The sequence below is a fragment of the Lentzea fradiae genome, from assembly GCF_900100955.1.
In the GTDB taxonomy this organism is placed as follows: Bacteria; Actinomycetota; Actinomycetes; order Mycobacteriales; family Pseudonocardiaceae; genus Lentzea; species Lentzea fradiae.
On the sequence record NZ_FNCC01000001.1, the window covers coordinates 1 to 56,089 of the forward strand.

At 71.1% G+C, this 56,089-nt stretch carries 56 protein-coding genes (1 of these 56 cut by a window edge); 28 read left to right on the plus strand and 28 right to left on the minus strand.

The annotated features are described in order from the left end of the window. Positions 1-398: 398 nt before the first annotated feature. From BLT23_RS00005 to BLT23_RS00035, 7 genes are read left to right on the plus strand one after another with little or no spacing between them, the layout of a single operon-like run. Positions 399-899 carry a flavoprotein gene (locus BLT23_RS00005; protein WP_090044262.1) on the plus strand — a complete coding sequence of 167 codons (501 nt, stop codon included), beginning with the start codon at positions 399-401 and terminating at the stop codon, positions 897-899. Positions 900-925: 26 nt separating this feature from the next. Then, on the plus strand, positions 926-1,591 hold the full coding sequence (gene rpe, locus BLT23_RS00010) for a ribulose-phosphate 3-epimerase (RefSeq protein ID WP_090045608.1): 666 nt from the start codon (positions 926-928) through the stop codon (positions 1,589-1,591). A 14-nt stretch (positions 1,592-1,605) separates the two neighbouring features. Further along, the gene (gene ribD / locus BLT23_RS00015) at positions 1,606-2,589 is read left to right on the plus strand and encodes a bifunctional diaminohydroxyphosphoribosylaminopyrimidine deaminase/5-amino-6-(5-phosphoribosylamino)uracil reductase RibD (RefSeq protein ID WP_090045610.1); all 984 of its coding nucleotides are present in this window, start codon (positions 1,606-1,608) and stop codon (positions 2,587-2,589) included. An 8-nt stretch (positions 2,590-2,597) separates the two neighbouring features. After that, positions 2,598-3,218, plus strand: a complete 621-nt coding sequence (locus BLT23_RS00020; protein WP_090044264.1) for a riboflavin synthase — start codon at positions 2,598-2,600, stop codon at positions 3,216-3,218. Continuing rightward, complete coding sequence (locus tag BLT23_RS00025) at positions 3,215-4,477, plus strand: bifunctional 3,4-dihydroxy-2-butanone-4-phosphate synthase/GTP cyclohydrolase II (protein WP_090044265.1); 1,263 nt, start codon at positions 3,215-3,217, stop codon at positions 4,475-4,477. Before BLT23_RS00020 ends, BLT23_RS00025 begins: the two co-directional genes overlap by 4 nt. Beyond that, complete coding sequence (gene ribH / locus BLT23_RS00030; protein WP_090044267.1) at positions 4,474-4,971, plus strand: 6,7-dimethyl-8-ribityllumazine synthase; 498 nt, start codon at positions 4,474-4,476, stop codon at positions 4,969-4,971. Before BLT23_RS00025 ends, ribH begins: the two co-directional genes overlap by 4 nt. Next, a complete protein-coding gene (locus tag BLT23_RS00035; protein ID WP_090044269.1) occupies positions 4,968-5,399 on the plus strand; it encodes a PH domain-containing protein in 432 nt (143 codons plus the stop codon). Before ribH ends, BLT23_RS00035 begins: the two co-directional genes overlap by 4 nt. 159 nt (positions 5,400-5,558) lie before the next feature. Here BLT23_RS00035 and BLT23_RS00040 read toward each other — a convergent pair whose 3' ends face one another. From BLT23_RS00040 to BLT23_RS40415, 6 genes are all read right to left on the minus strand, one after another. Further along, positions 5,559-5,984: a DUF1761 domain-containing protein gene (locus BLT23_RS00040; protein WP_090044271.1), complete on the minus strand. Its 426-nt coding sequence runs from the start codon at positions 5,982-5,984 to the stop codon at positions 5,559-5,561. 130 nt (positions 5,985-6,114) lie between these two features. Beyond that, complete coding sequence (locus BLT23_RS00045) at positions 6,115-7,770, minus strand: VWA domain-containing protein (protein ID WP_090044272.1); 1,656 nt, start codon at positions 7,768-7,770, stop codon at positions 6,115-6,117. Positions 7,771-7,997: 227 nt separating this feature from the next. Next, complete coding sequence (gene acnA / locus BLT23_RS00050; protein WP_245743362.1) at positions 7,998-10,838, minus strand: aconitate hydratase AcnA; 2,841 nt, start codon at positions 10,836-10,838, stop codon at positions 7,998-8,000. 210 nt (positions 10,839-11,048) lie between these two features. Then, positions 11,049-11,483 carry a hypothetical protein gene (locus BLT23_RS00055; protein WP_245743363.1) on the minus strand — a complete coding sequence of 145 codons (435 nt, stop codon included), beginning with the start codon at positions 11,481-11,483 and terminating at the stop codon, positions 11,049-11,051. A gap of 152 nt (positions 11,484-11,635) precedes the next feature. After that, positions 11,636-12,340, minus strand: a complete 705-nt coding sequence (locus BLT23_RS00060) for a MarR family transcriptional regulator (protein WP_143035763.1) — start codon at positions 12,338-12,340, stop codon at positions 11,636-11,638. 241 nt (positions 12,341-12,581) lie between these two features. Then, the gene (locus BLT23_RS40415; protein ID WP_176946521.1) at positions 12,582-12,719 is read right to left on the minus strand and encodes a hypothetical protein; all 138 of its coding nucleotides are present in this window, start codon (positions 12,717-12,719) and stop codon (positions 12,582-12,584) included. Between the two features lie 19 nt (positions 12,720-12,738). Here BLT23_RS40415 and BLT23_RS00070 point away from each other — a divergent pair, with 19 nt between their 5' ends. Genes BLT23_RS00070 through BLT23_RS00080 form a run of 3 tightly spaced genes read left to right on the plus strand, consistent with a single transcriptional unit; the run spans position 12,739 to position 17,251 of the window. Continuing rightward, complete coding sequence (locus tag BLT23_RS00070; protein ID WP_245743364.1) at positions 12,739-13,449, plus strand: ATP-binding cassette domain-containing protein; 711 nt, start codon at positions 12,739-12,741, stop codon at positions 13,447-13,449. Continuing rightward, positions 13,446-14,078, plus strand: a complete 633-nt coding sequence (locus BLT23_RS00075; protein ID WP_143035764.1) for a hypothetical protein — start codon at positions 13,446-13,448, stop codon at positions 14,076-14,078. The genes BLT23_RS00070 and BLT23_RS00075 overlap by 4 nt, the downstream gene beginning before the upstream one ends. Then, positions 14,078-17,251: a BTAD domain-containing putative transcriptional regulator gene (locus BLT23_RS00080; RefSeq protein WP_090044281.1), complete on the plus strand. Its 3,174-nt coding sequence runs from the start codon at positions 14,078-14,080 to the stop codon at positions 17,249-17,251. The genes BLT23_RS00075 and BLT23_RS00080 overlap by 1 nt, the downstream gene beginning before the upstream one ends. On the opposite strand, the gene BLT23_RS00085 is transcribed toward BLT23_RS00080, so the two are convergent. From BLT23_RS00085 to BLT23_RS00095, 3 genes are all read right to left on the minus strand, one after another. After that, the gene (locus tag BLT23_RS00085; protein ID WP_090044282.1) at positions 17,171-18,472 is read right to left on the minus strand and encodes an FAD-dependent monooxygenase; all 1,302 of its coding nucleotides are present in this window, start codon (positions 18,470-18,472) and stop codon (positions 17,171-17,173) included. The two genes, BLT23_RS00080 and BLT23_RS00085, sit on opposite strands and share 81 nt — an antisense overlap. Positions 18,473-18,549: 77 nt before the next feature. After that, positions 18,550-20,046, minus strand: coding sequence for a proline-rich domain-containing protein (locus BLT23_RS40420; protein ID WP_176946524.1), 1,497 nt, complete (start codon positions 20,044-20,046; stop codon positions 18,550-18,552). Continuing rightward, the gene (locus BLT23_RS00095; RefSeq protein WP_143035766.1) at positions 20,043-20,495 is read right to left on the minus strand and encodes a hypothetical protein; all 453 of its coding nucleotides are present in this window, start codon (positions 20,493-20,495) and stop codon (positions 20,043-20,045) included. The genes BLT23_RS40420 and BLT23_RS00095 overlap by 4 nt, the downstream gene beginning before the upstream one ends. Positions 20,496-20,512: 17 nt before the next feature. Between BLT23_RS00095 and BLT23_RS00100 the strand changes: the two genes are divergently transcribed. Together BLT23_RS00100 and BLT23_RS00105 are read left to right on the plus strand one after the other, a co-directional pair. After that, the gene (locus tag BLT23_RS00100) at positions 20,513-21,322 is read left to right on the plus strand and encodes an SIR2 family NAD-dependent protein deacylase (RefSeq protein WP_245743365.1); all 810 of its coding nucleotides are present in this window, start codon (positions 20,513-20,515) and stop codon (positions 21,320-21,322) included. Positions 21,323-21,331: 9 nt separating this feature from the next. Beyond that, positions 21,332-22,846: a class I adenylate-forming enzyme family protein gene (locus BLT23_RS00105; protein ID WP_090044285.1), complete on the plus strand. Its 1,515-nt coding sequence runs from the start codon at positions 21,332-21,334 to the stop codon at positions 22,844-22,846. Here BLT23_RS00105 and BLT23_RS00110 read toward each other — a convergent pair. Next, complete coding sequence (locus tag BLT23_RS00110; protein ID WP_090044287.1) at positions 22,839-23,408, minus strand: TetR/AcrR family transcriptional regulator; 570 nt, start codon at positions 23,406-23,408, stop codon at positions 22,839-22,841. The genes BLT23_RS00105 and BLT23_RS00110 overlap by 8 nt on opposite strands. A 91-nt stretch (positions 23,409-23,499) precedes the next feature. On the opposite strand from BLT23_RS00110, the gene BLT23_RS00115 reads away from it, so the two are divergent. Both BLT23_RS00115 and BLT23_RS00120 read left to right on the plus strand, forming a co-directional pair. Next, complete coding sequence (locus BLT23_RS00115; RefSeq protein WP_090044288.1) at positions 23,500-23,961, plus strand: cupin domain-containing protein; 462 nt, start codon at positions 23,500-23,502, stop codon at positions 23,959-23,961. A gap of 190 nt (positions 23,962-24,151) precedes the next feature. Beyond that, positions 24,152-25,468, plus strand: coding sequence for an NlpC/P60 family protein (locus BLT23_RS00120; protein WP_342713628.1), 1,317 nt, complete (start codon positions 24,152-24,154; stop codon positions 25,466-25,468). 199 nt (positions 25,469-25,667) lie between these two features. On the opposite strand, the gene BLT23_RS00125 is transcribed toward BLT23_RS00120, so the two are convergent. The 3 genes from BLT23_RS00125 to BLT23_RS00135 are packed head-to-tail and all read right to left on the minus strand — an operon-like array spanning position 25,668 to position 27,678. Continuing rightward, a complete protein-coding gene (locus BLT23_RS00125) occupies positions 25,668-26,225 on the minus strand; it encodes an isochorismatase family protein (RefSeq protein WP_090044290.1) in 558 nt (185 codons plus the stop codon). Continuing rightward, complete coding sequence (locus tag BLT23_RS00130) at positions 26,222-27,133, minus strand: GlxA family transcriptional regulator (RefSeq protein WP_090044292.1); 912 nt, start codon at positions 27,131-27,133, stop codon at positions 26,222-26,224. Before BLT23_RS00130 ends, BLT23_RS00125 begins: the two co-directional genes overlap by 4 nt. Beyond that, complete coding sequence (locus tag BLT23_RS00135) at positions 27,130-27,678, minus strand: cysteine hydrolase family protein (protein WP_090044294.1); 549 nt, start codon at positions 27,676-27,678, stop codon at positions 27,130-27,132. Before BLT23_RS00135 ends, BLT23_RS00130 begins: the two co-directional genes overlap by 4 nt. Here BLT23_RS00135 and BLT23_RS00140 point away from each other — a divergent pair. Beyond that, the gene (locus BLT23_RS00140; protein ID WP_090044296.1) at positions 27,677-28,108 is read left to right on the plus strand and encodes a hypothetical protein; all 432 of its coding nucleotides are present in this window, start codon (positions 27,677-27,679) and stop codon (positions 28,106-28,108) included. The genes BLT23_RS00135 and BLT23_RS00140 overlap by 2 nt on opposite strands. Here BLT23_RS00140 and BLT23_RS00145 read toward each other — a convergent pair. After that, complete coding sequence (locus BLT23_RS00145; protein ID WP_090044297.1) at positions 28,105-28,446, minus strand: DUF2203 domain-containing protein; 342 nt, start codon at positions 28,444-28,446, stop codon at positions 28,105-28,107. The two genes, BLT23_RS00140 and BLT23_RS00145, sit on opposite strands and share 4 nt — an antisense overlap. Before the next feature lie 26 nt (positions 28,447-28,472). On the opposite strand from BLT23_RS00145, the gene BLT23_RS00150 reads away from it, so the two are divergent. Continuing rightward, positions 28,473-29,345, plus strand: a complete 873-nt coding sequence (locus tag BLT23_RS00150) for an oxidoreductase (protein ID WP_281248806.1) — start codon at positions 28,473-28,475, stop codon at positions 29,343-29,345. Here BLT23_RS00150 and BLT23_RS00155 read toward each other — a convergent pair. Both BLT23_RS00155 and BLT23_RS00160 read right to left on the minus strand, forming a co-directional pair. Continuing rightward, positions 29,332-30,075: an ABC transporter permease gene (locus BLT23_RS00155; RefSeq protein WP_090044300.1), complete on the minus strand. Its 744-nt coding sequence runs from the start codon at positions 30,073-30,075 to the stop codon at positions 29,332-29,334. The genes BLT23_RS00150 and BLT23_RS00155 overlap by 14 nt on opposite strands. Then, positions 30,072-30,980 carry an ATP-binding cassette domain-containing protein gene (locus tag BLT23_RS00160; RefSeq protein ID WP_090044302.1) on the minus strand — a complete coding sequence of 303 codons (909 nt, stop codon included), beginning with the start codon at positions 30,978-30,980 and terminating at the stop codon, positions 30,072-30,074. Before BLT23_RS00160 ends, BLT23_RS00155 begins: the two co-directional genes overlap by 4 nt. 76 nt (positions 30,981-31,056) lie before the next feature. Between BLT23_RS00160 and BLT23_RS00165 the strand changes: the two genes are divergently transcribed. From BLT23_RS00165 to BLT23_RS00185, 5 genes are all read left to right on the plus strand, one after another. After that, entirely contained in the window at positions 31,057-31,740 is a 684-nt protein-coding gene (locus BLT23_RS00165; RefSeq protein WP_090044303.1) for a TetR/AcrR family transcriptional regulator, read from the plus strand. Further along, entirely contained in the window at positions 31,737-32,267 is a 531-nt protein-coding gene (mobA, locus tag BLT23_RS00170) for a molybdenum cofactor guanylyltransferase (protein WP_090044305.1), read from the plus strand. Before BLT23_RS00165 ends, mobA begins: the two co-directional genes overlap by 4 nt. A 61-nt stretch (positions 32,268-32,328) precedes the next feature. After that, complete coding sequence (locus BLT23_RS00175; protein ID WP_090044306.1) at positions 32,329-33,381, plus strand: AAA family ATPase; 1,053 nt, start codon at positions 32,329-32,331, stop codon at positions 33,379-33,381. Between the two features lie 59 nt (positions 33,382-33,440). Beyond that, entirely contained in the window at positions 33,441-34,322 is an 882-nt protein-coding gene (locus BLT23_RS00180) for a DUF58 domain-containing protein (RefSeq protein ID WP_176946581.1), read from the plus strand. After that, complete coding sequence (locus BLT23_RS00185) at positions 34,319-35,284, plus strand: VWA domain-containing protein (RefSeq protein WP_090044309.1); 966 nt, start codon at positions 34,319-34,321, stop codon at positions 35,282-35,284. The genes BLT23_RS00180 and BLT23_RS00185 overlap by 4 nt, the downstream gene beginning before the upstream one ends. A 55-nt stretch (positions 35,285-35,339) precedes the next feature. Here the strand turns inward: BLT23_RS00185 and BLT23_RS00190 are convergent, their stop codons facing one another. The 5 genes from BLT23_RS00190 to BLT23_RS00210 all read right to left on the minus strand — a co-directional run bounded on the left by BLT23_RS00190 (position 35,340) and on the right by BLT23_RS00210 (position 39,230). Beyond that, entirely contained in the window at positions 35,340-36,209 is an 870-nt protein-coding gene (locus BLT23_RS00190; protein ID WP_090044311.1) for a TAXI family TRAP transporter solute-binding subunit, read from the minus strand. After that, positions 36,206-37,510, minus strand: a complete 1,305-nt coding sequence (locus BLT23_RS00195; protein WP_090044313.1) for a sensor histidine kinase — start codon at positions 37,508-37,510, stop codon at positions 36,206-36,208. Before BLT23_RS00195 ends, BLT23_RS00190 begins: the two co-directional genes overlap by 4 nt. Then, positions 37,511-38,170, minus strand: coding sequence for a response regulator transcription factor (locus BLT23_RS00200; protein WP_090044314.1), 660 nt, complete (start codon positions 38,168-38,170; stop codon positions 37,511-37,513). 234 nt (positions 38,171-38,404) lie between these two features. Next, a complete protein-coding gene (locus BLT23_RS00205) occupies positions 38,405-38,809 on the minus strand; it encodes a hypothetical protein (protein WP_090044316.1) in 405 nt (134 codons plus the stop codon). Position 38,810: 1 nt separating this feature from the next. Further along, positions 38,811-39,230, minus strand: coding sequence for a hypothetical protein (locus BLT23_RS00210; protein WP_143035767.1), 420 nt, complete (start codon positions 39,228-39,230; stop codon positions 38,811-38,813). 110 nt (positions 39,231-39,340) lie between these two features. On the opposite strand from BLT23_RS00210, the gene BLT23_RS00215 reads away from it, so the two are divergent. Beyond that, a complete protein-coding gene (locus tag BLT23_RS00215) occupies positions 39,341-39,814 on the plus strand; it encodes an SRPBCC family protein (RefSeq protein ID WP_090044319.1) in 474 nt (157 codons plus the stop codon). Position 39,815: 1 nt separating this feature from the next. On the opposite strand, the gene BLT23_RS00220 is transcribed toward BLT23_RS00215, so the two are convergent. After that, on the minus strand, positions 39,816-42,392 hold the full coding sequence (locus tag BLT23_RS00220; protein WP_090044320.1) for an FAD-binding and (Fe-S)-binding domain-containing protein: 2,577 nt from the start codon (positions 42,390-42,392) through the stop codon (positions 39,816-39,818). A gap of 109 nt (positions 42,393-42,501) precedes the next feature. On the opposite strand from BLT23_RS00220, the gene fabG reads away from it, so the two are divergent. From fabG to BLT23_RS00235, 3 genes are read left to right on the plus strand one after another with little or no spacing between them, the layout of a single operon-like run. Continuing rightward, entirely contained in the window at positions 42,502-43,206 is a 705-nt protein-coding gene (gene fabG / locus BLT23_RS00225) for a 3-oxoacyl-ACP reductase FabG (protein ID WP_090044322.1), read from the plus strand. A 42-nt stretch (positions 43,207-43,248) separates the two neighbouring features. After that, complete coding sequence (gene fabI, locus BLT23_RS00230; protein ID WP_090044324.1) at positions 43,249-44,016, plus strand: enoyl-ACP reductase FabI; 768 nt, start codon at positions 43,249-43,251, stop codon at positions 44,014-44,016. Between the two features lie 52 nt (positions 44,017-44,068). After that, on the plus strand, positions 44,069-45,094 hold the full coding sequence (locus BLT23_RS00235; protein WP_090044326.1) for a ferrochelatase: 1,026 nt from the start codon (positions 44,069-44,071) through the stop codon (positions 45,092-45,094). 8 nt (positions 45,095-45,102) lie between these two features. On the opposite strand, the gene BLT23_RS00240 is transcribed toward BLT23_RS00235, so the two are convergent. From BLT23_RS00240 to BLT23_RS00255, 4 genes are all read right to left on the minus strand, one after another. Further along, positions 45,103-46,428, minus strand: a complete 1,326-nt coding sequence (locus tag BLT23_RS00240; RefSeq protein WP_090044328.1) for an extracellular solute-binding protein — start codon at positions 46,426-46,428, stop codon at positions 45,103-45,105. Beyond that, positions 46,425-48,224, minus strand: coding sequence for a vWA domain-containing protein (locus BLT23_RS00245; RefSeq protein WP_090044330.1), 1,800 nt, complete (start codon positions 48,222-48,224; stop codon positions 46,425-46,427). Before BLT23_RS00245 ends, BLT23_RS00240 begins: the two co-directional genes overlap by 4 nt. A 237-nt stretch (positions 48,225-48,461) precedes the next feature. Further along, positions 48,462-49,259: a hypothetical protein gene (locus BLT23_RS00250; RefSeq protein ID WP_090044331.1), complete on the minus strand. Its 798-nt coding sequence runs from the start codon at positions 49,257-49,259 to the stop codon at positions 48,462-48,464. A gap of 71 nt (positions 49,260-49,330) precedes the next feature. Next, positions 49,331-49,825 carry a YcxB family protein gene (locus tag BLT23_RS00255; protein WP_090044333.1) on the minus strand — a complete coding sequence of 165 codons (495 nt, stop codon included), beginning with the start codon at positions 49,823-49,825 and terminating at the stop codon, positions 49,331-49,333. A 110-nt stretch (positions 49,826-49,935) separates the two neighbouring features. Here BLT23_RS00255 and BLT23_RS00260 point away from each other — a divergent pair, with 110 nt between their 5' ends. Beyond that, positions 49,936-51,327, plus strand: coding sequence for a sigma 54-interacting transcriptional regulator (locus BLT23_RS00260; protein WP_245743375.1), 1,392 nt, complete (start codon positions 49,936-49,938; stop codon positions 51,325-51,327). Next, positions 51,324-53,252 carry a vWA domain-containing protein gene (locus BLT23_RS00265; protein WP_090044337.1) on the plus strand — a complete coding sequence of 643 codons (1,929 nt, stop codon included), beginning with the start codon at positions 51,324-51,326 and terminating at the stop codon, positions 53,250-53,252. Before BLT23_RS00260 ends, BLT23_RS00265 begins: the two co-directional genes overlap by 4 nt. Positions 53,253-53,459: 207 nt before the next feature. Here the strand turns inward: BLT23_RS00265 and BLT23_RS00270 are convergent, their stop codons facing one another. Then, on the minus strand, positions 53,460-53,993 hold the full coding sequence (locus BLT23_RS00270) for a DUF4240 domain-containing protein (RefSeq protein ID WP_090044338.1): 534 nt from the start codon (positions 53,991-53,993) through the stop codon (positions 53,460-53,462). Between the two features lie 69 nt (positions 53,994-54,062). Between BLT23_RS00270 and BLT23_RS00275 the strand changes: the two genes are divergently transcribed. After that, a complete protein-coding gene (locus BLT23_RS00275; RefSeq protein ID WP_090044340.1) occupies positions 54,063-54,875 on the plus strand; it encodes an SCO6745 family protein in 813 nt (270 codons plus the stop codon). 1 nt (position 54,876) lies between these two features. Here the strand turns inward: BLT23_RS00275 and ctaD are convergent, their stop codons facing one another. After that, a protein-coding gene (gene ctaD, locus BLT23_RS00280; RefSeq protein ID WP_090044341.1) for an aa3-type cytochrome oxidase subunit I crosses the window boundary here: on the minus strand, positions 54,877-56,089 show its 3' portion. It continues 542 nt past the right edge of the window; only the last 1,213 of its 1,755 coding nucleotides appear in the window; its start codon lies off the right edge, out of view — the gene reads right to left on this strand; it ends in the stop codon at positions 54,877-54,879.

Below are 56,089 nucleotides of genomic sequence, written 5' to 3' on the forward strand. Positions count from 1 at the left end.
GGCTCGGGGCTCGGGGCTCGGGGCTCGGGACGTGGAGAGCGGGATGCGGGCTCGGGAGCACGGGCTGGTGGGCGCGGGCCGGTGGGAAGCAGCTGCGGGACGCGGGCTGTGTCGGAGGACTCGGTCGAGGGGCGGAGCCTGGCGAGACGACCAGCGCTTGGCTGGGGTGACAAGGGCCGGCTGAGACGGACAAGGGCCTGCCGAGCGAGTCGGTCAGCCGAGACGAGAGGGCGTTGCAGGGCGCAAAAACGGGAATTGCGTAGCCGCGGGGCAGAAGCGGCGACAGGACGCCACCAGTCTGAAGAAGCGGCGGGCGAGGCACGACGTCCCCAGCCTTGAGGTGGTCGGGCAGCGGGCACCACGCCGTCGGCCAAGATCCGACCCCTACCATCGCAGCGGTGACGACGCGTGGATTGCTCGGCCTGGTCGCCTCCGCGGGTGGTGGGGTCGAGTCCTGGTTCCGCACCGAACTGGCCGAGCCCGCGGTGGCACGGGGCTGGCGGCTGGCCATCACGCTGACTCCGGCGGTGGTGCCGTGGTTCGAGGAGGCCGGCGAGTTGGAGAAGCTCCAAGCCCTCACGGACCTCCCGGTCAGGTGGGAGCCGCGGTTGCCGGGCCAGCCGAAGCCCCACCCGATGCCGGACGCGTTCGTGTTCGCGCCGGCCACCTTCAACTCGGTGGCGAAGCTGGCGCTGGGCATCGGGGACAACCAGGCGTTGACGGCGTTGAACGAGGCCGTCGGCGTGGCGAGCTGCAAGATCATCGTCATGGCGCAGGGCAGCGCCGGCCAGCGTCGCCACCCGATGTGGGAGACGCACGTCACGACGCTCACCGGAGCGGGTGTCGTGGTGGTCACCGACGTGGCTCCCGGCAGGCTGCTCGACCTGCTCGACACCTAGACTTCACCCTTGTGGTCCACACGCCGATGATCGCCCCCAGCATCCTGTCCGCCGACTTCGCGCGGCTCGCCGACGAGCTCGCGGCGGTGCCCACGTCGGACTGGATCCACGTCGACGTCATGGACAACCACTTCGTGCCGAACCTGACGCTCGGGCTGCCGGTGGTGAAGTCGCTGCTGAAGGTCACGGACATCCCGATCGACTGCCACCTCATGATCGAGGACCCGGACCGCTGGGCCGTCGGGTACGCCGAGGCGGGCGCGTACAACGTCACGGTGCACGTCGAGGCCGCGAACGACCCGGTCGCGATCGCCAAGGACCTCAGGGCCGCGGGGGCCAAGGCCGGGCTGAGCATCAAGCCGGGCACGCCGCTGGAGCCGTACGTCGAGGTGCTGAAGCACTACGACACGCTGCTCGTCATGTCCGTCGAGCCCGGTTTCGGCGGGCAGAGCTTCATGGCCGAGGTGCTGGACAAGGTCCGGCAGGCGCGTCACCTCGTCGACACCGGGCACCTCAAGCTGGTCGTGGAGATCGACGGCGGCATCAACGCCGACACGGTCGAGCAGGCCGCCGAGGCCGGGGTGGACTGCTTCGTGGCCGGGTCGGCCGTGTACGACGCCGCCGAGCCCGCCAAGGCCGTCGAGGCCCTCCGCGCGCAGGCGGCCAGGGCCCAGGGAGCCAGGACCACGTGACCCCCGAGGACGCGATGGCGCTCGCCATCGCGGAGAGCGAACGGGTGCGGGGCGCCACGAGCCCCAACCCGCCGGTCGGATGCGTGATCCTGGACGAAGGCGGCAAAGCGGTCGGCTTCGGTGCCACGCGTCCGATCGGCGGGGCGCACGCCGAGGTCATGGCGCTCCACGAGGCCGGCACGAAAGCACGGGGCGGCACGGCCGTGGTCACCCTCGAACCGTGTGCGCACTACGGCCGCACGCCGCCGTGCACGGAAGCTCTCAAAGAGGCCGGCATCAAGCACGTCGTCCACGCCGTGAGCGACCCGAACCCCAGGGCGGCGGGTGGCGCCAAGGTCCTCACCGACGCGGGCATCACGGTCGAGAGCGGCGTACTGGAACAGGAAGTCAGCAGGGGACCCCTCCGTGCGTGGCTGCACTACGCGCGCACGGGCCGTCCTCACGTCACGTGGAAGTACGCGGCGTCGCTCGACGGACGGGTCGCGGCGAGCGACGGCACGAGCCAGTGGATCAGTTCGGAGACCTCTCGCAGAGAAGTCCACGAACTGCGCGCGAAGCTCGACGCCATCATCGTGGGCAGCGGTACGGTCAAGGCGGACGACCCCGCGCTGACGGCGCGCGACGCCGGCGGAATGCCGCTGGCCCGCCAGCCGTTGCCTGTCGTCGTGGGGATGAGTGACCTGCCGCGCGGGGCCAAGCTCGAGCACACGGCGCTGCACCTGCGCACGCACGACCCGGACGAGGTCCTGGCCGCGCTGGCCGAACGGGGTGTGGTCGAGGTGCTGCTGGAGGGCGGCCCGACGCTGGCAGGGGCCTTCCTGCGGGCCGGGCGGGTTGACCGCGTGCTCGCCTACATCGCGCCGGCACTGCTCGGGGACGGTCCCGCGGCGGTGCTCGGAGCGGGCGTGTCAACCATCACGGACGCTGTCCGGCTGACCGTCGAAGACGTCACCATGAGCGGGCCGGACCTGCGGGTCAGCGCTGTCCCGCGAACTTAGGAGGAGCGGTGTTCACCGGGATCGTCGAGGAACTCGGCCACGTCGTCGCGACGGAGGACCTGCCCGACGCGGCACGGGTCCGCATCGCGGGCCCGATCGTGACCAGCGACGCGAAGCACGGCGACTCCATCGCGGTGAACGGCGTCTGCCTCACCGTCGTGGAGGTCGAGAACGACACCTTCACCGCGGACGTGATGCGCGAGACCCTCGTGCGCAGCAGCCTCGCGAAGCTCGCCGAGGGGGACAGGGTCAACCTGGAGCGCGCGGCCGCGGTCGGCCAGCGCCTCGGTGGCCACATCGTGCAGGGCCACGTCGACGGCACGGGCACGATCCTCGCGCGGGAGAAGGCCGAGCACTGGGAGGTGGTCCACATCGGACTTCCCCCGGCGCTGGCGCGGTACGTGGTCGAGAAGGGCTCCATCACGGTCGACGGCGTCTCGCTGACGGTCGTGACCGTCTCCGAGGACCAGTTCACCGTGAGCCTGATCCCGACCACCCTCGAACTCACCACGCTCGGGCACCGCACGCCCGGTTCCCTGGTGAACCTGGAGGTCGACGTGCTGGCGAAGTACGTCGAACGACTGGCGGTCCCGCACCTGCGGGCCATCGCGGGCGAGGAGGCCCAGTGAGCACCGACTTCGCTGAGATCGAGCGGGCGATCGCGGACATCGCCGCCGGTCGTCCCGTGGTCGTCGTGGACGACGAGGACCGGGAGAACGAGGGCGACCTGATCTTCGCCGCCGAGAAGGCGACGCCGGAGCTGATCGCGTTCATGGTGCGCTACACGTCCGGGTACATCTGCGTCCCGCTGACGGAGTCCGACTGCGAGCGCCTCGACCTGCCGCCGATGTTCCACACGAACCAGGACGCGCGGGGCACGGCCTACACGGTCACCGTCGACGCGCGTGAGGGCGTGAGCACGGGCATCTCGGCGGCCGACCGCGCCCGCACGATCCGGCTGCTCGCCGACCCGACGTCGAAGGCGACGGACTTCAACCGTCCCGGCCACGTCGTGCCGCTGCGGGCGAAGGCGGGTGGCGTGCTGCGCCGTCCCGGCCACACCGAGGCCGCCGTCGACCTGGCGCGGCTCGCCGGGCTGTCGCCGGCGGGCGTGCTCTGCGAGATCGTGTCGCAGAAGGACGAGGGTGACATGGCCCGCCGCGACGAGCTGGAGGTGTTCGCGGCCGACCACGACCTGGCGCTGATCACGATCGCCGACCTCATCGCGTACCGCCGCCGCAAGGAGACCCAGGTCGAACGGGTCGCTGAGGCGCGCATCCCCACCGCGCACGGCGTGTTCACCGCGGTCGGCTACGACAGCCTGCTGGATGGCATCGAGCACGTCGCCCTGGTGTACGGCGACCTGGGCGACGGCGAGGACGTGCTGGTCCGCGTGCACTCCGAGTGCCTCACCGGCGACGTCTTCGGCTCGCTGCGCTGCGACTGCGGCCCGCAGCTGGACGCGGCGCTGGAGGCCGTGGCGGCACAGGGGCGCGGCGTCGTGCTGTACATGCGCGGCCACGAGGGCCGCGGCATCGGCCTGATGCACAAGCTGCAGGCGTACCAGCTGCAGGACCAGGGTGCCGACACCGTGGACGCGAACCTCGTGCAGGGCCTGCCCGCCGACGCGCGCGACTACGGCACGGGCGCGCAGATCCTCGTCGAGCTCGGCATCAAGTCCATGCGGCTGCTGACGAACAACCCGGCCAAGCGCGTCGGGCTGGAGGCCGGATACGGTCTGCGGGTGCTCGACCGGGTGCCGCTGCCGATCTCCCCGAACCCGGAGAACCTGCGGTACCTGCGCACCAAGCGCGACCGGATGGGCCACGAACTGACTCAGCTGGAGCAGTACGAGGCCGTTGTTTCCGCTACGGAGGACCAGGAATGAGCGGCGAGGGCCGTCCTGAGCAGACGAAGCTCGACGGCAAGGGCGTGAGCGTCGCGATCGCGGCGACGCGCTGGCACACCAAGATCACCGACCAGCTCGTGGAGCGCGCCCTGCAGGCCGCTCGGGACGCGGGCTGCGACGACCCGACGGTCGTGCGCGTCGCGGGGGCCATCGAGCTGCCCGTGGTGGTGCAGGAGCTGGCCCGCCACCACGACGCCGTGGTCGCGCTGGGCGTGGTCATCCGCGGTGGCACCCCGCACTTCGAGTACGTCTGCGACTCGGTCACGGACGGGCTCACCCGCGTCGCTCTCGACGAGTCGACGCCCGTCGGCAACGGCGTGCTGACGACGAACACCGAGGAGCAGGCACTGGCCCGCGCCGGCCTGCCGGACTCGGTGGAGGACAAGGGGTACGAGGCGACGGTCGCCGCGATCGACACCGCCCTGGTGCTGCGCGGCCTGCGTCAGCCGTGGACCGAGCGAGGTTTCGAATGACGAAAGTGGTGCTCCGGCCCAAGAAGATCCGCCGCGTCGCGTGGGCGTGCGCGGTGGGCCTGGTCGCGGTGTTCACGGTGGTGGGGCTGCTGCTCGGGGACACTCCGACCGGCGTGATCTTCCGGACGTCGGACCAGATCGCCATGATCGTGCTGGGCTTCCTGCTGGCGGGCGGTGCGCTGCTGCTGACGCGTCCGCGCGCCACGGCCGACGCCTCGGGCATCGACGTGCGCAACGTCGTGACGTCGTACCACTACGACTGGAACGACGTGCTGTCGGTGAGCTTCCCCGACGGCGCCGCGTGGGCCCGGCTGGAGCTGCCGGACGACGAGTACATCTCGATCATGGCCGTGCAGGCCGTGGACCGCGAGTACGCCGTGTCGTCCGTGCGCGCGTTGCGCGAACTGCACAAGGCGGCGCGCGGCTAGTGGTGTGGCTCGCGACGTTGCCGGTGGAATTCGCGGTCAGACGGGCGGATCGTGGTGCCGCCCCCACGTCTTCGTACTGGTTGTACGGGGGCGTGGGGGCGGTGCCGCGAGGCGTCCTGCTGAGCGTGGATTACGCCGCCGACGTTGCGTGACGCACCACTAGCGCCAAAGGCCGAGGATCGCTCCCGCGAGCGAAAGCCCGACGACGTGATAGCCCGCCCCGATGGCCGCGAAGGTCATCGGAGCGGGCTTCGTCATGTCGTGGGCACCCGTCACGAACCGGACCGGCAACGCGATCCCGACGCCGATGACGAGACCGAGCAGGATGCCCTCCATGATGTTGTCGGTGCCCGAGGCGGCGCCGAGCATGGCCGTGACGAGCGTGAGGACGAAGCACGTGCCCAGCGGGACCAGGACCGTGGTCACGCCGACCTTCTCCGGCGGGCTGAGGTCCCATCCGGACGCTCGTTGCCAGGCACGGCCGAAGGCGTACTCCGCGTACCAGACCACTCCCAGCGCGAAGTAGGCGATCGTCGCCACGACAACGGCGAACCAGTTCAGGTCGCCGAGGACGGTCAAACTCATCAGGGTCTCCCGCGGTGATCAGGGTGACTTGGCATCGCGGGCGGCCGGGCGGCTGTTACCGGTGGTTCGGGTTTCGACATCACGGTGGCGAATGGACCGCTCACCGGGGTGAGCGGTCCACGTCGTCAGGTCACTTCGGCGGTGGCGGGACGGCGCAGCGCACGGGCTGCGACTCGTTGCCGGAAGCGTCCTTCGCGCTCACCAAGGCGTCGCCCTTGAGCGTGATCTTCCAGTCGACGTTCCCGGCGCCCGCCTTCTGCGACGGCGTCGCTCCCGGCGCCTGCACCAGCTTGATCTTGGTGCCGCCGGGGAAGCCGCCGAACACCGCGGCGCTGTTCGTGTCGCGGACGTAGACCTGCGGGTTCGGGTCCACGGCGTCGGTCGCGCTCAGCAGGTAGAACCCGTCCTCGTTGGACGCCGGTGGCACGTTGCCCCCGCTGGGGTTGTTCGTCGGCGTGCAGGTCACGACCGGTGGGGTCGTGTCGACCCAGTCCTTCGTGACGTCATCGCACCTCGGGGTGCCGTCGGCGTGGGTGAAGCAGCCGCTGATCGTGTCCGTGCCCAGTCCGGCGAGGCCCTGGGTCCCGGGATAGGTGAAGCCGGTCAGGCCGTCGGCCGCTGTCGTCCCGCTGCCCGCCGCGCCCGTGTTGGGGCCGGACGGCACGGCGAAGGAGACGTCGACGCCGGACACCGGGTCGCCGAAGTCGTCGGTGACCTTCGCGGTGACGGTGTGGGTCTGGCCGGGCGTGCCGAGCTCGTTCACCGCGTGCTCGGGCTCGACGTCGATCCGGGCCGCACACCCGTGCACGTTCACGCTCGGGTTGGGGAACGTGACGGTGTGAGCCTCGGCGTCGCTGTACGCCACGCCGGGGTTCACGGCGAGCGCGCCACCACCGGCGGCAGGCAGGTGGGTGGCGGTGAACGTCAGCGTGACGCTCTCCGTGCGCAGCTCGTCGATCGTCCAGGTGAGCTGGTTGCCGCTCTGCGTGACGTTGCCTTTGGACACGGCTGCGCCGCTCACGGAGAACTGCGGTCCGACGGTGTCGACGACCTGGACGCCGGTGGCGGCGGGGACGACGATCGCGGCTCCGATGGTCCCGAAGATCTGCTGCAGCTGGCTGGAGTTGGGTGCGAAGAAGTAGTGCTCGTCGTCGGGATCGGTCGTCCAGTCCTTGATCTCGTTCTCGAAGGCGGTCACGCGCAGGCCGATCGCGAAGATCTCGGTTCCGGCGCCTCTGGCGGCGGCCGCGGCGCCGCTGGCGTCGCCTCCGGTCGTCGTCTCGCCGTCGGTCATGATGACCATCTTCTTGGCGTTGCCCGGCACCGAGCCGGCGAGCTGGCCCTGGGCCGTCGTGATGGCCGCGGAGTGGTTGGTGTTGCCGTCGGCCGACAGCGAGTCGATGGCGGACTTCACGGCGGCGGCGTCGCCGGTGAGGCCGACGTCGGCGGAGGCGGACGCCGCGAAACTGGTCACGCCCACGCGCGAGCCGTTCGCGATCACGCCGTCGAGAGATCCGTCCGTCGCCTGGTCGATGATGTCGACGAAAGATTTCGCCGCGGTTTTCAGATCGGCGATCGGCGCACCCTGCATGCTGCCGGAGCGGTCGAGCACCAGCTCGATGTCCGCCGGGTTGCCCGCAATGCCCGTTTCCGCGTTCAGCGTGACCGTGACGGGGACGGTGCCGCCGCACTGGATGTCCGTGGCTCCCAGCGTCTTGTCGCCGGCCACGGTGCCGTCCTCGGCCGCGTTCGCCTGGCCCGACCACGGCACGGCCAAGGCCGCCACCAGCGCTGTGACAGTGACGCAGGCTCTTCGTCTGAGTCTTCTCGCTTCCACTTGAATACCTCCCTGTGGCCCATTCGGGATGGGTCAGAAAAGGCTAAGTCCCATTGCGAAGAATGGCGCACACGTTCACTCGTGTGCAGTAGCGAAAAGTGTTAGCCGGATTTATCCGATCGTGACGAAAGGCCCGCCCGGAATGTTTCCGGACGGGCCTTCGGATGATCAGCGGACTAGCTGCGGACCATCTTGCGCAGCACGTACTGCATGATGCCGCCGTTGCGGTAGTAGTCGGCCTCACCGGGCGTGTCGATGCGGACGACCGCGTCGAACTCGACCTTCGAACCGTCCGCCTTCGCGGCCACCACGTGCACCGTCGACGGCGTCGTGCCGTTGTTCAGCTCCGTGATGCCGGTGAAGTCGAACGTCTCGGTGCCGTCGAGGCCCAGCGACGCCGCGTTCTCGCCCTGCGGGAACTGCAGCGGCAGCACGCCCATGCCGATCAGGTTCGAGCGGTGGATGCGCTCGAACGACTCGGCGATGACGGCGCGGACGCCGAGCAGCGAGGTGCCCTTGGCCGCCCAGTCGCGCGACGAGCCGGAGCCGTACTCCTTGCCCGCGAGGACGACCAGCGGGACGCCCGCCTCTGCGTAGGCCACCGACGCGTCGTAGATCGTGGTCTGCGGGGCGTCGGCCTCGAGGAAGTTGCGGGTGAAGCCACCCTGCACGTCGTCGAGGAGCAGGTTGCGCAGGCGGATGTTCGCGAACGTGCCGCGGATCATCACCTCGTGGTTGCCGCGGCGCGAGCCGTAGGAGTTGAAGTCCTTGCGCTCGACGCCGTGCTCGGTCAGGTACTTGCCCGCGGGCGAGTCGGCCTTGATCGAACCGGCGGGGGAGATGTGGTCGGTCGTGACCGAGTCGCCCAGCAGCGCGAGGACGCGGGCACCCGAGATCTCGGTGACCGGCTTCGGCTCCATCTCCATGCCCTCGAAGTACGGGGGCTTGCGCACGTAGGTGGACTCGGAGTCCCACTCGAACGTGTTACCGGTCGGGGTGGGCAGGGACTGCCAGCGCTGGTCGCCCGCGAAGACGTCCGTGTAGCCCTTGGTGAAGCCCTCCGGGGAGATCGAGGCCGAGATGACCTCGGCGATCTCCTGCGGCGACGGCCAGATCTCGCTCAGGTAGACCGGCTTGCCCTCGGAGTCGGTGCCGAGCGGCTCGGTGGTGATGTCCTTGTCCATCGAACCGGCCAGCGCGTACGCCACGACGAGCGGCGGCGACGCGAGGTAGTTCATCTTGATGTCCGGGTTGATCCGGCCCTCGAAGTTGCGGTTGCCGGACAGCACCGAGACGACCGCGAGGTCGCCTTCCTGCACGCCCGCGGAGATCTCCTCCTGCAGCGGGCCCGAGTTGCCGATGCACGTGGTGCAGCCGTAGCCGACCAGGTGGAAGCCGAGCTTCTCCAGGTACGGCATGAGGCCGGCGCGCTCGTAGTAGTCCATGACGACCTTCGAGCCGGGCGCCAGGGTCGTCTTGACCCACGGCTTGCGCTCGAGGCCGCGCTCGACGGCCTTCTTGGCGAGCAGGGCCGCGCCGAGCATGACCGACGGGTTCGAGGTGTTGGTGCACGACGTGATCGCGGCGATCGCGACGGCGCCGTGGTCCAGCTCGAACTCGTTGCCGTCGACCGTCACCTTGACCGGGTTGGACGGACGGCCGCCCGCGCCCTCGGCCGCGGTCTGCAGGCGCGGGGTGCCCTTGCCGTTCTCGCCCTCGTGCACGGCGATCGGGTCGGAGGCGGGGAACGTCTCGTCGATGGCCTCGTCGACGTCGGACTTCTCGTCCTCGACGTGCGCGACGTAGTCCTTCAGCGCGGTGCGGAACGACGCCTTGGCGTTCGTCAGCTCGATGCGGTCCTGCGGGCGCTTCGGGCCGGCGATCGACGGGACGACCGTCGCGAGGTCCAGCTCCAGCGTCTCGGAGTAGACGGCCTCGCGGGACGGGTCGTGCCAGAGGCCCTGTTCCTTCGCGTACGCCTCGACGAGCGCGATCTGCTCCTCGGAGCGGCCGGTCAGGCGCAGGTAGTCGATGGTCTCGCCGTCGATCGGGAAGATGCCGACCGTGGAGCCGAACTCCGGCGACATGTTGCCGATGGTGGCGCGGTTCGCGAGCGGCACGGCGCCGACGCCCTCGCCGTAGAACTCGACGAACTTGCCGACGACGCCCTGCTTGCGCAGCATCTCGGTGATCGTGAGCACGAGGTCGGTCGCGGTGGCGCCGGGGGGCAGCTCACCGGAGAGCTTGAAGCCCACGACGCGCGGGATCAGCATGGAGACCGGCTGGCCGAGCATCGCGGCCTCGGCCTCGATGCCGCCGACGCCCCAGCCCAGCACGCCGATGCCGTTGACCATCGTGGTGTGCGAGTCGGTGCCGACGAGGGTGTCCGGGTACGCCTGGCCGTTGCGGACCATGACGACGCGGGCCAGGTGCTCGATGTTGACCTGGTGGACGATGCCGGTGCCGGGCGGGACGACCTTGAACTCGTCGAACGCGGTCTGGCCCCAGCGCAGGAACTGGTAGCGCTCCCTGTTGCGCTCGTACTCCAGGTCGACGTTCAGCTCGAACGCGTCCGGGCGGCCGAAGATGTCGGCGATGACCGAGTGGTCGATCACGAGCTCGGCGGGCGCGAGCGGGTTCACCTTCTCGGCGTCGCCGCCGAGCTGGGTGACGGCCTCGCGCATGGTCGCCAGGTCGACGACGCAGGGCACACCGGTGAAGTCCTGCATCACGACGCGGGCCGGCGTGAACTGGATCTCGGTGCTGGGCTCGGCGGCCGGGTCCCAGCCGGCGAGCGCGCGCACGTGGTCGGCGGTGATGTTCGCGCCGTCCTCGGTCCGCAGCAGGTTCTCCAGCAGGATCTTCAGGCTGAACGGGAGACGCTCCGCGCCCTCCACGGCGCTCAGCCGGAACACCTCGTACGAGGCGTCGCCGACGTTGAGCGTGCCGCGGGCGCCGAAGCTGTCCAGGCTAGTGCCTCCAGCGCCGGCAGGCGCGGGCTTGGCTGGCTGAGTCACGAGCAACTCCATCTGGTGACAGCGCAGTGGTCAGTTCGGGGTACGGGGAGAGTCTTCCTCACCAGGTCGACCACTGCCCCTCGACCCCAAACAGTACGCTTGTCCTGTAATCGCCTTCAACCCAGGTTGCCCTAAGTCACGGTGATCATCCGCGGGGGTGGCCCGGCGGGGGCGGGGGAGGTGCCGGGCCACCCGTGCGGGGCGGCGTGGCTACGCGCCGCCGTGTTCCCTGACCACCCGGCGGGCCGAGGCGAAGAGCATCCCGATGTTGACCGACTTCGGGCACACGACGACGGCGACGACGTCCTCGTCGTGGTTGCTGCGGATGAACAGGTGCGTCAGGTTGCTGCTGTTGACCAGCACCTCCTGGAAGTAGTGCTCGGAGCTCGAGATGCCGCGCCGCTCCTTGAAGATGTCCTCGATCATGGTCACGGTGCGGCCCTGGAAGAGGTCGAGGGTCGCACCGGCCAGCAGGTCGAGGACCTCGGACGGGTGGCTGTCGGTCGTCTCGAACGACAGCAGCATCCCGGTCGCCATGTCGACGACCCCGGTGGCGAGGCAGCCCGGCACCTCTTGTCGCAGGTGCCTGACCAATGAGGCCATCTGGTCGGACATGGGTATGTCGGACATCTTGTGCATCGTCATTTCACACTTCTTCTCGTGCGGCGGTCGGAATGGAGTTTTTCGGCGGTGGGTCGTGGTTCTTGGTCGCGTCGAATTCGGGTCTTGTTCGCGAACTCGCTGGTTCGTTCCCGGATTCATTGCTCGTTCACGCAGGCCGTGGAGTTCGGCGGCGTTTACGGTTTCTCCTCGTCCGGATCGAGTCGTGGCCGGCTTCGCAATGACCGGGGCAGAGGAATATCGACGCCGAGTTCGGGCGACGGTGGCGAGGTGTCGGTAACGACGGTCAGCAGGCCGTCTGCCGCCATCCGGGACGCCTCGACCGTCACCGGGTAGACGCCGCGTCCCGACGCGAAGGCGATGTCCCGCGCGGTGGGGCCACCCGTGGCGTGCGAGAGGATCTCGGCGCGCAGAGGGCTGAGAACCCGCAGCCGGGAGCCCCGGGTCGAGGTCAACCGGTCGCGGTGGGGGCGGAGCGGGTGCTCCATCGCGAGCAGCGACGTGATGCGCCGTGACGTCTCCCGCAGCAGCTGGACCGGGTCGATTGGGACGCTCATGGCGAAGGCGACGCCGGGTGCCTCCGGGATGAACGCGCAGTCGTCGACGTCGCCCGCCGCGATCGTGAACGCGGCGTCGTGCGCGGCCATCATCGCGACCACGTGCAGCTCGGTCGCGCCGATGCCGCCGCGCGTGCCCGTGGCGAGCGCCGCGGCCCATTCGGACTCGCTGATCCGTCCGGTGCGCAACAGCAGCGCGTCCGGTCCGGGGGAACCCGCGCTCTGTGCGCAGACGACGCCGCCGTCGCGGAGGTGGATTTCGCCGCCCGGATTCCCGGAGAAGTGGAAAGTGCCGCTGGCGTTCGCCGCTTCGCGTCCGGTCAACGCTCCCGCGAGCACGTCGAAGGAGAATTGCGTACCGCTTCTCAGGGGTGTCACCCGCATTCCGTCCGACGGGGATGAAGTGCACTCATCTTTGTGGCGCGGGTGACGGTTTGTCGCCACCCTTCACTCGATCGTGTGAAACGCGACACGGCTGTATTAATCGTGAATGGATGGGTCGTGACGCAGAGTTTCTCAGGCGATCATGAGAACGATTCCGAAGGCGATTGGCAGCTTCGTGCATTCACGAGGTAGGCCACATGCACACGCGACCGAGCGGCAGCGTGACGCCGGGTGCGCGGAACTTGAGCGGCGCCTCCATCGAGATCGCCAGGACCATGCCGAACCAGATGCATCCCAAAGCGAGCGGGAGCTGCGTCATAGGTGGCTATCTTGGCGTGGTGCTCCTCGATCAGGTTTCGAAGCGCTACGGGCGTGGTCCCTGGGTGCTGCGCGACCTCACTTTGGAAGTCTCCGGCCTGACCGTGCTGACCGGCGCGAACGGCACCGGCAAGTCCACGCTGCTCAAGATCGCCGCGGGAGTCCTGAAGCCGACGACCGGACGTGTGGTGCGGCCCGCGTCCGTCGGTTACGTGCCCGAGCGGTTCCCGTCGGACGTGCGGATGTCCGCTTCGTCGTACCTCGCGCACCTGGGCCGGGTCCGGCGCGCCGAGGGCGTCGACGTGCTGGAGCGGCTGGGGTTCGTCGGCTCGTTGACGGCGCCGATGTCCGAGCTGTCCAAGGGCAACGCGCAGAAGGTCGCGCTGGCGCAGGCGTTCCTCGCGTCGGACCTGCTGGTGCTCGACGAGCCGTGGACCGGTCTCGACCCCGCCGCGGCGGCCGAGCTGGTGTCGTTGCTGGAGGGGCGGACGGCGCTGGTGTCCGACCACGAGGGACATCTGGACTCGGCGACGCGCGTGGACCTCTCCGGCGGGCACGTGACGATCGAACTGAGCCGAGTGGTGGGGCTGGACGCGTTGGAGGCGTTGGAGGGCGTGCGTTCGGTGTCGTCGCGCGGCAGTTCGGTGCGGGTGGTGGTGGCGCCGGACCGCAGCGACTACGTGCTGGCCGAGGCGTTGCGGCTCGGGTGCTCGGTGCGGAGCGTGCGGTGATCGCCTTGATGCGGTACCTCGCCGCCGACGTGTTCCGCGGGCAGCGGTTTCTCGCGCCGTTGCTGGTGTTTCTCGGCGTGATGGGGATGCTCTTCTCTTCCGACGCCGGGCAGCCGTTGGAGGCGTACTCGGGTTCGGCCGCGCTGTTGTACCCGGTGACGGCGTGGCTGGCCGTCGTGGTGGCGACGTCCGAGGACGCCGTGCGGCGAGAGATCACCGTGGTGTCCGCAGGAGGTTGGCCCCGTGTGCTGACCGCCGCGGCGCTGGTGGCGGTGTCGGCGTCGCTCGTGCTGGCGCTGCTGGCGGCGGTGTGGCCGGTCGTGACGAACCCCCACCCGTACACGGCGGGTGAGTTTTTTGTCGGACTCGGGGCGCATACTGTCTGTGCGCTGCTTGGTTCTGGTGTTGGCCTGATGTTCTCGCGTCCGGTGTTCGACTCGATCGGACGCACCGTGCTCGCGGTGTTCGCCGTCGTGGTGCTGACGTACCCGCTGGGGCGGGCGACCCCGCTCGGCTGGGTGCTGGACGCGTTGGGGCACAACCGAATATCGCTCTCCGTGCTGTGGGCCGGAGTGTTCGGGGTCGCGTTGGTGTCGGCCGCCGTCGCCGTGGGTGTGCGGCGGACGTGATGCGGGTCAACGTGCTCGGACCGCTCCAGGTCGTGGTGGACGGCGCTCCCGTCGAGGTGCGCGGCAAACGGTTGCGGTGGTTGCTGATCCGGCTCGCGATGGAGCCGGGCCGCGTGGTGGCCGCCGACCGGCTCGTCGCGGACCTGTGGCCGGACGAGCCACCGGTGGACGGCGTCGCCGCGCTGCAGTCGCTCGTGTCGCGGCTGCGGCGGACGCTGGGTGCCGCCTCGGTGTCGTCGCACGCGTCCGGCTACCGGCTGGAGGCGTTGACGGACGTCGAGGAGTTCACGCGCACACGTGACGCGGCGTTGTGGCGCGGTGCGGCCTTCGAGGAGGCACCGTTCGCCGTGGACGAGGCCGTGCGCCTTGCGCTGCTCCGCGACGACCTGGCCGGCCTGGAGGCGCTCGCCGCCGCCCACCCGCTGCGCGAGGACGTCCAGGCGCGGCTGATGCTGGCGCTGCACGCCGCCGGGAGGCGGTCGGACGCGTTGGCGCTGTTCGAGCGCGTCCGGTCGGACCTGGCCGACTCGCTGGGGGTGGACCCCGGCGAGGCGCTGGCGGCTGCCCACCTCACGGTGCTGCGCGAACGCGGCCCGCGAGGCAACCTGCCGACCGCGGTGGGCTCGTTCGTCGGACGTGACGACGACCTGGCCGCCCTGGCGACGCTGTTGCGGGACAACAGGTTGGTGACGCTCACCGGCTTCGGCGGCGTGGGCAAGACCCGCCTGGCGCTGACGCACGCCGCCACCTGCCCGCAGGCGTGGCTCGTCGAGCTCGACTCGTCGGCGGAACCCCTGGCCGCCCTGGACGCGGCCCTGGGCCCGAACCCGCTGGCCATGCCGGTGTTCGCGCGCCTCGGGGCGTCCCTCGTCGTGCTGGACAACTGCGAGCACGTCGTGGACGCCGCCGCGGCCCTGTGCGTCCGGCTCCTGGCCGAGGCCCCGGACGCACGAGTGCTGGCGACCTCACGCGAACCGCTCGGCATCCCCGGCGAGGTCGTGCACCCGGTGGCGCCGCTGGACCTCGACCACGCCGTGCGGCTGTTCACGGCCAGGGTCGGCGCCGCTCTGGACACCGGGGCGGTCCGGCGCGTCTGCGCCGCCCTGGACGGGATCCCGCTGGCGCTGGAGCTCGCGGCGGCACGGGCCCGGTCGCTGTCGCTCCCGCAGCTGGAGTCGCGTGTGGACAGCCGGCTTCGCCTGCTGGACAGGGGAGCGCGGACCGGTCCGGCGCGGCACCGGACCTTGCGCGCGGTCATCGACTGGAGCTGGGAGCTGCTGGACGACGCCGAACGGCTGTTGCTGGCGCGGCTGGCGGTGTTCGTGGGTGGGGCGACGGCTTCGGCTGTGCACGAGGTGTGCCGGGACGGTTCTGGCGGGCCCGCGGTGCCTGGTGGGGAGGTTCGGTTCGGCGGCGAGGTGGGTTCCGGCGGCCTGCCGCCGCAACTGTTCGACGCGTCGCAGGGCTCGCCCTCGGCTCATCGCGGCGGGATTGGACACGACTCGGCGGTGGTGGGCTTGGCGGTGTCCGAGGCGGCGTCCGGAACAGTGCTGCCGGGAACAGTGCTGCCGGAGACGGAGTTGCCCGGCTCGGAAGTGGCCGGGACGGAGCTGTCCGGTGCGCAGGTGCCTGGTGCGCCAGCACCTCACCACTCCGCCGAGGAGCGGCGCCCAGCCCTCTCACCCCCCGAGGCCGAGCATCGCACCTCCCACCCCGCTCCGCAGCCGTCCACCGCCCCGCAACCCACCAGGGCAGGCTCGCGCAGGGGTACCCCCGAATCGGGAACCCCTGCGTTTCAACGTACTCAGGGGGTCCGACAAGATCAGGATCTCTGGGACACCGAGGACCTGCTGGGCGCGCTCGTCGAGAAGTCCCTCGTGGTGCGCACGGGTGAGCGCTACCGGCTGCTGGAGACCGTGCGCGAGTACGCGGCCGAGCAGGGTGAGGCCGATCCCGCGAAGCACGCCGCCTGCTACACGGCGCTGGCGGAGCGGTACGAGCCGTTGTTGCGGGGGCCGCGGCAGGTGGAGGCGCTCAGGTTTTTCGACGTGGAGCGCGGGAACCTCGACGCGGCGCAGGCGTGGGCGGTGCGGCATGACGCGGGGATCGCGCGGCGGTTGATGGCTGCGCGGACGTGGCATTGGCTGGTGATGACCAAGCGGTTCGAGGAGATTCGGCGGTGGGCGGCGCTCACGCCGGACGATCCGCTGTCGGAGGTTGTTGTCGCGCGGGGGACGCCGGAGGCGTTGGTCGCCGCGGAGCGGTTGTGGGACGGGGACGTTCCGATGGTGTTGTGCGCGTTGCTGTTGACCAACGGCAGGGCGTGGGGTGAGGAGGAGCTCGGGGCGCGGTTCGAGAGGCTTGCCCGGGAGCTGGAGCTGTCGTCCGACGAGTGGGCGCTGGGGTTCGCGGCGTTGGTGCGGGGGCTGGTCGCGGGGGAGTTCAGCGAGGGTGCGGCGCTCGTGGCCGAGGCGGAGTACCGGCGGGCGGTGGAGGTGTTCCGCGGGGTCGGGGACCGGTGGGCCGTGGTGTTCGGGTTGTCGTGCCTGGTGATGGTCTTGGTCAACCGGGGTGCGTTCGCGGAGGCGTTCGAGGCGGTGTCCGAGGCCAGGCTGGTCGCGGAGGAGCTCGGTGACCCCGACCAGGTGCTGGTGCCGATGTCGGTGCTGGTGCAGACGGCGCGCATCAAGACCCGGCTCGGTGACTTCGCGGGGGCCCGTGAGGACCTGGACCGGTCGGAGGGGGTGCTCCGCGATCTCGACGCGGGACGGGTGGTCCAGGGGCGTGGCGAGGTCGCGTACTTCAGCGGGGACTACGAGAAGGCCGTCGAGCACTACCGCGCGGCGCTCGGTGTGACGGCGGAGCTGCCCGTCAGCCAGTTCCAGGCGTCCGTCCACGCCGGACTCGGGCTGGCGCTGACGCGGCTCGGCCGGCTCGCCGAGGCGGGGGAGGAGCACGCCAGGGCGTTCGCCGCAGTCGAGGGCAACAGCGACGGGCCCGCCCGCGCGATGGTGCTGGAGCACTACGCGGACTGGCTGCTCGCCCAGGGCGACCCCCGTGGCGCGGGGGAGGCCCTGGACGAGGCGGAACGGCTACGCGGCGCGGCGAGCAGCAACCCGGCGGTGGTGGAGCTGCGTGACCGGGTTCGCGCCGAAGTAGGCGTCGATCGCTGACCGGCCGATGGCGGCGACGTAGCCGTCCGGGCGGACCAGGATCGGGCCGTCCGGCAGGTCGAGCGTCACGAAGTCGGGGCCGCGCAGGAGGTCGAAGATCCGGCCCGCGTCGGTGCGTCCGTCGGGCATGCGGTCACCGGCCTGCAGGCCCTCGCCTTCCGTGGTGCGGTACGACAGCAGCAGCTGCATCGTCTCCTCGTCGCGCCGCGCGAACGGATCGCTCGACGACATGATCTTCGTGGAGATGCCGAGCAGCCACTCCGCCACCGGTTTGCGCTCGGTCTCGTAGGTGTCGAGCAGCGTCTCCATGCCGAGCTTCCAGCCGAGGTTGTAGGCGTCCTGGATGCCCGTGTTCATGCCCTGCGCGCCCGCCGGGGAGTGCACGTGCGCGGCGTCGCCCGCGAGGAACACGCCGCCCACGCGGAACCTGTCGATCATGCGGATGTTCAGCCGGTACAGGGACATCCACGTCACCTCGTGCAGGACGACGTCGTCGAGCCCGGTGCGCTCGCGGATGATCCGCTGGTACAGCTCCGGCGACGGCTCGCCGCCACCGGACGCCTGGAACTGGAAGAGGTCGGTGCCGGGCAGCGGGCACAGCGCGACGAAGTCCTGGCGGTCGCGGCCGAACATGTGCCAGTGGTCGCGGTCGAGCCCGGAGAGCCGGACGTCGCCGACGAGCATCTGGACGTCGTCGTGGGTCTCGCCGAGGAACGAGACGCCGAGGTGCTTGCGGACGAACGACTTCCCGCCGTCGCAGCCGACCAGGTACTTGGCCCGCACGGTCTGCCCGCCGACCACGGCGGTGACACCGGAGTCGTCCTGGGTGAACGAGGTCAGCGGCATCGCGTACTCGACCCCGCGCGGGAGCGCGTCGCGCAGAATCCGCTCGATGCTGGACTGCGGGATCATCAACGTGTGCGCGTAGGGGCGGTCTTCGGTGGGCACGCGGCCTTCGTGCGGGTTCCACTCGCGCAAGACCTCACGGCCCTTGTAGGCGCGGAGCATCATGTCGAACGTGCCGGCTTCCACAACGGAGTCGGCCACGCCCAGGTCGTGGAAGACCTCCAAGCTGCGCGGCTGCAGGCCCTTGCCCCGCGACCCGGTGAACGGCGCGGGCGCGGCGTCGACGATCCGGAACGGGACGCCGCGGCGGTGCAGGTCGAGCGCGAGGGTGAGGCCGGTCGGGCCGGCGCCGATGATCAGAACCTGAGTGTCCATGACCGAAGGCTCGCCCCGGGAACTGTCAGGGCCCTGTCATCACGCTGTCGCGGATGACAGGGCCCCGAGGTGCGGTCCTACTTCTTGATCAGCTCGATCAGCGCGTCGACGTCCTTGGGCTCGAAGCCGCGGAACAGCGTCAGCGCCAGCTCGTAGTACGAGCGGATCGGGCTCACGTACCACTTGCCGTCGACCTCGGTCGCGACGACGCCGACGCCGGTCTTCATGACCGACCCGGCCACGCGGCCGATGATCTCGGCGGCCTCGGCGGGCATGTTCTTGCCGCCCTGCTGCTGCACCAGCTCGGTGATCTCGTCGGCGCACAGCTTCTGCGTGCCCTGGCGGGGCACCTCGACCGAGTAGCAGTCGCCGTCACGGCTGATCGTGAGGGTCTCGCCCTCGGCGGTCACCGACACCTTCTTGACCGTGACCTGCTTGCCGCCCGCGACGTCCTTGACGTCGGTCTCCAGCGCGTCCAGCTTGGCGCCGGTCTTGTCCATCCGGCCTGCCTGCTCGAGCAGCAGCGGGCCGAGGTCCTGCAGCACACCGGCCTCGTCCGGCGGCAGCAGCGCGATGACCTTCTTCAGGTCGGCGTCGAGCGCGGCGTTGACCAGGCTCTTCGCGGCGTCCTCCGGCGAGCTCGCGCCCTCCGGTGCGAAACCGGACTGCGGCCACTTGAGCTTCTCCTCCTCCAGGACCGCGTTGGCGATCGTGTAGAAGGCGCTGGGGTACCACTTGTCGCCCACCTTGATCGACGCGATGCCGATCGGGGTGCCGCGCTTCTGCACCTCGGCGGTGATGTCGAGGGTCTCCGACTTCGACGACGTCAGGTTCAGGTCGTCGCCGATCGCGTCCACGAGCTTGTCGGTGAGCGGGATCTTCGACGCGTCCGACGTGATCGTGATCTTGCCCTCGACCAGCTTGTTGATGGTGAGGTGGTCGTTGATCTTCTCGGCCTTGGCCTCGTCGAACTTGATGCCCTCGCTCTTGAACTCGACGCCCGTGACCTTGTTCGGGTCCGCCTCGGGCTTGAGGATCTCGAGACGCTTCATCTCGTTCGTCATCGACTCCATGTAGTCCTTCGACAGCGCCGCCTCCGCGGGCGCCAGCGAAGCCATGATGCCGACCACGTCACCACTGCCGAGCTGCTCGATCAGGTTCTTCGCCGCGACCTCGGGGGTGTCCTGGCCCGCGTTGGCCGCGGGGTCGGACTTCTGCAGCGCGAAGAACGTGACGCCACCGCCGATGAGCAGCAGCACCGCGACGACGGCCGTGACGACCAGGCCGGTGCGCTTCTTCTTCGGCGGCTCGCCGCCCATCGGCGCGTAGCCGTAGGGCTGCTGCTCGAAGCCCTGCTGGGGAAATCCCTGCTGCGGGAAACCCTGCTGGGGGAATCCCTGCGGCCCGGTCTGCGGGACGCCCTGCTGCGGGAACCCCTGGGGCCCGGTCTGCGGGTAGCCGCCCTGCTGCGGGTGGCCACCTGGCTGCTGCGGGTAGCCGCCTTGCTGGGGCTGCTGCCCGTACGGGTTGTTCTGCGGCTGCCACTGGCTGCCGCCGCCACCTGGGTAGCTCACGGGTTCCCTCCTGGAGTCCTCACTGCGCTGCGCCTGAAAGAGGTGAGCACCGTGATCGCCCCCACGATCGTCAGTACGGCACCGGCAAGTGTCGTGACCGGACCAGCGGTGCTGATTCCGACCAATGAACCCTTGCTATCTCCTTGGACTGTGGCTAGCAGCGCCACGGTTCCACTGATCGTGCCAAAGAGAAGGGCGGTGCACGCGGCAAACCGACTAAATCGGAACACGAAGAGCGCGACCGTGATCATGGCGAGCGGCGTGAGACCTACCCAGACCCCCGTCACCGCGGTGCCCGCCACCCCGTCCATCCCGGCGAGACTACGGAGCGAAAGCACCTCGTAACTGTCCCTCGTGGTCGATCCGGACTTCAGCCAGGGCAGGAAAGTCCCGGCGATCGACGTGACCAAGCCCACTGCCGCGACGGCGGCTCCCACTGCGCTGCGCACCGGACTAGTGTGACCTGGTGGTCTCCCAGGCGTGCACGGCGGCACGAGAGCTGGTCGCCTCAGCCCACCGGATCACCGTGCTGACGGGCGCGGGGGTCTCCACCGACTCCGGCATCCCCGACTTCCGCGGCCCCGGCGGGCTGTGGGCGCGCGACGCCGACGCCGGGCGGGACGCCTCGCTGGAGGCGTACCTCGCCGACCCGGAGGTGCGCAGGCTCGCGTGGCGCACCCGGCTCGGCAGTCCGGTGTGGACGGCCAAGCCGAACGCCGCGCACAAGGCGCTCGTGGAGCTCGAACGGTCCGGGCGGCTGCGCACCGTCCTCACGCAGAACATCGACGGGCTGCACCAGCGGGCCGGTTCCGACCCGCACCGCGTGCTGGAGCTGCACGGCACCCTGCACGCGACGGTGTGCCTGGACTGCGGTGCGACGGGCCCGATGCGCGAGGCGTTGAAGCGCGTCGCGGACGGCGATCCCGAGCCGCCGTGCCTGCGGTGCGGGGGCATCCTCAAGTCCGCCACCGTCTCGTTCGGGCAGGAGCTCGACGGCGAGGTGCTGCGCCGCGCCCGCATCGCCGTGCTCGACTGCGACGTGCTGCTCGTGGCGGGGACGTCGCTGTCCGTGCAGCCCGCGGCGGGACTCGTGCCGCTGGCCGTCCGCGCGGGCGCGCAGGTGATCATCTGCAACGCCGAGCCGACGCCGTACGACTCGCTGGCCGCCGTCGTGCTGCACGAACCGGTGGGCGAGGTGCTGCCCGACCTCAGCTCCGTTCCCCCATCCGGGGGAGGACGGTTCTCGTCGTGGGGCGATCCGAGCACCTGGTCGTAGTGTCGTCACATGCGCGTACCGCTTATCACCACGGACTTCCTGGACCGGGCGTCGTTCGCGTTCTCGACGGCGACGGCGGTCATCGACGAGCCGGACCAGCCGGCCGGACCGGTCGGGACGACGACCTACGCGAGCCTCGCCAGGCGGGTGCGCGCGTGGCAGGCGGGGCTCGACGCCCTGGGCATCGGCGAGGGCGAGCGCGTCGCCGTCGTCAGCCACAACTCGGCGCGGCTGCTCGAGCTGCTGCACGCCGTGCCGGGCAGCGGCCGGATCTGCGTGCCGGTCAACTTCCGGCTGCGCCCCGACGAGGTGAAGTACATCGTCGAGCACTGCGGTGCGTCGGCGTTGTTCGTCGACCCCGAGCTGTCGCTGGACGACGTGACGGCGAAGCACCGCTTCACGCTCGGCGAGGAGTCGGAGTCGCTGCTCCGGTTCGACGTGGAGCCACGGCCGTGGAGTGAGCCGTCGGAGGACGCGACCGCGACCGTCAACTACACGTCGGGCACCACCGCGCGGCCCAAGGGCGTGCAGATGACGCACCGCAACATCTGGATCAACGCGGTCACGTTCGCCATGCACGCCCGCGCCTGGGAAGGCGACGTGTACATGCACGTGCTGCCGATGTTCCACTGCAACGGCTGGGGAATGCCGTACGGGCTCTCCGGTCTGGGCGTGCCGCAGATCGTGCTGCGCAAGGTCGACGGCGCCGAGATTCTCCGCCGCGTGCGCGACCACGGCGTCACGCTCATGTGCGGCGCTCCCGCCGTGTGGAACGCGGTGCTGGACGCCGCCCAGGACTGGGACGGCGAGATCCCCGGCCGGGACACCGTGCGGATCATCTGCGCGGGCGCTCCGCCGCCCTCGCGCACGATCCAGCGCGTCACCGAGGAGCTCGGGTGGGAGTTCCAGCAGATCTACGGCCTGACCGAGACGGCGCCGCTGCTCACCTTCAACCGGGCGCAGCCGGGTCCCACCGGTGAGGAGAAGGCACGCCTGCAGGCTCGGGCGGGCGCGCCCGCGCTGGGGGCCAAGCTGCGGATCTCCGAGACCGGCGAGGTGCTGGCCAGGTCGAACGTGGTGATGGAGGGCTACTGGGAGAACCCGGAGGCCACCGCCGCCGCGCTGGAGGACGGCTGGTTCCACACCGGCGACGGCGGCCACTTCGACGAGCAGGGCTACCTGACGATCTCCGACCGCAAGAAGGACGTGATCATCACCGGCGGCGAGAACGTCTCGTCCATCGAGGTCGAGGACTGCCTGTTCTCGCACCCCGCGGTCGCCGAGGTCGCGGTGATCGGCGTGCCGGACGAGAAGTGGGGCGAGACGATCAAGGCGCTGGTCGTGCGCTCCGCCGAGGTGACGGAGGCCGAGCTGATCAAGCACTGCAAGGAGCGGCTCGCCGGCTACAAGGCGCCGACGTCGATCGAGTTCCGCGACGCGATCCCGCGCACGGCGACCGGCAAGATCCAGAAGTTCAAGCTCCGCCAGCCGTACTGGACCGGCAGGGGCCGCGGGGTCAACTAGCGCCGACGGTCGTGCGCAGGTCCTCCGCCGCGGCCGGGAGGAGGTCCCGCAGGGTGCGGGTCTCGCCCGGCCGCGTCCACGTCCGGAACGCCGCCTGCTGCGCGAGCATGGCGGCACCGGCGGCGAGGAACGCCGCCCCGGGCTCGCAGCCCCGCCGCCGCAGCGCGTCCGCGATCGCGTCGGTGAGCGCGGCGTTCTTGCCCAGCTCGCGCTCCAGCAGCTCCGGGTTGGCGGCGATGACCGCGTAGCGGCGCGCGACCACGTCACGGCGCTGCTCCAGCAGCTTGTCGGCGACCACGCCGAACGCGCGCACGACGGTGTCCAGCGGCGGACCGGCGTCGTCGGCCTCCTCGACCTCGCGGACGACCTCCTCCTGGAGCTTCGCGCTCATCCCGAACAGCACCTCGCGCTTGTCCGCGAAGTGGTTGAAGAACGACCGCTGGGTGAGCTCGGCCCGCTTCGCGATCTCCGCGACGGTCGTGCGCTCGAACCCCTGCTCGGCGAAGAGCTCCAGGGCGGCGTCCTGCAGTCGGTCGACGGCATCGGGTTTCCAGCGCGGCATGGCCGAAGCCTAGCGATTGCACACTGTGCAGTCACTGGTGCTACGGTGATTGCACAAGCTGAAATCACTTCGAGCGCAAGGAGGCTTCGCCATGGTCGCTGTGTCGATCATCAGGTCCGGTGAGGGTGAGCTGATCACCAACGGTCCGTCGTCGATCCGGATCCTCGAGGACGGCGGCAACACCGAGCACCGCCTCGGCATCGCCGAGGTCGTGATCCCGCCGCACACCCCCGGCCCGCCGCAGCACCGCCACGCGCAGCACGACGAGGGCTTCTACGTGCTGACGGGGACCGTGCGGTTCACGGTGGGGCAGGACGAGTACGACGCCGAGGCCGGCACGTGGGTGCTCGTGCCACCCGGAGCGCCGCACACTTTCGCAAACCCTGGGAATGAGCGCGCGGTGATGCTGACCACGTTCACGCCGGACCTCTACGTGCAGTACTTCCGCGATCTGAAGGCGATGGTCGAGTCCGGTCAGCCGATGACGCGCGAGACCATGACGCCCATCTGGAAGAACTACGCGACGGAGCCGTCCTCGGAGTTCGCTTCCTAGCCCACCGAGCGTCCGTGTGGGCGCGACGCCGGTTCGGCCGGCGTTCATCCATCCGGCGACACGCGCGACTCCGATCGTCCTAAGAGGACCACCGACCGTGTTCCACTGTGACACGTGTGGTTGACGGTGCGTTAGTTCACAATGCGCCAGGTGCGTCTGATTGGTCTAATTCGGTCGGAGGTGATGCTCAGTGTTGACGCGACTCCCCGCCGCGGTGGCGTTGCTGACCGTGGTCCTCACAGGGGCCGCCCACGCCGCGCCGCCGCCTCCTCCGAACCCGAGCGACACGGAGATCTCCGCGTCCCGGGCGGAGGCGGACGCGAAGGCTGCCCGTGTCGGTGAGCTGACCGGACGCCTCACGCAGGCCGAGTCCCGTCTGCAGGAGCTGCTCGACGACGTCTCCTACAAGCGCGAGCTGGCCAACAAGGCCCGGGTCGACCTGGAGACCGCGATCTCCGAGGCCGAGACCGCCCGGCGCGAGGCGTCCGCCGCCCGCGTGCAGGCCGACGCGGCGGCCGAGACCGTCGAGAGGAGCCGCCGCGAGCTCGACGAGTTCGCGGCGGCCTCCTACGCGCAGGGCAGCACCGTCGGCTCGTTCTCCGCGTTCCTCGGCGCGAAGTCGCCGGAGGACCTGCTCGCCCGCGCCCAGCTGCTGGAGGCGGTGTCGGCGTCGAGCCTGAACCGCCTCGAGCAGGTGACCCGCGACCAGGGCACCGCCGCCAACCTCGACGCCGCCGCCCGCGCCGCGCTGAAGAAGGCGGAGGACAAGCAGGCCGCCGCCGACGAGGCGAAGAAGACCGCCGACCAGGCCCAGCAGGTGGCCGAGCAGGCGCACACGGCCCAGGCCGCCGCGACCAGCGAGCTGCAGGCCGACAAGGAGGCCGTCGAACGCGAACTCGTCGCCGCGCAGGGCCAGGCCAGCGGCCTGGAGGCGCAACGACGGCAGTACGACCAGTGGCTCGCGGCGAAGCAGGCGGAAGAGGCGGAGAACGCACGCCGTGCCGCGGCTGCCGCAGCGGCGGCGGTCCAGGCTCCACCACAGGCTCCGGCGCAACGCGTTCCCGTGGCCGCCGCGCCCGCACCCTCGGGCAACCGCGTGCAGACGGTCATCAACCGCGCGTTGTCCCAACGCGGCGTCATCTACGCGTGGGGCGGCGGCAACTACTACGGCCCGACGTACGGCGTGCGCGACGGCGGCGTGGCCGACTCCTACGGCGACTACCGCAAGATCGGGTTCGACTGCTCCGGACTGATGATGTACGCCTTCGCCGGTGTCGGCATCTACCTGCCGCACTACAGCGGCTACCAGTACAACGCGGGCCGCAAGGTGCCGCTGGCGCAGATGGCACCCGGCGACATGATCTTCTGGGGCCCCGGCGGCGGCACGCACGTGGCCCTGTACCTGGGCGGCGGGATGATGGTGGAGGCGCCGCACTCCGGTGCGGTCGTGCGGATCTCCCCGGTGCGGTACGGCGGCATCATGCCGTACGTGACCCGGCTGCTCTGACTCACCAGGCGCGGCGCGCGAGTGCCTGCTCGACCCGGAGGTGACGTCGGTCGTCACGGTCAGCCGCTCGCCGCCGCACTCGGGTTGTCGTGCCTCCCGGACGGCGAGGTGCGGTGGGTGACGGCCGGGCCGCGAGGCTGTGGCCTGTGCGGCGTGCACGAGGACTGGAAGATCGACTGCAGCCCGAGCCGGCACCTGCTCACGCGGGCTTGAACGCGTCCTCGGTCGTCACGACACCGGCGGTGCGGCCCGGCGCCGTGTGGTTCTCCCAGTAGAGGTTCGTGTGGGCGACGACCTTGTCCGGGGTGGGCGCGCCGTACTCCGAGAGGTCCTCGGTGGTGTGGGCGTCGCTCACCAGCAGGGCGTCGTAGCCGCGGGTGATCGCGCCGTGCAGCGTCGAGCGGATGCACTCGTCGGTCTGCGCGCCGGACACCACGAGGCTGCCGACTCCCTTGCCCGCCAGCACCTCTTCGAGGTCGGTGTCCTCGAACGAGTCGGCGTAGGTCTTGTGCACCACCGCTTCGCCCTCCGCGACCTTCAGCTCCGGGACGAACTGCCAGCCGTCGGACTCCTTGGGCATGTGCTGGGCGTTGCTGTGCTGCACCCACACGACGTCGACGCCGGCCGCACGGGCCTTGTCGACGAGGGTGGCGACGTTGGCCACCACCGCGTCCCGGTTGTGGGCGTGGTTCACGACGCCGTTCTGCACGTCGATGACGAGCAGGGCGGTGTTGGGTCGGTTCGTGAGTGTCGTCACGCCGTCAGCCTATTCCTCAGCCGCCGCAACATCCGGGCATCTTCGAAACCCACGCTGCGGGCCGCGGTTTCCATCGTCGCGCCCTGACCGATCAGGTGCTCGGCGCGTTCGACGCGAAGGGCCTGCTGGTACTTCAACGGCGTCATCCCGGTCGCGCGGGTGAACAGGCGCGTCACGGTCCGCTCGCTGCATCCGGCGTGCATTGCCAGGTCTGCCAACGAAAGCCGCTCCGCGAGCCGTGCCTCGATCACGTCTTGGACGCGGTGCACGGTCTCGTTGACGTGGGAGCGGTGTCGCAGCAGGACGCTCGCCTGCTGGTCGTCGCCGTTCCTGCGCGCGTAGACGACCATCGTGCGTGCGATCGCCGCTGCCACAACAGGTCCGTGGCGCATGGCGACGAGGTGCAGCGCGAGGTCGATGCCGCTCGCGATGCCCGCGGACGTGACGATCCTGCCGTCCTCCACGTACAGAACGTCCCTTACGACCTTTGCGGCCGGATAACGGCGTTCGAGCTCTTCCTGTAGTTCGTGGTGTGTGGTGCAACGGCGGCCGTCGAGCAAACCAGCGCGTCCCAACGCATCTGCACCGGCACACACACTCGCGACCGTGCCACCGTTGGCGTGGTGGGTGCGCAACCACTCCAAGGCACGGTCGCTGAGGTGTCCGGTGCCGACGATGCGCGGCGACCGCCAGCCCGGCACGAACACAAGGTCTTGCACGTCGAGAGACGGCAGCTCACGGGACGCGCCCAGCGGCACGCCCTGATGGCTGAGCACGGTCTCCATGTCGCCCACGTACGACAACTCGTAGCCGTCCACGAGATCGGCAGCACTGGAGAACACCTGCGCCGGCCCCGCGAGGTCGAGCAGGTGCACTCCCGGTATGAGCAGGAAGACGACTCTGGTCACGATCCGGTCAGCGTAGCGACATCCGAGATCCGCGCGAACCGGCCCGCCAGCACGTACTCGGTCCGCTCGATGATCTGCTCGACGCCCAGCACCTTCCCGGTCCGCCAGTGCGGCAGCGGCGTGGTGGCGGTCGCGTCGGTCACGAACGTCATGTCGAACCCGAGGTCGGACCCCACACGTGTCGTCGTCTCGCAGCACTGCTCGGTGCGGATGCCGCTGATGAGCAGCTCCCGGACGCCGTGCTGCGTCAGCGTCTGCTGCAGGTTCGTGGTGGTGAACGCGTTGTGCGAGGTCTTGGTCAGCACCTGCTCGTGGTCGAGGGGTTTCAGGCCGTCGATCAGCCGCACGTGGCCCAGGGCGGGGTCGAACACGTCACCGCTGCCGGGCTCGGAGTGCAGCACCCACACGACGAGGTCACCCGCGTCACGGCTCATGTCGACCAGCCGGTTCACCTGGCCGACGACGTCCGGGTTCGACACCTCGGCCCAGTTGGGGCGCTGGCGGAACGACTCCTGCACGTCGATGACGATCAATGCTCGCTTCATGGGTCCAGCCTCGCCGGTCGCGCGGGGCGGTGACAGGCACGGGCAGGACGGGGAGCGGACCGATCCGGTCACGCGTGCGAAGATCACCGGCCTGCGCATCCTGGCGGGCGACCCCGCAGACCCCGACTTGGTGGTCGCCCAGGAAGGGGAGGCGCAGCAGAGGTTCAACATGCTCGCGGCGGCTGCGGCCGGGCTCGGTCTGCCCGCGCTCATCCTCTCCCTTTACGGCGCGGACGACTACCTGCCGTTCACCTGGGACAAGGCTTGGCGGGCGTTGGCGCCCATCGCGGGGGCGGTGGCCCTGGCCGCCGGTGTCATCCTGCACCGCATGCCGGGCAGGACCTCCGCCAAGCAGTACCTGGCGGCACTGGGGCTCCTCGCCGGGTTGATCGCGATGCTGCTGGTGGCGGGGTTCCTGGCGCCTGCCTAGAGCGGGCGGCGCCCGGCGAAGCCGAGGTCCGCCCGGTGGTACCAGAGCAGCTCGCGGTCGCCCTCCAGCCAGCACAGCAGCACCGGCACGCCGTCCAGTTCGGACGGGAAGTCGACGAGCAGCGGCGCGAAGCCCTTCAGTTCGGCGCCGGTGAGCTGGACGGACTCCATCAGGTCGTCCAGGCGTGCCTGCGCCGCCTTGAACTCGGGCAGGCCGCCCAGCGGTGAGCCGCCGGCGGCGAGCTCGGCGGCGTCGGCGCGCAGGCGCACGATCTCGTCCAGCGTCGGCAGCAGCCGTGCCAGCTCGGTCCTGGCTTCGGCGAGCGTGAACAGTCCCACCGGCCAAGGCTGGCACAGTGGTGGGGGTGACGCTTGCGCTGGGTGACCTCACCGTGAACCGGATCGGTCTCGGCGCGATGCGCCTGCCGCAGGAGGGGACCGCGTTCGACCCCCGCGCCCGGCCGCGGGACCGGGCGCAGGCGGTCGAGGTGCTGCGGACGGCGGTGGAGCTGGGGGTGAACCACGTCGACACGGCCGCGTTCTACTTCTCCGCGACCCGGTCGGCCAACGAGCTGATCAACAGCGCGCTGGCGCCGTACCCGGAGGACCTGGTGATCGTGACCAAGGTCGGGCCGGGGCGGACGCCGCAGGGGGAGTGGCTGCCGTTCGCGCGGCCCGAGCAGCTGCGCGGGCAGGTCGAGGAGAACCTGCGCCAGCTCGGCCGCGACCACCTCGACGTCGTCAACCTGCGGGTGAGCGGGCTCGACGACGTCACGGCGCACTTCCAGGCGCTCGCGCAGCTGCGGCGGGACGGGCTGGTCCGGCACCTCGGGCTGTCGAACGTGCGGCCGCACCACCTCGACCAGGCACTGCGGGTCGCGCCCGTGGTGTGCGTGCAGAACGCCTACGGGCTCGGCCACCACCCCGAGCAGGACGACTTCGTCGGCGTGTGCGGGGAGCGCGGCATCGCGTACGTGCCGTTCTTCGCGCTCGCGGGCGCCAACCAGGAGGCCGGGACGTCCGCCGAGGACGACGAGGTCACCGGGATCGCCCGTGCGCACGGTGCCTCGCCTGCCCAGGTCCGGCTCGCGTGGACGCTCGCGAGAGGGCCGCACGTGCTGGTCATCCCCGGCACGGGCGACCCGGCCCACCTGCGGCAGAACGTCGCGGCGGGGGAGCTGGAGCTGAGCGCGGAGGAGCTCACCCGCCTCGACGCGCTGCACCTCAGCGGGAGCTGATCCGCCGGAAGAGCCACGTGGCCCAGCCGAACGAGGCCACCAGCAGGCCGCCCGACCACGCGAGCGCGAGCCAGCCCGACGTGACGGGAGCCGCCAGCAGCAACGCGCGCACGGACTCGATCACCGGGGTGATCGGCTGGTGCTCGCTGACCACCCGCAGCACCGCGGGCATCGTCTCGACGGGGACGAACGCGCTGCTCAGGTAGGGCAGGAAGAGCATGAAGAACCCGAGCAGGCTCGCCGACTCGACGGACCGGGCGACCACGCCGAACGCCGCCGCGAGCCACGACAGCGCGACCACGTAGAGCAGCAGCAGGCCCAGCGCGAGCAGCCACGCGAGCGGCGAGCCCTCCGGCCGGAACCCCATCAGCAGCGCGACGAGCACGACGGCGGACGTGGCCACGGCGTTGCGGGCGACGGACGCGGTGACGTGGCCGGTGAGCACGGCGAAGCCGCTGATCGGCATCGAGCGGAACCGGTCGACCACGCCCTTCTTCATGTCGTCGGCCACCGACATCGCGGTGGACGTGGCGCCGTACCCGGTGCACAGCACCAGGATTCCGGGCACCACGTAGTCCACGTAGGACTCGACGTGCCGCATCGCGCCGCCGAACACGTACACGAACAGCGCCATCATGAGCACCGGCAGCAGGATCGCCATGATCATGAGGTCGAGGTTGCGGCGGCTCAGCCGGATGCTGCGGCCGACGAGGGTGAGCGTCGCGGTCATGCGGCCACCGCCGTCAGCGAGGTGAAGACGTCGTCCAGCGTGGGGCGGTGCGAGGACACCGTCACGGCGGGCACACCGGCCGCGGCCAGGGCGTCCAGCACCCGGTGCAGGTGCCGGGCGCTGCCGTCGGACGGCACCCCCAGCACCGGTCCGTCCACCGTCCCGCCGATCGCGGAACGGGCCCGCAGCGCGTCCTCGGCGGAGGCGAACGTGAGGTCCAGCCGGGTTCCGCCGACCGAGCTCTTCAACGCGTCAGCGGTGCCGTCCGCTGCGACGTTCCCGTTGTGCAGCACCACGATCCGGTCGGCCAGGCGGTCGGCCTCCTCCAGGTACTGGGTGGTGAGGAAGATCGTCACGCCGTCGCGCACGAGGTCGCCGATCGCGTCCCACATGGTCGTGCGACTCACCGGGTCGAGGCCCGTGGTGGGTTCGTCGAGGAACAGCAGGCGCGGCGTCGCCACCAGGCTCATCGCGAGGTCCAGGCGCCGCCGCATGCCTCCCGAGTACGTGCGGACCCGCCGGTCGGCGGCGTCGGCCAGGTCGAACCGATCCAGGAGCTCCGCTGCCCGCTTGCGGGCCGCCTGCCTGGGGAGGGAGCGCAAACGCGCGATCATGACCAGGTTCTCCCTGCCGGTCTGCTCCTCGTCGACGGCCGCGTACTGGCCGGTCAGGCTGATCACCCCGCGCACGTCGGCGGCCGAGCGCACCACGTCGAACCCGCACACGCGGGCCGTTCCGCCGTCGGGCCTGGTCAGCGTGCTCAGAACGCGGATCGTCGTCGTCTTGCCCGCCCCGTTCGGGCCGAGCAGCGCGAGCACCGACCCCTCCGCCACCGCCAGGTCCAGGCCCCTCAGGACGGTCCGCGTCCCGTAGTTCTTCGTCAGACCTTCTGTCTCGACGATCATCGCAACCCCCTTTATGCGTATCCAATACGCAATATGCGAATGAGCGTATGCCATACGCATCTGTTTGACTAGGGGCATGAAGAGGGGGCGCAAGCCGGCCATCGACGCCGCCGACATCACGCGGGCCGCCGTCGCGGTCGCCGACGCCGAAGGACTCGCCGCCGTGTCGATGGCGCGCGTCGCGCAGGAGCTGGGCAACTCCACGATGGCCCTCTACCGGCACGTGAAGAGCAAGGACGAGCTGCTCGCGCTGATGGCCGACGCCGCGTTCGACGAACCGCCCCCGCTCCCCGACGGCGACTGGAGCGTCAAGCTCGGGTTCTGGGCGAAGGGCGTGCTCGCGGGCGTCCGCCGGCGTCCGTGGTTCCTGCAGATCCCGCCCAGCGGTCCGCCGAGCGGCCCCAAGAGCCTCGCCTGGTTCGACAGCGCTCTGCGCGCACTCGAGGACACGCCGCTCAGCGAGGGCGAGAAGGTCGGCGTGGTGATGGGCCTCATGACGTTCGTGCACGGCGAGGCGTGGCTCGGCGTCGGCCTGAGGCAGGGCTTCGAGGACGACCCGGCCCGGTTCAGCGGCCAGTACGGGCAACGGTTGCGCGAGGTCGTCGACCCGCGGCGGATGCCGGCGCTCGCCAAGGTCGTCGCCGCCGGGGTGTTCGACGCGGACGAGCTCTTCGACGCCGCCGAGACCACCGAGGACTTCGAGTTCGGCCTGCGGCTCTTCCTCGACGGCGTCGCGGCCCACATCGCGAGGCGCTCGTGACGTACTCGGCGATCATCCTCACCGGCGGCACCGGCGAACGGCTCGGCGGCGCCGACAAGGCGGCACTGTCCTACCGGGAGGCGACGCTGCTCGACCACGTCCTGTCGGTTGTGGACGATGCCGAGCGGAAAGTCGTTGTGGGACCGAAGAAGGACGTGCCCGGCGTCGTCTGGGCGCGCGAGGACCCACCCGGTGGCGGCCCGCTCGCGGGTGTCGCGGCGGGACTCGCCGAGATCGGCACCGAATGGGTGGCCGTCCTCGCCGTCGACCAGCCGGGACTCACCAAGGACACCATCGCGCGGCTGCGCGCGGCGGGCTCCAACGCCGTGCTGCGCGACGACCGCACGCAGTGGCTGATCGGCTTCTGGCTTGCCGCTGACCTGCGCGAATGCCTCCCGGACGACCCCCGCGACCTGCCCGTGCGCCGCACCCTCTCCCGGCTCCACCCGGTCGAGGTGCCCGCCCTGCCGGGTGAGGCGCGCGACGTCGACACCCCCGCCGACCTGGACACCCTTCACAGCGGTTGAACAGGCGGGGCGTAAGACTGTTCCACGATCGGTAAACCCTGTTCCGCATGGAGGCCCGCACGTGACCGAGCCCGCCGCCGAGGCAACGCCGAACGCATCGGCGCCCGCCACCCCGGCTCGTGACGCCCAGCTGCTCGAACGCACCGTGTTCGAGGTGAAGCGGGTGATCGTCGGCCAGGACCGGCTCGTCGAGCGGATGCTCGTGGGTCTGCTGGCCAAGGGCCATCTGCTGCTCGAAGGTGTGCCGGGCGTCGCGAAGACGCTCGCCGTCGAGACGTTCGCCCGCGTGGTCGGCGGGTCGTTCTCGCGCGTGCAGTTCACGCCCGACCTGGTGCCCGCCGACATCCTCGGCACCCGCATCTACCGGCAGTCCACCGAGACGTTCGACGTCGAGCTGGGTCCCGTCGTCGCGAACTTCGTGCTCGCCGACGAGATCAACCGCGCGCCCGCCAAGGTGCAGTCCGCGATGCTCGAGGTCATGGCCGAGCGGCACGTGTCGATCGGCGGCAGGACGTTCCCGATGCCGAACCCGTTCCTCGTCCTCGCGACGCAGAACCCGATCGAGAACGAGGGCGTCTACCCGCTGCCGGAGGCGCAGCGCGACAGGTTCCTCTTCAAGATCCAGGTCGAGTACCCGACCGCGGAGGAGGAGCGCGAGATCGTCTACCGCATGGGCGTCGAGGCGCCCACGCCGAACCAGGTCCTCTCGCCGGAGGAGCTGGTGCGCCTGCAGGGCGTGGCGTCGCGCGTCTTCGTCCACCACGCGCTCGTCGACTACGTGGTGCGCCTCGTGATCGCGACCCGCGCGCCCGCCGAGCACGGCCTGAACGACGTCGCAGGCTGGGTCGCGTACGGCGCCTCACCGCGTGCGTCGCTCGGCATCATCTCCGCCGCGCGCGGCCTCGCGCTGGTCCGCGGGCGCGACTACGTGCTGCCGCAGGACGTCGTGGACGTCGTCCCGGACGTGCTGCGCCACCGCCTCGTGCTCTCCTACGACGCGCTCGCCGACGGCGTCCCGCTCGACCACATCATCACGCGCGTGCTGCAGATCGTGCCGTTGCCGCAGGTGTCGGCCCGTCCGCAGCAGCCGCCGGTCCCGGCTGGTAGGCAGTGAGCCGCGACAAGACCGAGGAGCGGCCCTCCTGGGCGCCGCCCGTGCTGCGCGGGGTCCGCATGGAGGCCGCGCTGCGCATGCTGGAGCTCGACGTCCGGCGCCGCCTGGACGGCCTGCTTCAGGGCAACCACCTCGGTCTCGTGCCGGGGCCGGGCACCGAACCGGGCGAGGCGCGCACCTACCAGCCCGGTGACGACGTGCGCCGGATGGACTGGGCGGTCACGGCGCGCACGACGGTCCCGCACATCCGCGAGACGGTCGCGGACCGCGAGCTGGAGACGTGGGTCGCCATCGACCTGTCGCCGTCGCTCGACTTCGGCACCGCGGCCTGCGAGAAGCGCGACCTCGCCATCGCGGCCACGGCCGCGGTCGCGCACCTGACGCGCGGCGGCGGCAACCGGATCGGCGCCGCGCTGTCGACCGGAGCCCAGAGCGTCCGCATCCCGGCCCGCGGCGGTCTCGCGCACGCGCGGGGCATGATCCGCAAGATCGCCGAGACCGACCGGGCCCCCGAGGGCACGCGCGGCGACCTGGCCGCGTTGCTGGAGACGCTGCGCAGGCCACCGCGCCGGCGCGGCCTGATCGTGGTGATCTCCGACTTCCTCGGCGGCATGGAGTGGCAGCGCCCGCTCAAGGCGTTGTCGGCGCGGCACGACATCGTGGCCGTCGAGATCGTGGACCCGCGCGACGTCGACCTGCCCGAGGTCGGCACCGTCGTGCTGGCCGACCCGGAGAGCGGGCGGCAGCGCGAGGTGACGGCGTCCGCGTTGCTGCGCAAGGAGTTCAACGCCGCGGCGGCGGAACACCGCGCGGAGGTCGCCGCCGGGCTGCGTCGCGCGGGAGCCGGGCACCTGGTGCTGCGGACCGACTCCGACTGGATCGCGGACACGGTGCGTTTCGTGGTGGCGCGCAAGCGCCGCTGGTCCGGGGGTGTCGCATGAGCTTCTCGAACTTCGTCGCGCCGTGGTGGTTCCTGCTGCTGGTGCTCGTCGCCTTGCTCGGCGCCGGGTACGTGGTGGCGCAACGCGTGCGGCGCAAGCGGGTGCTGCGCTTCACGAACCTGGAGCTGCTGGAGAGGGTCGCGCCCAAGCGGGAACGCTGGTCGCGGCACGTCCCGGCGGCGTTCCTGCTGGTGGCGCTCGCGTTGCTGACCGTCGCGCTCGCGGGCCCGACCTCCGAGCAGCGCGTGCCGCGCAACCGCGCCACCGTGATGCTCGTCGTCGACGTGTCGCTGTCGATGAAGGCGACCGACGTCAAGCCGTCCCGGCTGGAGGCGGCGCAGGTGGCAGCCAAGTCGTTCGCCGAGGGCCTCACCCCCGGCATCAACCTGGGCCTGATCTCGTTCGCCGGCTCCGCAACCGTGCTGGTCGCCCCGACGACCGACCGCGCGGCCGTGAGCCAGTCGATCGAGGGCCTCAAGCTCGCCCAGTCGACCGCGACCGGAGACGCGCTGGTGGCCGCGATGGCGTCGATCGACTCGTTCGGCAAGGTCGTCGGCGGCGCCGAGGGCCCGCCGCCCGCCCGCATCGTGCTGATGACGGACGGCAAGGAGACCGTCGGCACCCGCAAGGCGTTCGACGCGGCCGAGGACGCCAAGAAGGCGGGCACCCCGATCTCCACGATCTCGTTCGGCACCGAGGACGGCGTCGTCGACATCGAGGGCCGCCAGCAGTCCGTCCCGGTCGACGACGACTCGATGAAGGAGATCGCGAAGATCTCCGGCGGTGAGTTCTTCAAGGCGGCCTCCGCCGAGGAGCTGCGCCGGGTCTACGACACGCTCGGCGAGCAGATCGGCTACGAGAAGAAGCAGGCGGACGCGTCGAAGCCGTGGCTGCTGCTCGGCACGATCACGACGATGATCGCAGCCGCGGCCGCGTTGCTGCTCGGCCAGCGGCTCCCGTAGACACGGTTCGAAGCCCTGGTGTTCTTGGAGCACCAGGGCTTTCTCATGTCCAGGGTCAGCCGTGGAGCCTCCGGTACTCCGCCGCCGCGCCGGGGTGCAGCGGCACCTTGCCCGTGTCGATCAGGCTGCGCACGTCGAGGTACTGGGTGCCGAGCGCCTGCTGCGGCACCAGCTCCGCGGCCCTGCCGACCAGCAGCCGCACGACGGCGCTCGCGTACTCGCCGCCCAGCTCCGGCCGGCACACCATCAGGTTCGGCGTGCCGATCGTCGGGATGTCGGCGGGCGAGCCGTACACGCCCGCGCGGATCTCGACGCGTTCGTACACCTTGCCGAACTCCTGGCGCAGCTTCGGCAGGAACCCGTCCAGCGGCAGCAGCCTGATCCCGCTGGCCTTGTCGAGCTCGGGGGTGGGGACGCCGCCCGACCACAGCAGCGCGGCGATCTCACCCGTCTTGAGGGCCTCCACGGCGTTGCGCAACGGGTAGTGCTCCTCCCGCACGCCCATCGCGAGCCGGGAGCCCTGCAACGCCGCCCCCGACCCGGCCGCACCGAGCGACACCGGCTTGCCCGCCAGGTCCGCGACCGACCAGTACGGTGCGTTCCGCAGCACGACCAGCTGCAGGTAGTTCTCGTAGACGCGGCCGAGCGCGACCAGGCCGGGTTCCAGGTGCGCGCTGTCGCTCAACGTCAACCCGAGGTCCGCCGTGCCCTCGCGCAGGTGCCGCAGGTTGTCGGCGCTGCCGCCGGTCTGGACCGGCGTGATCGTCAGCGAGCCGGGGGACAGGCGGGAGATCAGGGTCGCGAAGTCGTTGTAGAACCCGCCCGGCTCGCCACCCGCGATCCGCAGGGTGCCGCTGGGCTCGCTGACCCCGCACGCCGTCAGGGCCAGGGTGCCGGCGAGGAACGTCCGTCGCGTCACGCTCACAGGAGTGGCTCCTTCGGCAGCTCGACGGTCGCCACCAGGCCGTCGTCGGTGTGCAGGGTCAGCGTCCCGCCGTGCGTCGTGACGATCCGTTCCGCGATGGCGAGGCCGAGACCCGTGCCGCGGTGCGAGTCGTCACCGCGCCAGAACCGTTCCGTGGCGCGTTCGATGTCCTCTTCGGACAGACCGGGGCCGTTGTCCCGCACCGTGAGCGTCGACCGGTCGCACACCACGGCCACCTCCCGCCCGCCGTACTTGATGGCGTTGTCCAGCAGGACGTCCAGCACCTGCGCGAGGTCCGACGCCGAGCACCGCACCAGTCCGGGCGCCCGGTCCTCGACGGTGATCGTGACGCCTTCCGCCTGCGCCGCGGCCCGCCACGCGTCGGCCCGGTCGTGCGCCACCACCCGCGGGTCGGCGAGCTCGGTTTCGACACCGCCCGCGGCGAGCTCGGTGGCGGTGCTCTCCGCCGACGCCAGTGCCAGCAGCCCGTCCAGCAACGACTCCAGGCGTTCGACCTCGGTGAGCACGGAACCGTTGTGCGGCATCATGTCCACCCGCAACCGCAGGGCGGCCATCGGGTTGCGCAGCTGGTGCGAGGCGTCGGCGATCAACCGCCGTTGCTGGTCGGCGGCCTCGGCGACGGCGTCGGACATGCGGTTGAACGACTCCGACAACGCCCGCAGCTCGGCCGGTCCCGCGGTGTCGGCGACGTGCGTGCGCCGCTGCCCCTCCGCGACCGCCCGCACCCCGCGGTCCAGCTCCTTCAACGGCCGCAGCAACCACCGTGACACGACGAGCGCCAGCAGGACGCACGCGCACGCCGCGAGCAACGCCCCGGCCAGCACCAACGCCCACCGCCGGGCCACGTCCAGCGCCGCGACCTCGGTCGAGGCCCGCAGCACGACCGCACCCGCCACCTTCGTCCCGGTGCCGACGGGACGGGCGAACAGGACGTCCCCGCCGGTCCAGGGCAGCACGGTCGGCACGGGCGCGGCGGGCTGGTTGCGCAGGGCGGCCTCGATCTGCGCGGAGACGTCCGCGACCGTCATGCCCGACTCGACGACCGGACGGCCGGACGCGTCGACGACCACGACCCCCTCGCCGTAGACCTCGGCGTACCGCTCCGCCTCGGACACCACGACGTCGGCGGGCAGCGTGGCGAACCGGTCGAGGTCGGCCGTGCGGCTGATCACGAACTTCTGGGTGCGCTCGGTCGCCGTGCTCATCAGCAGCGGGAAGGCGAACGCGGTGACCGCCGAGAGCGAGAACAACAGCAGCACCAACAGAAGCCGTTGCCGCATCTACTCACCGAGCCGGTAGCCGAAACCGCGGATCGTGTGCAGCAGACCCGGCCGGTCGAGCTTCGCGCGCAGCTGCGTCAGGTGCACGTCGAGCGTCCGCGACACCGCGACGAACGCGTTGCCCCACACCTCGTCCATCAGCTGCTGGCGGCTCACCGCCGTCCCGGGCCGCCGCGCCAGCACCGCCAGCACGTCGAACTCCTTGGTGGTCAAGGCGATCTCCCGCCCGCCCACGACGACCTGCCTGCCCTGCAGGTCGATCTCCACGTCGGACACCCGCACCAGGTCGTCCGCCTCCTGCGACCGCGCGGCGCTGCGCCGGGCCACCGCGTCGATGCGCGCCAGCAGCTCCGCCAGCCGCACGGGCTTGACCAGGTAGTCGTCCGCCCCCAGCCGCAGCCCGCGCACCACCGTGCGCTCGTCGCCGCGCGCCGTCAGCACCAGCACCGGCACCGGGTCGATCTTGCGGAGCTTGCGCAGCACCTCCAGGCCGTCCTGGTCGGGCAGGCCGAGGTCGAGCAGCACCACGTCCGCGTCGCGGTGGGCCATCAGCGCGTCGGCCCCGCGGCGCACGCGGGCAGGCCGGTGGCCGTTCGCCCGCAGTGCCTCCACCAGGGCGTCGGCGACACCGTCGTCGTCTTCGACCAACAGCACCCGCATCGGAGAAGTATCGCCCCAGATGGTCGTTTCCGGAGCGTGTCGACGCGCCTAAGCGACTGTAAAGAAGCGAACGCCCAGGTTGTGGCAGGTGCGGCCGTGCGGAGATCCTTCCTGCGATGACGGACGGTCAGGGGCTGGGCACCGAACGAGGTGAGACACCGGCCACACCGGACCCCGGCACGAGCCCGCGGAGAGCGGCCATGCGGCGGCCGCTCTCCGCCTCCCGGTCCCCGGTCAGCAGCGCTCCGAGGTGAAGCCCGCGTACCCGCCGGACACGGTGCCGTAGGCCATCGTGCAGAACTGCAGCGTGTTCGCGCCCCGCGACCACACCTCCTGCTGGCCGCGCCCGCCGCTGTTGCCGTCGATCTCGCCGTCGCCCCTGGTGATGGCGGCGGTCGCGATGAAGTTCGGGTGCTTGGCCTTCCACGACGCCCAGACGTACGTGTAGCCCCAGTTCTTGCCGCACCCCTTGAACTGCTTGACCGACGCGACGGTCTCGCTGCCGCTCTTCAGGTACTTGGTCGTGCCGATCTGCGTGACACCGCTGGAGCACTTCGGGTTCACCTCGGCCTGCGCGGCGGGGGTGAACGTCAGGGCGATGGCCGCGGCGGCCACGACGGCCGCGCTCAACTTCCGCATGTCAGCACCGTTCCCCGGTCGTGGCACCATCGCTGTAGGACGCGGCCACGATGGAGCCGTACCCCTTGGTGCACTTGGTCAGCGTGTCCGTGCCGTAGGACCACACCTCTTGCTTGTTCGTCGCGCTGTTGTACCCGCTCGGGAACTCGGCGCCCCGCACCTGGACCCCGGCGTAGATCCGGTACTCGCGGTGGCTGCTGCGCCACGAGTCCCACACGTAGACGTAGCCCCAGTTCTTGCCGCACCCCTTGAACTGCTTGACCGAGGCGATGGTGGTGCCGCCGCTCTTGAGGTACGCGGTCGAGCCGATCTGCGTCACCCCGGACGGGCACGCCGGGTTCGTCTCGGCCTGCGCGGACCCCGTGAAGGTCATCGCGACCGCTGCCGCCGCCAGCACGGCGGCGCCAATCCTTTTCTGCATGACCACGACGGTGGACGCACCCGGTTAGGCAGCGGTTAATCACACCCGCCCGGCTCCGGCTGAGACGGGCCGGTTGACCCCGGTGGCTCCCCGGTGCCTGAATCATCGCCATGAGCCGCTGGGTGTTGTCCGTCGAACGCCGTATCGCCGCGCCCGCGGACGAGATCTACGCCGTGGTCGCCGACCCGGACCGGCACCGCGACTTCGACGGGTCGGACGCGCTGCGCGGCGTCGCCGAGGCCAGCTCACCGGCCCGGCCACTGGTGGTGGGCGACCACTTCAGCATGAACATGGACCTGCGCGGCCAGTACGTCATGACCAGCACCGTCGTCGAGGCGGAGCCGGGGCGGCGGTTCGCCTGGCAGTCGAGGCCGCACAAGAGCTCCGCGAGGTGGCGGTCCGCGTTCGGCGGCCGGATCTGGCGGTACGAGCTCGAACCGGACGGCGGCACGACCCTGGTGCGGGAGAGCTGGGACCTGACCGAGGAGCCGTTGCGGGTGGTCGTCGGGCTCGGCCGTCCCGTGGCACGCGACGCCATGACCGCCTCGCTCGAACGCCTGGCCCGGCTGGTCGAGCGGAGCTGAGTCACCGCAGGCCGAGCCGGTCCGCGAGAACGCTCGCCAGGTGCACCGGTTCGCGCTCGGTGGTGTGCCGGATCTGCGTGCGGCAGCTGAAGCCGTCCGCGACCACCAGCGCGTCCTCGTCGGCCCGCAACGACGGGAGCAGGTCCTGTTCGGCACACGCGATCGACACGTCGTAGTGACCCCGCTCGAACCCGAAGTTGCCGGCGAGACCGCAGCAGCCCTCCACGACCTTCGGCTTCAGGCCCGCCTTGACCATCGCGGCGCGGTCGGGGCCGAAGCCCAGCTCCGCGTACTGGTGGCAGTGGGTCTGCACGACCGCGTCCCGCTCGCCCTCCCCGTCCGGCAACCGGGGCGCGACGTGCTCGGCGAACGTGCGGGTGGCCTCGGCGAGCGCGTGCACGGCCGGGTCGCCGGACAGCTTCGGGGCCTCGGCGCGCAGGAACGCCGTGCAGCTCGGTTCCAGGCCGATCACCGGGACACCGCGGCTCGTCCACGGGTGCAGCGCCCGTGCGGTCCGCTCGACGACCTCGCGGGCCTTGCCGAGCTGGCCGGTCGAGTGCCACGTCAGTCCACAGCAGACGTTCGCGGACGGCAGCTCGACGCGGTTTCCCAGGTGTGCCAGCACGGTGGCGGCGTCGAGGCCGATGCCCGGCTCGAAGAAGTTCGTGAACGTGTCGGGGAACAGCAGCACCGGCTCGCCCTCGCCGAGCGGGCGGAAGCGCCGGGTCAGGGGGGTGACGGGCCGGGGCAGCTCGCGTTGCGGGGTGAGCCCGGCGAACCGGCCGAACCGCGCCGTGAGGCGGTTGACCAGCCGGTAGCGCAGCCACGTCGGCAGCCAGCCCATCGCGTAGTGGGAGCGCGGCCGGACCCTGCCCTTGTAGTGCTCGTGCAGGAACTCCGCCTTGTAGCTCGCCATGTCCACGTCGACGGGACAGTCCCGCTTGCACCCCTTGCAGCCCAGGCAGAGGTCGAGCGCCTCGGCCACCTCGGCAGACCGCCAGCCGTCCTTGATCACGTCACCGGCGAGCATCTCGAACAACAGGTGCGCCCGGCCGCGCGTCGAGTGCTTCTCCTCCTTGGTGACGCGGTAGCTCGGGCACATCACGCCGCCCTTGGTGTTCAGGCACTTGCCGACGCCGACGCACCGCCGCGTGTCGCTCGCGAACTCCGCGCGGGCCGGGATCGTCGGGGGAGCGACGAGGATCCGCAGGTCGTCGTCCAGCTTCAGCGGCTCGACGATCCGGCCGGGGTTGAGCAGGTTGCTCGGGTCGAACGCGTGCTTGAACTGCTGGAACGCCTTGATCGCGGCGGGCGGGTACATCCGGCCGAGCAGCTCCGAGCGCGCCTGGCCGTCGCCGTGCTCGCCGGACAGGCTGCCGCCGTGCCGCACGACCAGGTCGGCCGCGTCCTGGAGGAACTCGCGGTAGCCGCCGGCCAGGTCGAAGTCGATGCGGACGTGCAGGCAGCCCTCGCCGTAGTGGCCGTAGGTGACGCCGCGCCGGCCGTGCCCGGTCAGCAGCTCGTCGAACTCGCGCAGGTAGGCGCCGAGGCGTTGCGGCGGCACGGCCGCGTCCTCCCAGCCCGACCAGGCTTCGCTGCCGTCGGCCATCCGGGTGGCCAGGCCCGCGCCGTCCTCGCGGATGCGCCACAACGCCCGCTGGTGCGCGGCGTCGTGCACCACCATCGAGTGCTTGCTGAGCCGTGCGATCCGTTCAGGACGGTCCTCGACCTCGACGAACAGCCAGCTGCGGCCGTCCGGCAGCTCCGGCCGCGAGCGCACCGCGCGCACCAGGCTCTCGTTCAGGCCCTCGACCGCCAGCGCGTCCTCGATCTGCGTCACCTGGTCGGCGGCCTCGTAGGTGTCCGGGAAGCCGAGCACGACCAGGACGCGGCGCTCCGGCCTGCGCACGAGCTTCAGCTCCGCGCCCAGCACGACGACGCACGTGCCCTCTGTGCCGACCAGTTGCTGAGTGAGCGTCGGGGCGTCCAGCGCGTACCCGCTCACCCGGCGGCTCAGCGAGGGGAACCACGCCGGGTCGTGCCCCGGCAACGCGAGCGGCGGGGGTGAGGTGGTGTCGAACGTGCGTCCGTCCACCGTGAGCACCCGCAGGTTCGCCACGTTCTCGCTGGTCTTGCCCCACCTGATCGAGTGCGCGCCGCACGCGTTGTTGCCGATCATCCCGCCGATCGTGCAGCGCGAGTGCGTGGACGGGTCCGGCCCGAACACGTGGTCACCCGCCGCGGAGTTGATCCGGTCGAGCACCGCGCCCGGCTGCGCGAACGCGCGGTCGCCGGAGACCTCGAACGCCGTCAGGTAGCGGCTGAAGTCGAGCACCAGCCCGGTGCCGCACGCGTTGCCCGCGACGGACGTCCCCGCGCCCCGGCTGGTGATCGGCACCCGGTGCTCCGCGGCGATCCCGACGGCCGCGGCGACGGCGTCCGTCGTGCGTGGACGGACGACCACGCGCGGCACGTGCCGGTAGTTCGAGGCGTCCGCCGCGTACAGGGCCCGGCTGGCCGGGTCGTCCAGGACGTCACCGTCCACGTCGCGGCGAAGTCGATCGAGAAAGGCCCGCATTCACCCGATCATGCCTGGTCGGATGTGACGTGGCTTGCGCGATGCCGGACTACCTGCCGGTAGCAGATAGCCTCACCCGGTCAACCAGCAGCGATTCTCGGGAGAGCTAGTGAGTCGGTCCGTTCTGGTCACCGGAGGCAACCGCGGCATCGGCCTCGCCATCGCGCGGGCGTTCGCCGAACAGGGCGACAAGGTCGCGGTGACCCACCGCGGGTCCGGCGCTCCCGAAGGTCTGCTCGGCGTCAAGTGCGACGTGACGGACGCGGCGGCGGTCGACGCCGCGTTCACCGAGGTCGAGGCCGCGCACGGCCCCGTCGAGGTGCTCGTCTGCAACGCGGGCATCACGCAGGACACGCTGCTGCTGCGGATGAGCGAGAAGCAGTTCACCGACGTCCTCGACGCGAACCTGACCGGCGCGTTCCGGTTCGCGCAGCGCGCCTCCCGCGGCATGCTGCGCAAGAAGTTCGGCCGCATCGTCTTCATCTCGTCGGTCGTCGGCCTCACCGGTGGCCCCGGCCAGGTCAACTACGCCGCGTCCAAGGCGGGCATGGTCGGCATGGCGCGCTCCATCGCCCTGGAGCTGGGTTCGCGCAACATCACCGCGAACGTCGTCGCGCCCGGCTTCATCACCACCGACATGACCGCCGAGCTGCCGGAGGCCGTCCGCGAGGCCGCGCTGAAGCAAATCCCCGCCGGCCGCTACGGCTCGGCGGACGAGATCGCCCGCGCCGTCACGTTCCTCGCGGCGAACGAGTCCGGCTACGTCAACGGCGCGGTGCTGCCCGTCGACGGCGGCCTCGGCATGGGCCACTGAGCTTTCGTCTCCGTTCTTCTTTTCGGGAAAGGGTTGGATCAAGTGACCGGACTGCTCGAAGGCAAGCGCCTGCTGATCACGGGTGTGATCACCGACGCGTCGATCGCCTTCCACGTCGCACGCGTCGCCCAGGAGCAGGGCGCCGAGGTCGTGCTGACCGGGTTCGGCCGGATGAGCCTCGTGCAGCGCATCGCCAAGCGCCTGCCCAAGCCCGCGCCCGTGGTCGAGCTCGACGTGCAGAACCAGGAGCACCTGGACACGCTCGCCGACCGCGTCCGCGAGCACGTCGACGGCCTCGACGGCGTCGTGCACGCCATCGGGTTCGCCCCGCAGAGCTGCCTCGGCGCGCCGTTCATGGACGCGCCGTGGGAGGACGTCTCCGTCGCGATGCACGTGTCGGCCTACTCCTACAAGGCGCTGGTGCAGGCCGCGCGTCCGCTGCTGTCGCCCGGCTCGTCCGTCGTCGGTCTCGACTTCGACGCCCGCCAGGTGTGGCCCGCCTACAACTGGATGGGCGCGGCGAAGGCGGCGTTCGAGTCGATCAACCGCTACATGGCGCGCGACCTCGGCCCCGAGGGCATCCGCGTCAACCTGATCTCCGCGGGCCCGGTGCGCACCATGGCCGCGAAGTCCATCCCCGGCTTCGCGGCGCTCGAGGAGGTGTGGGCCGACAAGGCCCCACTGTCGTGGGACGTCGAGGACCCGACGCCGGTCGCGAAGTCGGTGTGCGGCCTGCTGTCCGACTGGTTCCCGGCCACCACCGGGTCGATGGTGTTCGTCGACGGCGGTGTGCACTTCCTCGGTATCTGAGGTCACGCGGGTTCGCCGTGTGGGGTGCGGGGACGTCTGATTGGATGGAGCGGTGAGTTTCGATGCGCTGCTCTGGCTGTCGTTCGGCGGCCCGGAAGGTCCTGAGGACGTCCGCCCCTTCCTGGAGAACGTGGTCCGCGGACGGGGCGTGCCGCCGGAGCGGCTGGACGAGGTCGAGGCCCACTACCAGCACTTCGGTGGCGTGTCCCCGATCAACCGCCTGAACCGCGAGGCCATCGAGGCCGTCCGCGCCACCGGGTTCGAGCTGCCGGTCTACTTCGGCAACCGCAACTGGCACCCGATGGTCGAGGAGACCGTCGAGCGGATGAAGGCCGACGGGGTCCGCCGCGCACTGGTGTTCCCGACGAGCGCCTACGGCGGCTACTCGGCGTGCCGCCAGTACGACGAGGACATCCTGCGCGCGCTGCGGGCCGTGCCCGACGGTCCCGAACTGGTGAAGCTGCGCCACTTCTTCGACCACCCGCTGTTCATCTCGGCGTTCGCCGACGGCGTCCGCGCCGCGGCGGAGACGCTGACCGGCCCGTACCGGCTCGTCTTCACCGCGCACTCGGTGCCGGTGTCGGCGGACAAGGCCGCCGGACCGCCCGAGGAGGGCGGCTTCCGCTACTCGCGCCAGGTCGCGGAGGCGTCCCGCCTGGTCGCCGCCGAGCTGGGCGTCACCGAGTACGACGTGGTGTGGCAGTCGCGGTCGGGCCCGCCGCAGGTCCCGTGGCTGGAACCGGACATCGTCGACCACATCGACGCGTTGCACGCCAAGGGCGTCACCGGTGTCGTGGTGTGCCCGATCGGGTTCGTGTCCGACCACCTGGAGGTCGTGTGGGACCTCGACACCGAGGCCCGCGACCGCGCCGCCGAGCTGGGCATGGAGTTCGCCCGCTCCGCGACGCCGAACGCCGACCCGCGCTTCGCCGAGCTCGTGGTGGAGCTGGTGGCGGAGCACACGTCCGGCGCTCCGGTGCGGAAGCTGTCCGAGTTCGTGGCGGCCGGGTGCACGGTGAACGGCGCGCCGTGTGCGCCGTTGTGCTGCGAGCCCGCGAAGAGGCCCGCACGCGGCTGAGCCTTGCTTCAGCGACCTTGTAGCGCGCCCGTCAGCGCCTCCACGGCGTCGGCGGGCAACGCGCCGTCGTGGTCCAGCGCGTAGCGGATCACGTTGCGGAACTCGTCGCTGAACCGCGAGTAGTACGGCGTGACCGGGCGCAGCCGGGCGTCCTCGATGGCTTTCAGCAGGGTGCCCGCGTAGAGGTGCTTCCTGGTGACGATGCTGTCCTGGTAGACGATCCCGCGGGTGGCGGCCAGACCGCCGCGTTCGAACAGCAGCTGCTGGCTACGCGGGCCCGTCAGGAACTCGATGAGCGCCTGGGCCGCACGGGGTTTCTTCGACTTCGAGGAGATGGCGAGGTTCTGGCCGCCGAGCACGCTCGGGCCGGTCAGCCGCATCACCTCGAACTCGATGCCGGGACGGCCCGCCGACTCGCCGCGGTTGCCCTCCAGCGCCCGGTGCGCGACCGGCCAGTTGCGCATGAACACGATCTTGCCGTCGCGGAACGCCTGCGTGGTCAGCAGCTCGTTCTGGTCGCGGGACTCCGGCAGCACCACGGGTTCGCCGCCCTTGAGGCCGTCGGCGAGCCAGCGCAGGGCGCGTCGGGTGCGCTCGGAGTCGATCACGACCTTGCCCGTCTCGTCGACGACGTCGCCCTTCTCCGCCCAGATCAGCTCCAGCGCGTTCACCGTCAGGCCCTCGTAGTCGTCGAACTGGCCGCCGAAGCCGGCGGTGAGGCGGGCGTCCCGGTCGCTGCGCAGCGCGCGCAGCGAGGTGGTGGCGATGTCGTCGAGGCCGAGCGGCTCCTCGGGCACGAGGTCCTTGCGGTAGAAGAGAAGTCCCGCGTCGGTGTTGAACGGCAGCGCCCACAGCACGCCCTGGTAGCGGCAGCTCTCCAGCGGGCGCCGCAGGAACCCGCTCGTGTCCACACCGGACAGCGGACGCAGGTAGCCCGACTGCGCGAACTCGGCGGTCCACGTGACGTCGAGGTTGAAGACGTCCACGTTGTCCGCCTTCTCCCTGGCCCGCGCCACCATCTCGCTGCGCTGCCCGTCCGCCTCCAGCGGCAGCTCCACGATCTCCGCCGGCTGCTCGGGGTGCTCGGCGTTCCACTGGTTGATCAGGGCCTGCCGCTGGCCGTTCTCGCTCAGGTCGAGGCCGCTGAGCACGACGAGCTTGCCCTTCTCCCACTCGGTCGGCTCGCGGAACAGCGGCTGCACCCCGCTGGTGAACAGGATCGTGAGCACGACTCCGATCGCCACGCCCATCGCGAGCCACGACCGGTTCGCCCACACCACGCCGGGCGGGCCGAGCCTCGGCCGCGCCTCCCAGAACCGTCTCAGCCACCTCATCCGGCACCTCCCCACACCCTGCGGAACAACGCCACGAGATCGTCGCCGAGCGTGTTCGTCGTCGAGTCGCGGCACTCGCCGCCGGACGCGTCGGTGATCTCCGTCAACGCGTGCGCCGAGCAGCTCGCGTCGCCCACGGCGATGATGAACACCCGGATTCCCTTCTGCGCCACGGTGTTCACGACGTCCTGGCGGGTCTGCGCGCTCGTCGTGTCCTCGCCGTCGGTCAGCGCTATCACCGCGCCGACGTGGTCCGCGTCGTCGGCGCCGACCCGGTCCAGCCCGTCGAGGATCGCCTGGTGCAACGGCGTGCCACCGGTCGGCCGGACAGCGTTCAACGCGGCGGTCGTGGCCTCCTTGTCACGCCTGCCCAGCGGGACGAGCCGGCGGACCTCGTCGTTGTTGAACACCGACAGGCCGTACGTGTCCTTCTCGCCCATCTGCGTGAGGGCTTTGCGGACGCCCTCGGTCGCGACGGCGAACCTCGTCTCCCCGCTGACCGTCTGTTCGGCCATCGAGCCGGAGGCGTCGAGGGTGAGCCAGACCCGGCCGTCGCGCTTGGCCTGCTCGTAGCTCTTCTGGAACGCGGTGTGCGCGTCGTCGTCCGGCGCCGCCTCCGCGCGGTCCAGCACCAGACCGGCCCGCACGCCGAGCTCCTCGCGGAACGCGGAGCCCGCCGCCTGCCGGGCGGGCCGCAACCCGGCGGCGTTGAGCGCCGACATGCCCTCCTGCGTGCCGAGCCACTCCTGGAACCGCCTCGCGGGCTCGCGCGCGGCCAGGTTCGACACGTCCGGCGCGTCCCACTCGACGAGGTTCAGCGGGTAGTCGGCGCGGTAGGTGTCCGACGGGTACAGCGCGGTGAGGCAGGGCTTCTCGGCGCAGCCCCTGTTGCGCCGCAACAGCACCTGCTCGGTCGTGATCACCGCGGCGCCCGCCGGCGGCCGGACGGCCTCCTGGACCCGCCGTTCCACGACGGCCGGGGTGAGCGACTCGTACAGCGCCTCCGTCGCGAGCTTGCCGTCGATCGCCATCAGCGGGTTCGGCCGGACGATCGGGATGCCGGTGCCGCCGACCTTGGTGAACAGCTCACCCCACGTCTCCGGCGTGCCCGACACCACGTCCCGCGCGATGGCCGGGGGCACCCCGAGCACGACGGGCGAGAACGCCACCGACTCGCCCGGCCTGATCCGCACCGCCGACCCGATGCCGCCCGTGCGGCGCGCCACCTCGTTCGTCTCCGTCGTCGAGTCGGGCAGCCACACGTCCGGGTGCGGCCCGATCTCCCGCAGGTCCTGCGAGGACCACGACGCCCGCAGCGCGTTCGCGCCCTGGTTGCCCGGCGCCGAGAACACGTAGAGCCGCGCGGTGCGGCACCCGTGGTTGCGCGCGGACGTGTGCTGCTCGAACTTCCGCGCCACCTCGCTGACCACGGGTTCCGCGTCCACCGAGGTGAGCACGCGGACCTCCGTGGGCTGCGGGCACCCGAGCAGCAGCACCCGCCCGTACGCGACCACCGGCGGGGCCGCGAGCGCGACGAGCCCGGCCGAGACCAGCAGCACGGCCGTGAACACGACCCAGCGCAACCGGATGCGCTTGGCCACCCGGTTCAGCCTGTCGATCGCGGACGCCGACACCACCAGCAGTGCCGTGCCGAGGCCGTAGAGCACCCACGACTGCCACGTGGCGAGCGCTCCGACCGCGGCCTGGGACAGCAGGTGCCCGGCGACGGCGGCCAGCATGAGGGCCCCCGCGTACCGGGGTGTCGTGCTCGACCGGCGCTGGTCGACGTCCTCCATCCCGCGTTCCTCCCCACCCGGCACCCTATGACGCGGCACCGACAGTTCCGGGGCAGTTGCGGGGTCTCGGGGCGTCGCCGGGGGAGAACCACTCGTTCGGGTCAGCGAGTCATCGGGTCCGCGCCCGTCGCGGCTGGTGGGGAGCGGTCCGGTGCGGCGCGGGTGATCAGCGGGGCCGCCTCGGTGCGTCAGCGACGGTCGTGCCCGCTCCCTGCGCGCACCCGGCGCGCCGACGGGTCAGTGGCGGCCCGCGCCGCTGTCCGCCAGTACGCGCACGGCCTCGTCCACCGCGGCGCACCGGGCCCGGCGCACCGCCTCCGTCACCGGGCGCAACGCGTCGGTGCGCGCCGTCATCGCCGACGCCGACACGGCGCCGCCGGGGGAGTCGGACCTCGCCACGGACAGGATCGCGTCCACCTCCGCGGCGCGCTGCAGCACCCGCAGGGAGCGGGGCGGCATCGCGTCCGGCCAGGGCAGCGCCGAGTTCGCGGCGGCCAGGTCGGTGATCTCCTTGCGCACGTTCGGGCGGTGCTTGGCCACGTCGAGCGCGGCCAGCGCCGCCGTCGCCTCGCGCAGGGCGGAGCCCAGGCTGTGCTCCGCCTCGCCGATCGGGATGTGCTCCAGGCCCGTGGACGACGGCAGGTCGAAGACCGTCCACCGCATCACGCCGTCCGCCACGATCTTCGGCACCAGGCCCACGTGGACGGACGGGATCACGAGCGCCTCGCCTGCGCGCAGCGCGCACGTCGCGAGCGTGCCCTTGCCGCCCAGGCCGCGCACGTCTCCCGCCACGGGCAGCACCAGCCGTGCCGAGGTCGCGCCCGCACGTCGCAGGGCGGCCAGCAGCAGGGCGGGGCCCACCGGGGCCTCGTCGGGACCGGGGAGGTCGAGCGCCGTGGCGGTGCCGTCGTCGTCGGCCACCACCTCGTGCTGCTCGGCCCACGTGTGCAGGGCGTCGAGGACGTCGTCGGCCGCGGCAAGGCCGTGCAGCCATCCCGACGTCCACACGACCAGCGTGGCACTCGCACAGGACACCCGAAGAGATTACGTGGAGGCACCCCGATGGCCCCAACCGGTGTGCCCGATCCGAGACGTCCGGACGAGAACTACTGGGCCGCGGGGCCGATGTGCTTCTCCAGCAAGCCGCGGAACGACGTCACGTCCTCATCGGACGCGAACGCCCGGTGCGGCACGGACAGCGACGCCACGCCCTCGTCCAGGGTCTGCAGCACGAAGCCCTGCCGCGTCTCGGTCCAGCCGGGCAGCTCCTCCCAGCCGATCTCCTCGCGGACGGAGCTGCCGACGGCCATCCGGAACGACTGGTCGTCCGCGCTGCCCACGACGGTCCGGCTGATCATCTCGTCCGACGAGAAGCGCCACCACACCGCCACCGGCTCCATCAGCGCGATGACCAGCGCGCACCCCAGGCCGAACAGCGCGACGAACAGCATGTCGTCGAAGGCGGTCAGCAGCACCACCGAGATCACGGCGAACGCGAGGGCGAACCACGGCGCCCACCTGACCATCGGCACCATCGTGCGCAGGCTGGCCCGCCAGTCCGCGGGGGAAGGGGCCCAGTTGAAGTCGACACTGTTGCTCATAGCGCCCTGCATTCTGCTGCACGGTGACCGCGCGTTTCCGGCGGATGACGAAAGTGGGCTGGAGCTGCTCCACGTCGACGGTCCGGGTTTCGGTGCGTAGCGTCGTCTGCGTGACCCAGAACCTGGCCCGCACGGCGGGCGAACTGCGCGCCGCCGGGCACCTGCCGCGCGGCGTCAAGACCGAGATCAGGGAAAACCTCCTCGCGGCACTGCGAGAAGGACGAAACCCGTGGCCGGGCATCGTCGGTTTCGACCGCACGGTGCTGCCCCAGCTGGAGCGCGCGCTGCTGGCCGGGCACGACATCGTCCTGCTCGGCGAGCGCGGACAGGGCAAGACCCGGCTGCTGCGCACGCTCGTCTCGCTGCTCGACGAGTGGACGCCCGTCATCGAGGGCTCCGAGCTGGGGGAACACCCGCTCGACCCGATCACGCCGGAGTCGCGGCGGCGGGCGGCCGAGCTCGGCGACGACCTGCCGGTGGTGTGGCGGCACCGCGACGAGCGGTACGCGGAGAAGCTCGCGACGCCCGACACGTCCGTCGGCGACCTGGTCGGCGACGTCGACCCGGTGAAGGTCGCGCAGGGCCGCTCGCTCGGTGACCCCGAGACCATCCACTACGGCCTGCTCCCGCGCGCCCACCGCGGCATCATCGCCATCAACGAGCTGCCCGACCTGGCGGAACGCATCCAGGTCGCGCTGCTCAACGTCATGGAGGAACGCGACATCCAGGTCCGCGGCTACACGCTGCGGCTGCCGCTGGACGTGCTGCTCGTCGCCACCGCGAACCCCGAGGACTACACCAACCGCGGCCGCATCATCACGCCGCTCAAGGACCGCTTCGGCGCCGAGGTGCGCACGCACTACCCGCTGGAGGTCGAGGCCGAGGTCGACATGGTCCGCCAGGAGGCGGAGCTCGTCGCCGAGGTCGGCGACCACCTGCTGGAGATCATCGCCCGGTTCGTCCGGCACCTGCGCGAGTCGTCGTCGATCGACCAGCGGTCCGGCGTCTCGGCGCGGTTCGCGATCGCGGCGGCGGAGACCGTCGCGGCGTCGGCGCTGCGCAGGTCCGCGCTGATCGGCGAGACCCCGGCCATCGCGCGCCCGGTCGACCTGGAGTCGGTGCCGGACGTGCTGCGCGGCAAGCTCGAGTTCGAGGCGGGCGAGGAGGGCCGCGAGGAGGAGGTCCTCGTCCACCTGCTGCGCCGCTCGATCGCGGACACGGCGCGGGCCCGCCTCGCCGGGCTGAACCTGCGCACGCTCGCCGAGGTCGTCTCCGACGGCCACCCGGTCGCGACCGGTGACCGCGTGCACGCGGGCGACCTGCTGGCCGCGTTGCCGGAGCTGCCGATCCTGCACGAGGTCGCGGAACGGCTGGGCGCGGGCCCGAAGGACCCCGTCGGCCGCATCGCCTCCGCCGTGGAGCTGGCACTGGAGTCGCTGTACCTGACTCGCCACCTGTCGAAGGACAACTCCTCCGACGACGACCGATCGGTGTACGGATGAGATATCGCTACGGGCGCTGGGGCGGCGGTGCCGACCCGCTGGCGCCGCCGGTCGACCTGCGCGCGGCGGTCGACGAGCTCGGCCGCGAGATCATGGAGGGCGCGTCCCCGTCCTCCGCGCTGCGCGAGCTGCTGCGGCGCGGCGTCGACGGCACCCGCGGCCTCGACGACCTGACGTCGCGGCTGTGGCAGCGCCGGTCCGCGATCCAGCGCAGGCACCGGCTCGACGGCACGCTCACCGAGGTGCGGCAGCTGCTCGACCGGGCGGTCGAGGCCGAGCGCAGGGCGTTGTTCCCCGACCCGTCCGACGACGCGCGCTTCCGCGAGGCCCAGCTCGACGCCCTCCCGCCGGGAACCGCGGCGGCCGTGCAGGAGCTGGCGAACTACGACTGGCGCTCGCAGGAGGCCCGTGAGGCGTTCGAGCAGATCCGCGACCTGCTCGGCCGCGAGCTGCTCGACCAGCGCTTCCAGGGCATGAAGCAGGCGCTGTCCAACGTGGGCTCCGAGGACGTCAAGCGCATCCAGCGGATGTTGCGCGACCTCAACGAGCTGCTGGAGTCGCACGCCGCGGGCTCTCCGGACACGCCGCGCCGGTTCGACGACTTCATGCGCAAGCACGGCGACTTCTTCCCGGAGAACCCCCGCGACGTCGACGAGCTCATCGACGCCCTGGCAGCCCGTTCGGCGGCCGCCCAGCGCATGATGAACTCGATGACCGAGGCCCAGCGCGCCGAGCTGTCCGCGTTGTCGCAGCAGGCTTTCGGCGGCATCGGCTCCCAGCTGTCCACGCTGGACTCGCTGCTGCAACGGCTGCGTCCCGGTGAGGACTGGACGTCGTCGGCGCGGTTTCGCGGCCAGGACCCGCTGGGCCTGGGCGAGGGCGCGCAGGCGATGGCCGACCTGGCCGAGCTCGACGCCCTGGCCGAACAGCTGTCCCAGTCCTACCCCGGCGCCCGCCTGGAGGACATCGACCTGGAGGCGCTGGAACGCCAGCTGGGCGGAGAAGCCTCGGTCGACGCGCGCCGGCTGGCCGACCTGGAGAAGGCGCTGCGGCAGCAGAACATCGTCGAACGCGCGCCCGACGGGTCGTTGCGCCTGACCCCGAAGGCCCTGCGCCGCCTGGGGGAGACGGCCCTGCGCGGCGTCGTCGACCAGCTGCGCTCGTCGCAGGGGTCGCGCGAGACCAGCTCGGCGGGTGCCGCGGGCGAGCTGATGGGCTCGACCAGGCCGTGGCAGTTCGGCGACACCGAACCGTGGGACGTGCCGCGCACCCTGCGCAACTCGGTGCTGCGCTCGGGCACGATGTCACTCGACGTGGTGGACCTGGAGGTCGCGGAGACCGAGCACCGCACCCGGGCCGCCGTCGCGCTGTGCGTCGACACCTCGTGGTCGATGGTGCAGGACGGCCGCTGGGTGCCGATGAAACGCACCGCGCTCGCACTGCACCACCTCGTGCGCACCCGTTTCCGCACGGACGCCCTTCAGCTGGTGACGTTCGGCCGCTACGCCGAGGCGGTCGACATCGGCCAGCTCACCGCGCTGGAAGGCGTGTGGGAACAGGGCACGAACCTGCACCACGCCCTGCTGCTCGCCGGCCGCCACGTGCGCCGTCACCCCGACGCCCAGCCGGTGGTGCTCGTGGTGACGGACGGCGAACCGACCGCGCACCTGGAGCCCGACGGCGACGCCGAGTTCAACTACCCGCCGCTGCCCAGGACGCTCACCAAGACGCTCAACGAGGTCGACGCCCTGGCGCGGCTCGGGGCGACGATCTCGGTGTTCAAGCTGGGCGACGACCCGCGACTGGCCGCGTTCGTCGACATCGTGGCCCGGCGCGGTGGTGGCCGGGTGGTGTCGCCGGACGAGGAGGGGCTGGGGGCCGCCGTGGTGAGCGACTACCTGACCTCCCGGCGCCGCCGTCGGTGAGGCCGGGAGTCGCCGTGGTGAGCGATCACCTGCGATACCGGTGAGGCCGGGCAACGGCAGCACCGGGGACGTGCCTGGCTTTCGCCTGCGGCCATCCCGCCCTCGCCTGCGTCCACCCAGACCCTCACCGGACGGGTCGGCACGCTTCCTCGCGGCGGCGATCAGGTCCCAGAAGGCGTCGTGTCCATGGTCTGCTCCCCCTGCGCGTCAGAGCTCGTACAGCGCGGCCAGGCGGGGCAGGCGTGCTGCCATCTCGGCGCTGTCGTCGAAGACGGCGTCCCACTCCGGGTCCAGGGCGGGGTAGCGGATGGTGAACGCGTCCTCGGGCAGCCGCATGCCGGTCGCCTTGAGGTGGGCGTCCCACACGATCGACAGGGCGCCCTCGCGCTCCAGTTCGGCCTCGGTCTCGGCGGCGGCCACGACGACCGGCAGGCCCGCCAGGGTGTCCGGGTCGGCCACGGCCGCCTCGAAGGTCTCGCGGCCCTGCGTCAGCAGCCAGCCGCGGAAGTAGTCGAACCCGTCGTCCGAGCAGCCGCCGTTGATCAGGTACGCCGCCGCCCACAGCGGGTTGCGGTACGACTCGGCCATGAGGTCCCACAGGACCTGCTGGGCGGCGACGATCTCGGCCGGGGGCCGAATGGCGAGCAGGTCGGTGGCGGCGGCCACCACGGCCCGGCTGTCGGCCGGGTCGACGCGCGATCTGGCGTCGGCGATGAGGTTCCAGAAGTCGTTCTTGTCCACGGGCGAAGCGTGGCAGACGGGTCTGACAATTTTCGGCCACCCGGCGGTGCGCGGGGCTAGGTTGGGGTCATGATCAGGACTCTCTTCCGCTCTCTCGAACCCGTGCACGGGATGATCTACTTCGCTCCCGAGGCGGACACCAGGTACGCGAGCGCCGGGCTCGACCGCCCGTCCGGGTACTTCGCGTCGCGGGCGGCGGCGATGGGGCCGGTCGGGTCCGAGGTCGTGGTCGCGACGTTCTACAACTTCAACCCCGCGCTCGTGCGGGCGTGCATCCCGCAGGCGTGGGAGAAGGTCACCCCGGAACAGGTCCTCCGGTTGCGCTGGGAGGCGGCGGACGAGGCGCTGCGCAAGGTGCTGCCCGGCGACCTCGACGAGATCACCGGGCTCGCGAAGCGCGCCGCCGAGCGGGCCAAGGACATGCCGCACGGGCGGCCGTTGTTCGCCGCGCACGCGAGCCTGCCGTGGCCGGACGACACGCTGCTGCAGCTGTTCCACGCGCAGACGTTGCTGCGCGAGTTCCGCGGCGACGGCCACCTCGCTGCGTTGCTCCGGCACAACATCAGCGGGATCGAGGCGCTGGTGCTGCACGTCGCCACGGGCACCTACCCGGCGAGCGTGCTGCGCAAGACGCGCGCGTGGTCGGAGGAGCAGTGGGCGGCCACGGTCGAGGACCTGCGCTCACGCGGCCTGGTCGGCGAGGACGACCTGCTGACGGACCGGGGCCGCGAGCTGCGGGAGGGCATCGAGGACGACACCGACCGGATGGCCGCGCCCGCCTACGACGTGCTGTCCGACGAGGAGAAGGAGCGGTTCGTCGCGCTGGCCTCGCCGCTGGGCAAGGCCGTCGTCGAGGGCGGGCTGCTGCCGGGACGGCGCTGAGTCACTCGTCGCGTTCGGTCGACGCGAGCGCCTTCTCGGTGGCCTCGTCCTTGCCCACCCGGTGCTTGCCGGGATTTGTCAGCGAGAAGTGCGCCTCCTCGCGCATCCGCTCGACCATGTGCGGGTAGTGCAGCTCGAACGCGGGCCGTTCCGAGCGGATGCGCGGCAGCTCCGTGAAGTTGTGCCTCGGCGGGGGTGAGGTCGTCGCCCACTCCAGGGAGTTGCCGAAGCCCCACGGGTCGTCCTGCGGGGCAGGGTCGCCGAAGCGGTAGGAGCGGAAGACGTTCCACGCGAACGGCAGCACGGACGCGCCCAGCAGGAACGAGCTGATGGTGGAGAACGTGTTGAGGAACGTGAACCCGTCGGTGGGCAGGTAGTCGGCGTACCGGCGGGGCATGCCCTCGTTGCCCAGCCAGTGCTGCACGAGGAACGTGCCGTGGAACCCGAAGAACGTCGTCCAGAAGTGCAGCTTGCCGAGCGGCTCGCTGAGCATCCGCCCGGTGATCTTCGGGAACCAGAAGTAGATGCCCGCGTACGTGGCGAACACGATGGTGCCGAACAGCACGTAGTGGAAGTGCGCCACCACGAAGTACGTGTCGGACACGTGGAAGTCGATGGCGGGGGACGCGAGCAGGACACCCGTCAGGCCGCCGAGGAGGAAGGTCACGAGGAAGCCGATGGAGAACAGCATCGGCGACTCGAACGTGAGCTGGCCGCGCCACATCGTGCCGGCCCAGTTGAAGAACTTGATGCCCGTCGGCACGGCGATCAGGAACGTCATGAGCGCGAAGAACGGCAGCAGCACGGCGCCGGTCGCGTACATGTGGTGCGCCCACACCGCCACGGACAGCATCGCGATCGCCAGCGTGGCGAACACCAGGCCCTTGTAGCCGAACAACGGCTTGCGGCTGAACACCGGCAGGATCTCGGTCACGATGCCGAAGAACGGCAGCGCAACGATGTAGACCTCGGGATGGCCGAAGAACCAGAACAGGTGCTGCCACAGGATCACGCCGCCGTTGGCGGGGTCGAACACGTGCGCGCCGAAGTGCCGGTCCGCCGCCAGTCCCATCAGCGCCGCGGTGAGGATCGGGAACGCGAGGAGGATCAGCACGGACGTCACCAGGATGTTCCAGGTGAAGATCGGCATCCGGAACATCGTCATGCCGGGTGCGCGCAGGCACGCCACGGTGGTGATCATGTTGACCGCGCCG

What these genes read in the sequence shown, in the direction of transcription:
- BLT23_RS00035 (WP_090044269.1), top strand. Translation starts at nt 4,968, where the DNA reads ATGACGAAAGTGGTGCTCCGGCCCAAGAAGATCCGCCGCGTCGCGTGG.
- BLT23_RS40415 (WP_176946521.1), bottom strand. Translation starts at nt 12,719, where the DNA reads ATGACGCAGCTCCCGCTCGCTTTGGGATGCATCTGGTTCGGCATGGTC.
- BLT23_RS00185 (WP_090044309.1), top strand. Translation starts at nt 34,319, where the DNA reads ATGAGCTTCTCGAACTTCGTCGCGCCGTGGTGGTTCCTGCTGCTGGTG.
- BLT23_RS00110 (WP_090044287.1), bottom strand. Translation starts at nt 23,408, where the DNA reads ATGCCGCGCTGGAAACCCGATGCCGTCGACCGACTGCAGGACGCCGCC.
- BLT23_RS00055 (WP_245743363.1), bottom strand. Translation starts at nt 11,483, where the DNA reads ATGACGATGCACAAGATGTCCGACATACCCATGTCCGACCAGATGGCC.
- BLT23_RS00210 (WP_143035767.1), bottom strand. Translation starts at nt 39,230, where the DNA reads ATGCAGAAAAGGATTGGCGCCGCCGTGCTGGCGGCGGCAGCGGTCGCG.
- BLT23_RS00135 (WP_090044294.1), bottom strand. Translation starts at nt 27,678, where the DNA reads ATGAAGCGAGCATTGATCGTCATCGACGTGCAGGAGTCGTTCCGCCAG.
- BLT23_RS00140 (WP_090044296.1), top strand. Translation starts at nt 27,677, where the DNA reads ATGGGTCCAGCCTCGCCGGTCGCGCGGGGCGGTGACAGGCACGGGCAG.
- BLT23_RS00265 (WP_090044337.1), top strand. Translation starts at nt 51,324, where the DNA reads ATGAGATATCGCTACGGGCGCTGGGGCGGCGGTGCCGACCCGCTGGCG.
- BLT23_RS00085 (WP_090044282.1), bottom strand. Translation starts at nt 18,472, where the DNA reads ATGGACACTCAGGTTCTGATCATCGGCGCCGGCCCGACCGGCCTCACC.
- BLT23_RS00105 (WP_090044285.1), top strand. Translation starts at nt 21,332, where the DNA reads ATGCGCGTACCGCTTATCACCACGGACTTCCTGGACCGGGCGTCGTTC.
- rpe (WP_090045608.1), top strand. Translation starts at nt 926, where the DNA reads ATGATCGCCCCCAGCATCCTGTCCGCCGACTTCGCGCGGCTCGCCGAC.
- BLT23_RS00165 (WP_090044303.1), top strand. Translation starts at nt 31,057, where the DNA reads ATGAAGAGGGGGCGCAAGCCGGCCATCGACGCCGCCGACATCACGCGG.
- ribH (WP_090044267.1), top strand. Translation starts at nt 4,474, where the DNA reads ATGAGCGGCGAGGGCCGTCCTGAGCAGACGAAGCTCGACGGCAAGGGC.
- BLT23_RS00240 (WP_090044328.1), bottom strand. Translation starts at nt 46,428, where the DNA reads ATGAGGTGGCTGAGACGGTTCTGGGAGGCGCGGCCGAGGCTCGGCCCG.
- BLT23_RS00205 (WP_090044316.1), bottom strand. Translation starts at nt 38,809, where the DNA reads ATGCGGAAGTTGAGCGCGGCCGTCGTGGCCGCCGCGGCCATCGCCCTG.
- BLT23_RS00160 (WP_090044302.1), bottom strand. Translation starts at nt 30,980, where the DNA reads ATGATCGTCGAGACAGAAGGTCTGACGAAGAACTACGGGACGCGGACC.
- BLT23_RS00155 (WP_090044300.1), bottom strand. Translation starts at nt 30,075, where the DNA reads ATGACCGCGACGCTCACCCTCGTCGGCCGCAGCATCCGGCTGAGCCGC.
- BLT23_RS00275 (WP_090044340.1), top strand. Translation starts at nt 54,063, where the DNA reads ATGATCAGGACTCTCTTCCGCTCTCTCGAACCCGTGCACGGGATGATC.
- BLT23_RS00115 (WP_090044288.1), top strand. Translation starts at nt 23,500, where the DNA reads ATGGTCGCTGTGTCGATCATCAGGTCCGGTGAGGGTGAGCTGATCACC.
- BLT23_RS00180 (WP_176946581.1), top strand. Translation starts at nt 33,441, where the DNA reads ATGGAGGCCGCGCTGCGCATGCTGGAGCTCGACGTCCGGCGCCGCCTG.
- BLT23_RS00200 (WP_090044314.1), bottom strand. Translation starts at nt 38,170, where the DNA reads ATGCGGGTGCTGTTGGTCGAAGACGACGACGGTGTCGCCGACGCCCTG.
- BLT23_RS00220 (WP_090044320.1), bottom strand. Translation starts at nt 42,392, where the DNA reads ATGCGGGCCTTTCTCGATCGACTTCGCCGCGACGTGGACGGTGACGTC.
- BLT23_RS00255 (WP_090044333.1), bottom strand. Translation starts at nt 49,825, where the DNA reads ATGAGCAACAGTGTCGACTTCAACTGGGCCCCTTCCCCCGCGGACTGG.
- ribD (WP_090045610.1), top strand. Translation starts at nt 1,606, where the DNA reads ATGGCGCTCGCCATCGCGGAGAGCGAACGGGTGCGGGGCGCCACGAGC.
- BLT23_RS00195 (WP_090044313.1), bottom strand. Translation starts at nt 37,510, where the DNA reads ATGCGGCAACGGCTTCTGTTGGTGCTGCTGTTGTTCTCGCTCTCGGCG.
- BLT23_RS00245 (WP_090044330.1), bottom strand. Translation starts at nt 48,224, where the DNA reads ATGGAGGACGTCGACCAGCGCCGGTCGAGCACGACACCCCGGTACGCG.
- BLT23_RS00040 (WP_090044271.1), bottom strand. Translation starts at nt 5,984, where the DNA reads ATGAGTTTGACCGTCCTCGGCGACCTGAACTGGTTCGCCGTTGTCGTG.
- BLT23_RS00080 (WP_090044281.1), top strand. Translation starts at nt 14,078, where the DNA reads ATGCGGGTCAACGTGCTCGGACCGCTCCAGGTCGTGGTGGACGGCGCT.
- BLT23_RS00215 (WP_090044319.1), top strand. Translation starts at nt 39,341, where the DNA reads ATGAGCCGCTGGGTGTTGTCCGTCGAACGCCGTATCGCCGCGCCCGCG.